General features: G+C 59.2%; 42 protein-coding genes and 2 pseudogenes. 18 read left to right on the top strand and 26 right to left on the bottom strand.

All coding sequences use genetic code 11. The features are described 5' to 3' along the window. Both ACR0K4_RS21280 and ACR0K4_RS21275 read right to left on the bottom strand, forming a co-directional pair. Positions 1–148, bottom strand: a pseudogene (locus ACR0K4_RS21280) (S-(hydroxymethyl)glutathione dehydrogenase); the annotation flags it as partial. Positions 149–300: 152 nt separating this feature from the next. After that, entirely contained in the window at positions 301–1113 is an 813-nt protein-coding gene (locus tag ACR0K4_RS21275; RefSeq protein WP_480521995.1) for a glutathione S-transferase family protein, read from the bottom strand. Positions 1114–1465: 352 nt separating this feature from the next. Here ACR0K4_RS21275 and ACR0K4_RS21270 point away from each other — a divergent pair, with 352 nt between their 5' ends. Then, complete coding sequence (locus ACR0K4_RS21270; RefSeq protein ID WP_480855673.1) at positions 1466–2233, top strand: MEDS domain-containing protein; 768 nt, start codon at positions 1466–1468, stop codon at positions 2231–2233. A 93-nt stretch (positions 2234–2326) separates the two neighbouring features. Here the strand turns inward: ACR0K4_RS21270 and ACR0K4_RS21265 are convergent, their stop codons facing one another. From ACR0K4_RS21265 to ACR0K4_RS21245, 5 genes are all read right to left on the bottom strand, one after another. Then, entirely contained in the window at positions 2327–4036 is a 1710-nt protein-coding gene (locus ACR0K4_RS21265; RefSeq protein WP_480521993.1) for a hydantoinase B/oxoprolinase family protein, read from the bottom strand. A 9-nt stretch (positions 4037–4045) separates the two neighbouring features. Further along, the gene (locus ACR0K4_RS21260) at positions 4046–6139 is read right to left on the bottom strand and encodes a hydantoinase/oxoprolinase family protein (protein ID WP_480855672.1); all 2094 of its coding nucleotides are present in this window, start codon (positions 6137–6139) and stop codon (positions 4046–4048) included. Between the two features lie 245 nt (positions 6140–6384). Next, complete coding sequence (locus tag ACR0K4_RS21255) at positions 6385–6789, bottom strand: VWA domain-containing protein (RefSeq protein ID WP_480521991.1); 405 nt, start codon at positions 6787–6789, stop codon at positions 6385–6387. A 22-nt stretch (positions 6790–6811) separates the two neighbouring features. Further along, positions 6812–7009 carry a hypothetical protein gene (locus ACR0K4_RS21250; RefSeq protein ID WP_480521990.1) on the bottom strand — a complete coding sequence of 66 codons (198 nt, stop codon included), beginning with the start codon at positions 7007–7009 and terminating at the stop codon, positions 6812–6814. Between the two features lie 18 nt (positions 7010–7027). After that, positions 7028–7276: an AAA family ATPase gene (locus ACR0K4_RS21245; protein ID WP_480521989.1), complete on the bottom strand. Its 249-nt coding sequence runs from the start codon at positions 7274–7276 to the stop codon at positions 7028–7030. A gap of 62 nt (positions 7277–7338) precedes the next feature. Between ACR0K4_RS21245 and ACR0K4_RS21240 the strand changes: the two genes are divergently transcribed. Further along, positions 7339–8913 (top strand): arylsulfatase, encoded by a 1575-nt coding sequence (locus tag ACR0K4_RS21240; protein ID WP_480855670.1) that lies wholly within the window; start codon positions 7339–7341, stop codon positions 8911–8913. A gap of 77 nt (positions 8914–8990) precedes the next feature. Then, positions 8991–9965, top strand: coding sequence for an HAD family hydrolase (locus ACR0K4_RS21235; protein ID WP_480855669.1), 975 nt, complete (start codon positions 8991–8993; stop codon positions 9963–9965). A 286-nt stretch (positions 9966–10251) separates the two neighbouring features. Here ACR0K4_RS21235 and ACR0K4_RS21230 read toward each other — a convergent pair. The 7 genes and pseudogenes from ACR0K4_RS21230 to ACR0K4_RS21200 form a co-directional block, all read right to left on the bottom strand. Continuing rightward, positions 10252–10817: pseudogene (locus ACR0K4_RS21230) on the bottom strand (aldehyde dehydrogenase family protein); the annotation flags it as partial. A gap of 534 nt (positions 10818–11351) precedes the next feature. Further along, positions 11352–12728, bottom strand: a complete 1377-nt coding sequence (locus ACR0K4_RS21225; protein ID WP_480855674.1) for an FAD-dependent oxidoreductase — start codon at positions 12726–12728, stop codon at positions 11352–11354. After that, positions 12712–13578 (bottom strand): isocitrate lyase/PEP mutase family protein, encoded by an 867-nt coding sequence (locus ACR0K4_RS21220; RefSeq protein WP_480855668.1) that lies wholly within the window; start codon positions 13576–13578, stop codon positions 12712–12714. Before ACR0K4_RS21220 ends, ACR0K4_RS21225 begins: the two co-directional genes overlap by 17 nt. Then, positions 13575–14195 carry a cysteine hydrolase family protein gene (locus tag ACR0K4_RS21215; RefSeq protein ID WP_480855667.1) on the bottom strand — a complete coding sequence of 207 codons (621 nt, stop codon included), beginning with the start codon at positions 14193–14195 and terminating at the stop codon, positions 13575–13577. The genes ACR0K4_RS21220 and ACR0K4_RS21215 overlap by 4 nt, the downstream gene beginning before the upstream one ends. Then, positions 14196–16253, bottom strand: a complete 2058-nt coding sequence (locus ACR0K4_RS21210; RefSeq protein ID WP_480521983.1) for a hydantoinase/oxoprolinase family protein — start codon at positions 16251–16253, stop codon at positions 14196–14198. Further along, the gene (locus ACR0K4_RS21205) at positions 16250–17944 is read right to left on the bottom strand and encodes a hydantoinase B/oxoprolinase family protein (RefSeq protein ID WP_480855666.1); all 1695 of its coding nucleotides are present in this window, start codon (positions 17942–17944) and stop codon (positions 16250–16252) included. Before ACR0K4_RS21205 ends, ACR0K4_RS21210 begins: the two co-directional genes overlap by 4 nt. Then, entirely contained in the window at positions 17941–18507 is a 567-nt protein-coding gene (locus ACR0K4_RS21200) for a tautomerase family protein (protein ID WP_480855665.1), read from the bottom strand. Before ACR0K4_RS21200 ends, ACR0K4_RS21205 begins: the two co-directional genes overlap by 4 nt. 147 nt (positions 18508–18654) lie before the next feature. On the opposite strand from ACR0K4_RS21200, the gene ACR0K4_RS21195 reads away from it, so the two are divergent. From ACR0K4_RS21195 to ACR0K4_RS21170, 6 genes are all read left to right on the top strand, one after another. After that, a complete protein-coding gene (locus ACR0K4_RS21195) occupies positions 18655–19455 on the top strand; it encodes a GntR family transcriptional regulator (RefSeq protein WP_480855664.1) in 801 nt (266 codons plus the stop codon). Beyond that, the gene (gene leuC / locus ACR0K4_RS21190; protein WP_480855663.1) at positions 19452–20858 is read left to right on the top strand and encodes a 3-isopropylmalate dehydratase large subunit; all 1407 of its coding nucleotides are present in this window, start codon (positions 19452–19454) and stop codon (positions 20856–20858) included. Before ACR0K4_RS21195 ends, leuC begins: the two co-directional genes overlap by 4 nt. Continuing rightward, the gene (leuD, locus tag ACR0K4_RS21185) at positions 20858–21469 is read left to right on the top strand and encodes a 3-isopropylmalate dehydratase small subunit (RefSeq protein ID WP_480855662.1); all 612 of its coding nucleotides are present in this window, start codon (positions 20858–20860) and stop codon (positions 21467–21469) included. The genes leuC and leuD overlap by 1 nt, the downstream gene beginning before the upstream one ends. A 95-nt stretch (positions 21470–21564) precedes the next feature. Further along, positions 21565–22578 (top strand): TRAP transporter substrate-binding protein DctP, encoded by a 1014-nt coding sequence (dctP, locus tag ACR0K4_RS21180; RefSeq protein WP_480855661.1) that lies wholly within the window; start codon positions 21565–21567, stop codon positions 22576–22578. Positions 22579–22638: 60 nt separating this feature from the next. Further along, on the top strand, positions 22639–23142 hold the full coding sequence (locus ACR0K4_RS21175) for a TRAP transporter small permease (RefSeq protein WP_480855659.1): 504 nt from the start codon (positions 22639–22641) through the stop codon (positions 23140–23142). Continuing rightward, a complete protein-coding gene (locus ACR0K4_RS21170) occupies positions 23142–24449 on the top strand; it encodes a TRAP transporter large permease (RefSeq protein WP_480855658.1) in 1308 nt (435 codons plus the stop codon). Before ACR0K4_RS21175 ends, ACR0K4_RS21170 begins: the two co-directional genes overlap by 1 nt. 338 nt (positions 24450–24787) lie before the next feature. On the opposite strand, the gene ACR0K4_RS21165 is transcribed toward ACR0K4_RS21170, so the two are convergent. Both ACR0K4_RS21165 and ACR0K4_RS21160 read right to left on the bottom strand, forming a co-directional pair. Next, entirely contained in the window at positions 24788–26515 is a 1728-nt protein-coding gene (locus ACR0K4_RS21165; RefSeq protein WP_480855657.1) for a M28 family metallopeptidase, read from the bottom strand. 144 nt (positions 26516–26659) lie between these two features. After that, a complete protein-coding gene (locus tag ACR0K4_RS21160; RefSeq protein ID WP_480855656.1) occupies positions 26660–27448 on the bottom strand; it encodes an IclR family transcriptional regulator in 789 nt (262 codons plus the stop codon). A gap of 212 nt (positions 27449–27660) precedes the next feature. Here ACR0K4_RS21160 and ACR0K4_RS21155 point away from each other — a divergent pair, with 212 nt between their 5' ends. The 8 genes from ACR0K4_RS21155 (at position 27661) to ACR0K4_RS21120 (ending at position 38549) form a co-directional block, all read left to right on the top strand. Next, the gene (locus ACR0K4_RS21155; RefSeq protein WP_480855655.1) at positions 27661–29316 is read left to right on the top strand and encodes an ABC transporter substrate-binding protein; all 1656 of its coding nucleotides are present in this window, start codon (positions 27661–27663) and stop codon (positions 29314–29316) included. A gap of 86 nt (positions 29317–29402) precedes the next feature. Beyond that, positions 29403–30380 (top strand): ABC transporter permease, encoded by a 978-nt coding sequence (locus ACR0K4_RS21150; protein ID WP_480855654.1) that lies wholly within the window; start codon positions 29403–29405, stop codon positions 30378–30380. Beyond that, positions 30373–31272, top strand: a complete 900-nt coding sequence (locus ACR0K4_RS21145; protein ID WP_480855653.1) for an ABC transporter permease — start codon at positions 30373–30375, stop codon at positions 31270–31272. The genes ACR0K4_RS21150 and ACR0K4_RS21145 overlap by 8 nt, the downstream gene beginning before the upstream one ends. Positions 31273–31283: 11 nt before the next feature. Then, positions 31284–32294 carry an ABC transporter ATP-binding protein gene (locus ACR0K4_RS21140; protein ID WP_480855652.1) on the top strand — a complete coding sequence of 337 codons (1011 nt, stop codon included), beginning with the start codon at positions 31284–31286 and terminating at the stop codon, positions 32292–32294. Then, a complete protein-coding gene (locus tag ACR0K4_RS21135; RefSeq protein ID WP_480855650.1) occupies positions 32291–33268 on the top strand; it encodes an ABC transporter ATP-binding protein in 978 nt (325 codons plus the stop codon). The genes ACR0K4_RS21140 and ACR0K4_RS21135 overlap by 4 nt, the downstream gene beginning before the upstream one ends. A gap of 73 nt (positions 33269–33341) precedes the next feature. Beyond that, the gene (locus ACR0K4_RS21130) at positions 33342–35153 is read left to right on the top strand and encodes a hydantoinase B/oxoprolinase family protein (protein WP_480855649.1); all 1812 of its coding nucleotides are present in this window, start codon (positions 33342–33344) and stop codon (positions 35151–35153) included. Then, on the top strand, positions 35140–37185 hold the full coding sequence (locus tag ACR0K4_RS21125; RefSeq protein ID WP_480855647.1) for a hydantoinase/oxoprolinase family protein: 2046 nt from the start codon (positions 35140–35142) through the stop codon (positions 37183–37185). Before ACR0K4_RS21130 ends, ACR0K4_RS21125 begins: the two co-directional genes overlap by 14 nt. After that, complete coding sequence (locus tag ACR0K4_RS21120) at positions 37185–38549, top strand: M20/M25/M40 family metallo-hydrolase (RefSeq protein WP_480855645.1); 1365 nt, start codon at positions 37185–37187, stop codon at positions 38547–38549. The genes ACR0K4_RS21125 and ACR0K4_RS21120 overlap by 1 nt, the downstream gene beginning before the upstream one ends. Before the next feature lie 380 nt (positions 38550–38929). Here ACR0K4_RS21120 and ACR0K4_RS21115 read toward each other — a convergent pair whose 3' ends face one another. The 10 genes from ACR0K4_RS21115 to ACR0K4_RS21070 form a co-directional block, all read right to left on the bottom strand. Then, positions 38930–39133, bottom strand: a complete 204-nt coding sequence (locus ACR0K4_RS21115) for a glycine zipper 2TM domain-containing protein (protein WP_480521997.1) — start codon at positions 39131–39133, stop codon at positions 38930–38932. A 362-nt stretch (positions 39134–39495) separates the two neighbouring features. Further along, positions 39496–40476, bottom strand: coding sequence for an ABC transporter ATP-binding protein (locus ACR0K4_RS21110; RefSeq protein WP_480855643.1), 981 nt, complete (start codon positions 40474–40476; stop codon positions 39496–39498). Continuing rightward, complete coding sequence (locus ACR0K4_RS21105) at positions 40473–41426, bottom strand: ABC transporter ATP-binding protein (RefSeq protein ID WP_480855642.1); 954 nt, start codon at positions 41424–41426, stop codon at positions 40473–40475. Before ACR0K4_RS21105 ends, ACR0K4_RS21110 begins: the two co-directional genes overlap by 4 nt. Beyond that, complete coding sequence (locus ACR0K4_RS21100) at positions 41423–42997, bottom strand: gamma-glutamyltransferase (RefSeq protein ID WP_480855640.1); 1575 nt, start codon at positions 42995–42997, stop codon at positions 41423–41425. Before ACR0K4_RS21100 ends, ACR0K4_RS21105 begins: the two co-directional genes overlap by 4 nt. Further along, positions 42997–43860, bottom strand: coding sequence for a polysaccharide deacetylase family protein (locus ACR0K4_RS21095; RefSeq protein WP_480855639.1), 864 nt, complete (start codon positions 43858–43860; stop codon positions 42997–42999). The genes ACR0K4_RS21100 and ACR0K4_RS21095 overlap by 1 nt, the downstream gene beginning before the upstream one ends. Next, positions 43857–44618: an SDR family NAD(P)-dependent oxidoreductase gene (locus ACR0K4_RS21090; protein ID WP_480855638.1), complete on the bottom strand. Its 762-nt coding sequence runs from the start codon at positions 44616–44618 to the stop codon at positions 43857–43859. The genes ACR0K4_RS21095 and ACR0K4_RS21090 overlap by 4 nt, the downstream gene beginning before the upstream one ends. Continuing rightward, positions 44615–45451 carry an ABC transporter permease gene (locus ACR0K4_RS21085; protein ID WP_480855636.1) on the bottom strand — a complete coding sequence of 279 codons (837 nt, stop codon included), beginning with the start codon at positions 45449–45451 and terminating at the stop codon, positions 44615–44617. Before ACR0K4_RS21085 ends, ACR0K4_RS21090 begins: the two co-directional genes overlap by 4 nt. After that, entirely contained in the window at positions 45448–46374 is a 927-nt protein-coding gene (locus ACR0K4_RS21080) for an ABC transporter permease (RefSeq protein ID WP_480855635.1), read from the bottom strand. The genes ACR0K4_RS21085 and ACR0K4_RS21080 overlap by 4 nt, the downstream gene beginning before the upstream one ends. Positions 46375–46376: 2 nt before the next feature. Next, positions 46377–47867 (bottom strand): ABC transporter substrate-binding protein, encoded by a 1491-nt coding sequence (locus tag ACR0K4_RS21075; RefSeq protein WP_480855634.1) that lies wholly within the window; start codon positions 47865–47867, stop codon positions 46377–46379. Further along, a complete protein-coding gene (locus ACR0K4_RS21070) occupies positions 47864–48628 on the bottom strand; it encodes a GntR family transcriptional regulator (protein ID WP_480521956.1) in 765 nt (254 codons plus the stop codon). Before ACR0K4_RS21070 ends, ACR0K4_RS21075 begins: the two co-directional genes overlap by 4 nt. Before the next feature lie 85 nt (positions 48629–48713). Here ACR0K4_RS21070 and ACR0K4_RS21065 point away from each other — a divergent pair, with 85 nt between their 5' ends. After that, a complete protein-coding gene (locus tag ACR0K4_RS21065; RefSeq protein WP_480855633.1) occupies positions 48714–49625 on the top strand; it encodes an Asd/ArgC dimerization domain-containing protein in 912 nt (303 codons plus the stop codon). Positions 49626–49863: the final 238 nt, after the last annotated feature.

The raw sequence follows: 49863 nt of genomic DNA, 5'->3' as shown, positions 1-49863 counted from the left end.
CACCCGACAGGGTGAATTCATCGGTGTGGCAGATGCCGGTGGCTTTGATCTCCACCAGAACCTCACCGGCTTTGGGGCCTTCGAGGTTCACCTCCATCACTTCCAAAGGTTTGCCCGCCTGAACGGCGACGGCGGCTCGGGTGCGCATAACGAACACTCCTAATTAAATCCAACTGATTCCAGCCGGCCAAATGCTGCACTGGCCTAACAGTTTTGATTATTAATGCCGCCTGACACAGGAAAGGCGACACGACATATTACTGGCTGTTCCTCGTCAAAGCGCTGTTCAGGCGCTGTGGTTCAGCTTGGAGACTCCACTTCGGCTATGAAGTCATGCTTGTCGCCTGTGTGAACCAACCCTGTATTGTGCCCGCCATGTGCCTCAGTGCCTTTCAGCACAGCGGTCCGACGGGTAAACGTTACTTTCATCTCACCGCCCAACACCTTTCGGATTGTCTCGTATTGCCATTCACTGACTTGCTGCGCCGCAGGCCGTTCCGAAATCTTTTCGAACCAGGCGCGGGTTTTGGGGTGTTTGCTCCAAACAGTGTCAGAAATAATGCCTCCGGCCTCATGAGAGACAAATTCATGAAATGCTGCCAGATCGCCATAGGTGATCTGATCCCCACAGAGGTAAGCGGTATCCTTCAGCCAATAGTTTTCCAGCAGATCCAATGCCTCATAAAGCAAGTGTTTTCCCTTGCGCACCTCGGCCGAAAAATCCTTGTCCGCGCCATAAATCATGGGGGCAAAAATGGTCCAGTGAAAAGCACCGCCGCCTAAGCGAAGTGTATAAGCGTACCACTGAACAAACATATTGACCCTGGTTCGCTCAAGTAGCGTGCCACCGAACCAATGGTCCGGACAATCATATTTTTCGTTCAGGTATCGACCAATTGCAACGTTTTCCCAAACCCGCAGGTCTCCATCACACAGGATCGGCACCTGACCTGTTGGGTTGTACTCGTCGCGAAATTCCTGACGCTCATTGATGTTGGTCGTGATATCCACGACCTCTTCGTCGTGCGGAATGTCGTTTTCGATCAGAAACTGCAACGCCGTGCGGCACGGCTGAGAAGCGGGATGATGCAACAGGCGTACTTTGTCAGACATTTGGGATCTCCTCTCTGTTGGATTTCCAATCATGTGTCGCGACCTTTTTGGGCGTTGTTGCGGGGGTTTCCCGGGCTCAGTCAACGCCTGAGCATTCATGCGGAAATCGGTGTAGTGAAACGTTAGCGTTCATGACGGATTTATGTCAATAAAATACATTAAAGTTAAACAATGACTATAAATGAACAACAGTGGCTATAGCCTTGTACAGCCGAGTTTGTTGGATATAGTGAGAGAAATTGCGACTGCGCTGACGCTGGAAAACTCAACAACATCAAAGGGCAGGCACCGTTGGTCCAACGCCCTGCGCATTGGTCGGCGAAGGCATTGCGCACCAAGATGAGGAAATTTCGTGAACGCCCAACCTGAGCAAAATACTGAGCTTCTGAATATCAAAGAAGCCGCGGCGATTCTGAAAGTCAGCGAAGCGTCGCTACGGCGCTGGACCAATTCGGGACGTTTGGCGTGTCAGCGGATCGGAGTCAAAAAGGAACGGCGTTTCCGTCGAGAAGATTTGATGGCGTTTCTGGACGGAGATGCTTCGCCTGTCGTCGACAAAAACCAAGGGGGGCGTCCCAGCGAGGTTCTCCTGGAGGGTGTCGCCATCGAATATGGCAGCCATATTTGTACCCTTTATGAAAACGATCTTGGTCGCCTGAAATGGTCGGTTCCGTTTCTCGTGGACGGGTTACGAAATGGCGATGGCTGCTTTTTGATTGCTACTGATGCCGTGCGGCAGGAGATTCTCGACCATGTTCGGCAAGCTTGGGACGGGTTACCCGAAGCCATTGAAAATGGTCAACTCGTCCAAAGTCGCGGAATTCCTGACGGAAAGGCAATGTGCCGATACATTGAACAAAGTATATTCACAACAACACGGGCCGGGTTGCGCACGTTTCGCCTGTTGGGCGATATGAGCTGGTGTCTCGACCTGGGCATGTCCCACGACGAATTGTTCGACTATGAACGGCGGTTCAACCACGAGGTCGGACATCGCCACCCATTGGTCAGCGTTTGCCAATACGACACGCGCGACTTTACAGGGCCGGCCGTGTTGAACGCGCTGCAATGCCACGAAGATACTTTCCGGTATCCGTTGTCTCGCTTTCTGTCTTCCTGAGGCCCGCAAAAAAGCCTGCAAGCGCTGACCCTTGGTCGCCCAGAATTTCTTTTGAGATCAAAGTTGATAGCATACGAGCGAAAATTGCGAGGCTCATTTCTGAGTTGCCGACATGGTCGCGCGAAGCTTCAATGTGGCAGAAGCGTCCACCGTCCATGAACTGGTGTCTATGACAACCCCATAGTCCTTCTCTGCGCTTTCAATGGACACGTAACCGTCGCGGACATCGTCGAGAACCAATTCCGGGTCGCGATCAGGCGCGGGGCCGTAGCCGCCACCGCCTGGCATTTCGAGAACGGGGACCGTATCGGGGGCAACCATGGCAGAAATCTTGGGTTTCAGATCGACGTCATTGTTTGTCACCAAATTACCTACGGCACCCGGGTTGCCGCCATGCAAGCCCGGGGCCGGGTATTTTACCCGCTCAAACAGGCCAGAGAACAGATAAGCGTCGTCGGTCAAAAGTTCGATTTCCATCGTCTGTCCAAGGCCGCCACGTGCCTTGCCCGGACCGCCCGAGTCTGTTCGCAACTCGCGGCGGCGCATAATGATGGGCGCCAGTGTCTCCATGACTTCCGATGGCACGCCGGCGATTCCGGAGGGATATGCCGTTGCCGAGAACCCATCCTTTCCGCTAAGCGCCCCGGTGCCACCCGATGCAAACCATGTGTATGAGAAGTGTTTTCCGGTTTTGGGATCGACACCTGACAGGTGCGTATCCCACAGGCCGTCAAATCCCGGTGCCATGACATTGTCAGGCAAGGCATCCGACAGGGCACCCATGACAAGCGACGGAAGGAAGTGCCCGACCAGATGTCGCCCCCCAATAGCCGCCGGATATTTCGCATTGAGGAGCGTTCCTTCCGGAGCGACGATCTTGACGGGAAGGAAGCTGCCTTCATTGTTCGGAATGTCACCGCCGAGAGCGCATTTGACACCATAGGTCGTATATGCAGCCGTGTAGTTCAGGGTCACATTGACGCCAAGCGCCACCTGATCCGGTGAGCCTTCAAAGTCGACCGTCAACTCGTCGTCTTCAACGATAATCGCCGCCTTGAGGAGGAGCGGATCGTCGAACCCGTCGATGGTCAATTCATAGCTGTAACGGCCATTGGGCAACGCCAGAATACGGTCGCGCATCGCCCTTTCTGACCGATCGACGATTTCGTCGGCAAGCTCTTCAATATCATCCAATCCGAACTCGTTCAGGAATGAGAGGAGTTGCTTGGCTCCTACTTCATTTCCAACGATTTGACTGTGGATGTCGCCCAGCACTTCTTCGGGTGTGCGGACATTTGCGCTTATGAGATCAAAGATTGCTTGGACTGGTTTGCCTTGATCGACCAGCTTCATGACCGGAATGAAAAGCCCTTCTTCAAAAACAGAGCGCGAATCCGCCGAAAGACCACGGCCACCGATATCGAGCGCGTGGCAACAATTGGCGAACAGGGCTATGCACCGGTCTCCCTTAAAAACGGGCGTTGCGATGGTGATGTCGTTCAGTTGTGAGGCGGTTTTCCAAGGATCATTCGTCACCAGGACATCGCCAGGGCGCAATGTGTCGATAGGGAAGCTGTTTAGAAAGTGGATCATGCCGGTTGCCATCGAGTTGATGTGTCCCGGTGTTCCTGTGACCGCCTGGGCGATCATCCTTCCCCGCCTGTCAAAGACACCTGCCGATAAGTCACCGGCTTCGCGAACGATCGAGGTAAAGGAAGATCGCATCAGTGCGGCGGCCTGATCGTTGGTTGTCGCGATCAAGCGGCTCCAGAGAATATCGAGGGTGATCTGGTCAATTGCCATGGTGCGCTCCTATACCTCTGACGGCTCCATATCGATGATAAGGTTGCAGTTTTCATCCACCTGAATCCGACCTGAACCGTTGATCACGACCGTCGATTCACGTTCTTCAATTACTGCAGGACCAGATAAAACCGCACCGGCAGGCAAACGATACCGGTCATATACCGGCACGGTATTCAGGGACTTATGCGCAGGGAGGTAAATGGCACGCCGACCCTTGAGGGCGTCAGACACGTTGTTAGAGCTGTTCAAGGCGGTTGGGAGCGTCAGTTTGGGTTTGGGGCCCTCCGCCACGATGCGCCAGGACACGACTTCAATCGGGACATCAGGCAACACGTGGCCATAAACGGTGCGATAGGCGTCCTCAAACGCGGTTTTGAGTTTGTCGCGATAGCCCGTATCCAATGGGTCGTTGTCCAACGCCACCCGCACATCGAACCCTTGTTTGGCGTACCGCATGTCAGCAAACCGGCGAAACCTTACAGTGTCCGGGTCTATGGTCCGTCCTAAAGTCTCGCGACCAGCGTGTTCCATGTCTCGCACAGCCTGTGCTGCGGTTTCCCAGTCCATATCCTTCAACTTGCTCGGCAAGGATCGCGCAAAGCTCATGCTAAGGGGCGCAGTCAGGAATCCGATGCTCGACATCACACCTGCACCTAACGGATAGATGACCCGAGGGCTGCGAAGGATCGAGGCTACACCAAAGGCGTGAACGGGTCCGGCACCCCCGGTCGCAAAGACCGGGAACCGCGTGATGTTCATCCCGCGTTCGATCGTGTGAATACGGGCCGCGGATGCCATGCTTTCGTTTGCCAACTGGTGAATACCCCAAGCGGCTTCCAGCGACGAAAGCCCTAAAGGTTCGGCGATTTTTTCGCGGATGGCGGTTTCGGCTGCCGCAACATCCAACGCCATCGTTCCGCCAAGGAAAAAGTTGGGATCAAGATAACCAAGCAGCAGATCAGCATCCGTTACGGTCGGGTTGTCACCGCCGAGCGCGTAAGCCGCAGGCCCGGGCTCGGACCCGGCGCTGTCTGGTCCGACTTGCAGGCGGCGCATTGCATCAACGCGGGCAATAGACCCGCCGCCCGTCCCGATCTCAATCATCTCGATAACGGGTACCTTGATTGGCAAGCCGCTCTGTTTCTTGAACTGGTATTGACGGTCCACTTCAAATTCGTTGGTCACAAGCGGAAGACCGTCGGCGATCATACAGGCCTTGGCGGTTGTGCCACCCATGTCAAAGGCAAGCACATCCTTGTGCCCCAGAAGATCGCCATAATAGGCCGCCGCCAGCGCACCGCCAGCTGGGCCAGATTCGACCAAACGGATCGGAGACGTTGCGCCCTCGTCAATTTCACAAAGCCCGCCGTCGGATTGCATGATGAAGAGTGTCGCAGGCAGGTCCAACTGATCTTTGAGGCGCTGACTAAGACAGCTGAGATATTGTTCCGCGATCCGTTTGACATAGACATTCGCCAATACGGTCGAGCCGCGTACATATTCACCAATCTCGGGAACCAACGAACTGGACAGTGTCACCGCGATCTCTGGCGCTTCTTCCTGCAGGATGCGGGCAATCTGACGCTCGTGCGCGTCGTTGACATAGCTATGAATCAGCGAGACTCCAACAGCCTCTACACCTGTCTCCTTCAAGGTCTCCACAAGTGCGCGCACTTCTTCGGGGTCGAGCGGGGTTCGAATGGTTCCGTCCACCAGTACGCGCTCATCCAACTCGAACCGTCGGCGTCGAGGGGCAAGCGGCAGAGGGCGTTTCATTCTCAAGTCATAAATGTCATAGCGATGCTCGCGCCCAATCTCGATCGCATCCCGAAATCCTTTGGTGGTGATCAGCGCGGTCACGGCGCCTTTTCGTTCGATCAGTGCGTTGGTGAACAAGGTTGTGCCGTGCAGAACGTCAAGAACGTCGTCTCGGTTTACACTTTTATCCGAGAGAAGCTTTTCTAGCCCTTCGATTATGGCGTTGTCGGGCTGCTGAGGTGTCGTAAGGATTTTGCCGAATTCGAAACGGGTGCCGTCGTCACTCACAAGAACAAGGTCGGTAAATGTACCGCCAATATCCGCTCCGACATGCAATGGCATGGTCTCTTATCCCCGCTTATTGAATGCCTTTGAATGAAGTACATGAACAAAGCAAATACAAGCATTTCCCCTGCCCACCTCCTGCAGCTGGTTGACGCCTTCACCAAGCATTATGACCGCCGATGGTTCCACAAGGGCTTGCAACACCTTTCGCTGACCGCCGTCCTTGCAGAGCGGGTCGCATGACCAGATTACTTCGGATTTAAGTGGTGCAGTTGCGCGCGCTGACGAGCGCGGCTCACGCCTCATACGGCGGCGTGTGGTTGGGAACCTGGATCGTAGCGCGCCAGTGCGCGGTGGTTTCCGTGCGTGTCCCCAGCAGCAGACCGCGGTTTTCCATCGCTTCGATGTGGGGGCCTTTTGGATAAGACCCGGCTGTTGGTGTCCACGCCATCGCTCAGAAAAATGATCAGACGGTCTTCGACTTCGCTGCCGTCGAACATTCGGATCGCCAGCCCGATGGCATCTCCGATGGCTGTGTTCGGCCCTTCCATACACACTTGCGTCTGGTCAAGGAACTCTTCAAGGCTTTGCAGAACTTCGGTGAAAAGAGCCTGCACAAAGGCCCGCGTACCAAAGACGATCAGGGCCATTCGGTCGCCGTCGCGTTCGGTGATGAAGGTCTTGAGCGCATCACGTACTGCGTCCAAATGTTGTAACCGCTGTCCGTTTTCACCAATGAAATCTCTCTGATCCATCGAGAAGGTCGATATAGTCTCGGTCGGCCAGCCAAGCGTGGGTGCGGCTGTATTTGTCCAGAGCAATCGAGGCGCGCGGGCCGGTATCGATCTCGATCCAGCTGCCCGGTCCCTCGCTGAGGGTTGTCGGCGTTCGTGTGGCGTAAACCAAATCGGCAAAGTAAAGCTCCATCGCTTCCAGCAGGGCGGCTTACACCTTGGCGGGCGCGCGATTGATCTCGTCGGCCAGAACGATTTTGGCGAAGATCGGTCCTGGCTCGAACCGGACCCCGGACGTGCCCCCGGCCTGAATGTACACCTCGGTTCCGGTGACATTCGAAGGCAGCAGATCGGGCGTGAACAGGATGCGGCTGAACTTCGCATCCAGATGATGGCAAGTGTCGAACTCCGTTTGCGGCTGAGACTGATTTGGGCACGCAAAAAAATCAATTTTTAACACAATGGCTCAATTTTCCGTGTAAACTGGGGTAGTTCCGTATTCCTCAAAAAAGGTTTGAAAACATGTTTGCAGCCATTGAGCTCCGGCGCATCATCCGACCATTTGTGACTTTGACCAGCGCGGTCTTTCTGGCCGTTTCAGCCACCGCGCAAGAGCAAAAACCCAATATTCTTGTGATCTGGGGTGACGATGTCGGCCAGTCCAACATCTCGGCGTACACGATGGGTCTGATGGGATATCACACGCCCAATATCGACCGAATCGCCAAAGAGGGCATGATCTTTACCGACTATTATGGTGAGCAATCCTGCACAGCCGGACGCTCTTCGTATATCATGGGACAGTCCGTGTTTCGGACCGGGTTGTCCAAGGTGGGCCTGCCGGGCGCTGATCTGGGGATGCAGGAGGAAGACCCGACAATCGCGGGACTGCTCAAGGCCGAAGGGTATGTTACCGGTCAGTTCGGCAAAAACCATCTGGGCGACAAGGATGAACATCTGCCGTCCAACCATGGTTTTGATGAGTTTTTCGGCAATCTCTACCACCTGAATGCTGAGGAAGAGCCCGAGAACGAAGACTATCCCGGCAACCGGGTTCTGGCCGATGGCCGCACGTTCCGCGAGGCATACGGCCCGCGTGGGGTGATTAAGTCCAAGGCCGATGGCACGATCGAGGACACCGGTCCGCTGACCAAAAAACGCATGGAAACAGTCGATGACGAGACAGTGGCCGCCGCTATCGATTTCATCAAGCGCTCGCACGAGCAGGGACAACCTTTCTATGTCTGGTGGAACGGCACGCGGATGCACTTCCGCACCCATGTGGCCGATGATCGACGCAACCCGGGCAACGACGAATATACCGACGGGATGCTGGAACATGACATGCATGTCGGACAATTGCTGGACCTGCTGGACGAGTTGGGCATCGCCGACAATACAATCGTGCATTATTCGACGGACAATGGCCCGCACATGAACACCTGGCCGGATGCCGCGATGACTCCGTTCTGGGGCGAAAAGAACACCAATTGGGAAGGTGGCTGGCGGGTGCCGTCGATGGTGCGTTGGCCCGGTCTGATCGAGCCTGGCTCTGTCTCGAACGAGATCATGCACCATATGGACTGGCTGCCGACTTATCTGGCCGCTGCAGGGCGTGACAACATCAAGGAGGAGCTGATTCAGGGCGGCGTTCAAGCCATCGGACGTGAATACAAGGTACATCTGGATGGCTATAACTTCCTCCCGTTTTTCAAGGGTGAAGTGGAAGAGGGACCGCGCAAGGAGATTTTCTATTTCTCGGATGATGGTGACCTGACGGCATTGCGGTATGACGACTGGAAGCTGATTTTCCTTGAGCAGAAGGCATGGGGCACTCTGCGCGCTTGGATGGAACCTTGGACCGAGCTGCGTATCCCTTTGATCATCAACCTGCGCCGCGACCCCTATGAGCGCGCTTACCGGACCTCGAATACCTATTTTGACTGGTTGCTAGACCGAGCCTATTTCCTGGTTCCGGCGCAGCAGTATGTGGGCAATTTCCTGGCGACATTCCAGGAATTTCCGCCACGCCAGAAGGCGGCCAGCTTTAATCTGGAACAGGTCATGGAAAAGATGATCGCGCCAGTGGGTGATTGATCTTCGTTATTGTATCAAGCTGGGCCGCCGCTTAGCGGCGGCCCTTCTTTTGTTTTCTAACCGGGAAAGTGTTTGCAATGCTTCGCCTAAATTTGATCTTCTCGTTTCCTTTCATTGTTTCTGCTGCGCTCGCAGACCCGTTGCCATCCTGGAATGACACGGAAAGCAAGGCACGGATCATTTCGTTCGTCGAAACCGTTACGGATGTCGCATCCGATGACTATGTCACGCCATCTGATCGTATCGCCGTATTTGACAATGACGGAACCCTTTGGGCTGAGAAGCCGGTATATTTCCAACTGATTTATGCGGTCGACGCGTTTCAGGGAATGGCGCAGGATAATCCAAACCTGATCACATCTGATGCGCTCCAGGCTGCGGCAAAGGGCGATTACGGCGCTCTTGCGGAAGGTGGCAAGGAGGCGGTGTTAGAGGTTTTGAGCGCAACACATAGCGGACTGAGCGTAGATTACTTTCAGGCTAGCGTCGCTGATTGGGTAGCGACCGCAAAGCACCCGGTTACCGGACTGCGTTATGACCAGATGACGTATCAGCCGATGGTGGAGTTGCTGCGCTATCTGCGTGATGAAGGGTTCAAGACATATATCGTCTCTGGCGGTGGAATCCACTTTATGCGGGTCTTTGCAGAGGCCGCCTATGGCATCCCTACAGAACAGGTCATCGGCACCTATACCGAAACCACCTATGAGGTGGTCGAAGGGGTTCCCACCATCATCAAACAACCCGCAATCGGTTTTGTCGACGACAAAGAAGGCAAGCCGATCAATATCGACCGGATTATCGGTAAGCGGCCAATCATTGCAGGCGGAAACTCGGACGGTGATTATGCGATGATAGAATGGACTACGGCAGGTGACGGACCTCGGCTTGGTTTGATTGTGCATCACACCGATGGTGAACGCGAAGTGGCCTATGCCTGCGATAGCCATATCGGTCGGCTGTGTGACGGGCTTGAAAAGGGTCCGGATCTGGGCTGGCTTATTGTTGATATGGCGAAGGACTGGGCGCGCATCTACACTGGCGCGCAATAGCGTGAGGAAAGGCTTTAATATCGACTATTTTGATCAATGCCTTGATCGGATGTGCCGCGTAACTTTCCTGTCGTGAGGTTTTTGGATAAGTCAGCCCGCGACCTTTCCAAGAGAATTTAACTTGAGGCGGGTAGGGGCTTTTATGGCCATATGCATGAATTAGCGAACTCTATCAAATTCTAAACAAACCAATCTCGGGGTCGTCCGTTTTGCAGTGACATTGTGCACTCGATTTCCGTTCTCGCTTTGGAATGACGCCAGGCAAACTGGTGAGTGATGGGACGAGCATGCTGCCGCGCCGCCCGAAACCAGTGACCACCTCTGTCGCGATCGGCAGAATATCGATTTTCTTCAAAACCTTCTGAATGGCAACGAAATACCCATCAGGTGGCGGTAAAATCCCGCCGGTTCCTAGGATGGGTTCGCCGATGAAGGCCGCGATTGTGTCGGGCCCTACGGCAAGGATCAGGTCGAATTTCTTGTGAAAAGTTCGAACCCGGTGAGTGACCCGGTCATCAGAAGCGACCTGTGATACCCCCGCTACCGGCCAATGATCTTCTTCTTTTTAAGGCGGCCACGGATGTTGTTGTAGTCAGTCGGTCGTCGTTCAGTTTTTGTGAAAGCATCGAGCCCTTGTCTTGCGCCTTCGCGTCCAAGCCCGGACCGTTTGACGTCGGCGAACGGGATCAACGCACAGGTAATTTGGGCGCGGTTCATGGCAATCATGCCGAATTGCAAAGCCCGGCTCGTTCGACAAATCCGGCGCCGGTCCTGCGTGTGGACATGTGCGACCAGCCCGTGTTCCGTCGCATTTGCGATCTCGATAGGTTGGTCTTCGGTGTCGATGGGCACGATTGTTGCGGCGGGGACAGGTGTCTCTTCGTGAAAAAACCGTGGCGAAACAACAAGTTTCGTTTTATCCGAGCACCGATACCAGTTGGCCGCCACAAGGGTTTGCGCCCGGGTTCCGTTCCATTGCAAAGATTGGGGTTGTTCGGAAACCCGGCTTTGTACCGGTGGGTTAGGCCGCCAGTTCTGCGAACTGTAGAAATGGACAGAGTCGAGGCATGATTTGACCTTTGGTATGGTCCACCTGCGCTGGGAACCCAAGAACGTAACTTCTCAGGTCATTGCTCCAAATCCCAGAGGCATTGTTTCCACCTTTGTTGATGACATTGTTGCTCGGGAAACCGGGGGGCGAGTATGTCCTGGTAATAAGCTCGGTCGAAGCGGAACGGAAAGTTTCGGGTTGCGGGGTGAAGGGCTGCATATTCAAGTGTGTTTTGATCTGGATGAAGGTGCGCCCGGACCGGATTGTGGAGAATCTGGTCAGTTTTTTGGTCAAGGCCCAACGCGTTGTCCCCCTATTGGACAAAAGGGGATGTGTCAGGTTGGTGCGCGGAACCGACCGGCTATGCGGCCCAATACAACCGCACTGAGTAGACCGTTCCCCGAAAGATATCCGTCATCGCCCGTGCCCGAGACACCGACAGCGGCACCACCGCCTGCAAAGAGGTTGGTGAATGCGGTCCCGTTTGGTTTGAGAACGCGAGCGGAAGAATCGATCCGTAATCCGCCCTGAGTGTGAAATAGCGCTCCGGTCACGCGGACTCCCTTGAACGGGGGACGAAGCCTTGGAGCATTGAATTCCCGCCCGAATTTGTCTGCGCTGCGAACGGGAATTTCTTGCAAGGTTTGCACCACGGCGGCAGATGGAATGCCCAACAGGTTTGCCAGGTCTTCAATCGTGTGACCGGATTGGATCGCGCCACAGGTTTCGGCGCGTTTGAAATCCTCGAACTGGCGGGCAATCGCGGCGATGCGCTCGTCGAATATGGCAAAGGCCTCACCACCGGGTTGAGCGAGCACGGCGCGGGCGGCTTCGGAATAGCCCTGCGCCTCGTTCCAAAAGCGGTGGCCGTCGCGGTTTACCTGAATGCCGCCTTCGGTGATGACGGCCCATGTGATCAGGATGCCATGCGGATGGGCGACGTTGCCATGGCCCTGAAAGGCCCCCAGATTCTGCAGGTCAGCGCCCATCGCCTCGCCCCACATCACAGCCTCGCCCCGGTTGCCGCTATGGCCGAACCACAGGGCCTGCTCGATCTGCGGCATGTGCCGGGCCACCAGTTCGCGATTGCCGCCGAACCCGTTGCAGGCCAGGATCAGCCGGTCACAAGCGATGGTCTCAATGCGGTCATCCGGGCCGGTAACGGCGATACCTTGGATCAGGTCTCCGTCTTTGTACAGAACCGTCGCGCGGCGGTTGCAGATGATGTCCAGACCGGTAGCTTCGCAGGCGCTACGCAGGGCATTGACCAGTTCCTCACCCGAGCGGGTCGGCAGCCCGTGCATCCGTCTGCGGGAATGGCCGGGGTAATCGAAATCCGTCACAACCGAGAAGGGCAGGGCGTATCGGTCGGTCAGCCAGTCGATGACCTCGGCGGCATTGCCTGCCAGAAGGTCAACCAAAGCCTGATCGTTCTGATGATGGGCCTTGGCCTGTATGTCGTTTGCGAACTGCTCTGCAGTATCGCTTATCCCTGCGGCCTTTTGCAATCGGGTGCCCGCGGCCGGGATCAGCCCCGCAGACAGCGCGGTTGACCCGCTGGGTACCGGGTCAGCCTCGATCACCAGCACGTCCTGCCCCTGTTCGGCAGCAGACAGGGCCGCGACCATGCCGCATGCGCCCGCGCCGATGATCAAAGTTCCGGTCTTCAGATCGAATTGATCGGGCAGTGCGCTTTCAACTCTGGGGGTCATCATAGCGCGCCCCGGCTTCCAGCATGTCGGCGGTTCCGATCACATCGTTCAGGCCGCCAAAGTCGAACATGTGATCAGCAAAGGGCTTGTTGGACCCGTGTTCGGCAAGGCTCTGGTAATAGGCCTGCGCCGTCTTGGCCAAGGCGCGGACGATGCCGCCGGGGAAAATGACGATGGAATAGCCTTGTTTTTCCAAGTCACCGGCTCCGAGGATCGGCGTCGCGCCGCCCTCGACCATGTTCGCCAGCAGGGGCACGCGGGGGGCGAATTGGCCGGCAATGGCGGTGAGTTGTTCGCGGCTTTGCGGGGCCTCGATGAACAGGACATCCGCGCCAGCCTCCAGATAGGTTTCCGCGCGGTCGGTGGCGGCTGAGAACCCTTCGACCGCGATAGCGTCTGTTCGGGCGATGATCAGCGTATCGGTGCTGGCGCGCGCATCGGCCATGGCCGCGATCTTTCCGGCCATTTCCTGCGCCGGGATCAGCGACTTGTCTGACAGGTGGCCGCAACGTTTGGGATAGGTCTGGTCTTCAACCTGCAGGGCCGATGCTCCGGCGCGTTCGTACAGCCGCATGGTGCGCTGCGCGTTCAGCGCGTTGCCAAAGCCGGTATCGGCGTCGATGATGACCGGCAGATCAACCCGATCCGCGATCAGGGTCATGGTGTCGGCCATTTCCGAGGCGGTGGACAGGCCGATGTCGGGACGTCCAAGCCGGGTATAGGCTACGGCGGCCCCGCTGAGATACAACGCCTCAAACCCGGCCTTTTCGGCCAGCGAGGCGGTCAGCCCGTCATAGACGCCGGGCGCGACAAGGATTTTCTGCTGTTGTAGCCGGGATTTCAGGCTCATGCTGCGCCCTCCAGCCAGTTCAGGACCTCGGCGCAGGTGCGTTGATGTGTGACCGTGCCCAGTGACAGAATCGTAGCCTCATGCACCTCATCCCGGAAGGCGGCGCAGCCGTCGGTCAGCATGACGGTTTCGATGTTGCGCAGATGCGCGTCACGCAGGGTCGAGGCGACGCCGCCATTGGTGACGATCCCCCCGACGATCAGGGTCTCAACCCCCACGGCGCGCATAAGGTATTCCAACCGGGTCTGGTAGAACGCGGAATAGGCGACTTTTTCGATCACGAACTCGCAGGGTTGTAAGCTGTCCACCAGAGTGTGACCGAACCCTCCGGGCGCAAAATCGCCCTTGGTCAGGAACGGGCGCAGCTGTTTTAGATGCGGAGCGATCAGCGGCTCGCCATTGCGATCCGGCACCAAAGTGAACTGGGCCGAGAAATAGCGCCCCCCGGCCTGTTGCAACCGCCGCGCCAAGGGGGCGATACGATCGGGCAGGGCGGCGATGGCAGGGGCCGATTGCCCGGCGCGGCCATAGGCGCCTTCGGGATGCAGGAAATCGTTCTGCAGGTCGATGGTCAGAAGGGCCGTCTTTTGCGGGTCCCAGGTGTTTGGATCGCTCATTCACGCCTCCTGCGGTTCGATGATCGTGTTGCCATAGGCATCCACGCGGCCTTGCAGATGCGGTTCGATCAGCACGGTGGTATCGGGCTGGGTCAGGATCGCGGGCCCCGTGACAACGGCCCCGACCGGCAGGGACAGGCGGTCATAGATCGCCGTGTCATACCAATCTTGGGCAAAGTGAACCTGCCGCGTCGCTATTGGCGTTACCAGGCCTTGGGTCGAAGGAGCCAGCGTAGACAGGTCGAATTTTGGCCGTTTGCCTGTAACCGCGCTGCGCAGGTTCAGAATGCGGCGCACGCCGTTTTTCAGAAGCCTGCCATAGGTGGCGTGATAGGCCGTGTCGAAGGCCTGTTCGATGGCTGCGCTGTCAGGCGGAGTAACCATGCCCTCCGATACCGCAACGCGCAGCGGCACCGGCACCGTATGCGTTTGCCCGACATAGGCCATGTCGAGCTCGAACGAAATCTCGCGCGCCTCGAACGTGGTGCGGGCGGCGTCCAGCAAGGCCATGCCCTGATCGACGTGATCCTGCATGAACGCCCCCATCGCAGCGCTGTCCAGCTGCGAAACCAGCGAGTTGATCGTTTGCACGAAATCCTGCCGCATATCTGCAATTACGCACCCCATGGCCGAGGTCACGCCCGGATAGCGCGGAACGATGGCCCGCGCGATGCCGACCTCGGCCAGCATGGCCCCGGCATGCAGCGCACCACCACCGCCGAAGGGCATAAAGACGAACCGCTTGGGATCAAACCCGCGTTCAATACTGACCAGCCGGATCGCGCCTGCCATGCGAGAGTTGGCGACGCGGAGGATGGCCTCGGCGGCCTCAACCGTGGACAGGTCAAGCGGCTGCCCCACATGGGTGTCAATCGCCTGACGGGCTGCCTCGACATCCAGTCTCTCCAACTTGCCACCGATGGGATTGTCCGGGTCGATCCGGCCCAGAACCACGTTGGCGTCGGTCACCGTGGGGCGGTCATTGCCCAACCCATAGGCCACCGGGCCGGGCTTTGATCCGGCGCTTTCGGGGCCGATATTCAGTAAGCCACCCTTGTCGACCCAGGCGATTGAGCCGCCGCCTGCGCCGATGGTCGTGATCTCGATCATCGGGTTGCGCACGACCATGCCAAAGTCGATCGAGGTCTGAGCCGACAGCATCGTCTGTCCCCCCGCAATCAGCGAGACGTCAAAGCTGGTGCCGCCCATATCGCCGGTGATGACATTGTCGAACCCCGCCGATTGCGCGATGTAACCGGCAGCGATGACCCCTGCGGCAGGGCCGGACAGGGCAGTGCGGACGGGTAACTGGCAAGCCGTGCCAACGCCCATAACACCGCCGTTGGACTGCACGATCATGAACTCCCCGTCGAACCCGCCCGATTGCAGAGCGTTTTCCAGCCGGTTCAGATAGCCCGAAACCTCGGGCTGCAGATAGGCGTTCAGTGCGGTGGTGGAAAATCGCTCGAACTCCCGGATCTCTGGCAGGATTTCCGATGACGCCGACACATGCGGGTTTGGCCAGATTTCGCGCACCGCAGCCACGGCGGCAGCCTCATTTTCGGGGTTGGCATAGGCGTTGGCGAAAAGGATCGAGACGGCCTCGCATCCCTGATCGCGCAATTGGGTGGCCGCCGCGCGCACGGCATCCAGATCGACCGGCGTGCGGATACTGCCGTCGGCCAGAGTACGCTCGGGCACTTCCAGCCGGTCGCGACGGTCCACGACCGGTTCGAAATCACCGCGTAGGCCCCATGTGCGGGGGCGGTCGCGGCGGCGCATCTCCAGCACGTCGCGCAGGCCTTGGGTGCAGATCACCCCGGTTTTCGCACCCTTGCGTTCCAGCAGAGCGTTCGTGCCAGCGGTGGTGCCATGCACAACAACTGCAATTTCGGACAGGTCCGAGACCTCGCGCCCGATCCCGTCGAGGAAACCACCCGACTGATCCGGGCGGGTTGTGGGCACCTTGGCAACGGTTGCGGTGCCGTCGCCTTCGTTCAACACGAAAACATCCGTGAAGGTGCCGCCGACATCAACGCCGATCATGCGCCCGGTCATTGAGCTGCCTCCCGCCAGGCAGAGCCATAGACCTGGTCCGCCTGATCCGCGCTGACCAAGCCGCGCGCGACGTCTTTGGCGATATTTTCAGGCGCACGGCGTTTTGCTGCGCCGTAACCCCCACCGCCGGGTGTTTCCAGCCGCACGGCTTGTCCTTGGCGCAGTTTGATCCCGCGCATTTTCGACACCAGAGGCGGCGCTTTCCAGCCGTCATCCTGTTCGTAGGTGAAGACATTCATCGCGCCATCCTGACCCTCGGCGATCCCCTTGGGTGCAAAACGTCCGCGTTCGCCGAACAAAAACGCCTCGGCCCCGTTCTCTTCCAGCACTTCGATCTCATAGACAGCCCCAAGCCCGCCGCGATGCGCGCCCGCGCCTGCGCTGTCCGGGCGCAGGGCCCATTGCCGGAACATGACGGGATAGGCGGCCTCAAGAATTTCCATCGGCGGGATTGTGGCGGTGGAAATCGGCGCATTCCCGTGGTTCAACCCGTCGCTTTCGACCGAGCCGCCGTGCCCACCGCCGTAAAAGCTGAACATTACCCAAGGCTGCCCGTTCGACCGTTTTCCCGCAATCGACAGCGCGTTGATCGTGCCATAGGCATTGGCCACAACCCGGTCCGGCGCAGCCTTGGCGAAGGCGGAAAAGACCACGTCGATCATCCGCAAAATAGTCTCGGTATACCCGCCGGTCGGGGCCGGGAACTTGGCCGACAGCAGGCTGTCATCGGGCACGATGACTTCGATGGGCCGCATCACCCCGGCATTGGCGGGCAGAGACGGGAAGACGTGCTTGATGGCCACATAGGCCGTTGCGACAGTCGTCGGTAGAGCGATATTCACCGGCCCTTCGCATTGCGGCGAGGAACCGGAAAAATCCAGAACCATCCGGTCGCCTTTGATCTCAAGCGCCATGTTGATGCGCAGGGGCGTGTCGGTGATGCCGTCATTGTCGAGGAAATCCTCAGCCTCCCATCGGCCATCGGGCAGGTCTTGCAATTCGGCCCGCATCAGCGCCTCGGCGCGATGGCCGAGCGCCTCCAGCGCGGCTGACACGATGTCCGCGCCGTATTCGTCCAGCAACTCATCCATTCGCCGAACGCCCAGATCAAGCGCCCCCAACTGGCCGTTCAGATCGCCCATGGCTGATTGGGGCAGGCGGGTGTTGCGCAGCAGGATGTCGATGATGTCCTGATTGACCTCACCTTTGCGTGCCAGTTTGACGGGCGGCAAGACGAACGCCTCCTGAAACACATCTGTCGCGGCAGGGTTGTAGTTCCCGGGCACCGCGCCGCCCACGTCATGCCAATGCCCGACCGAGGCGAGATAGCAGAACAGCTGCCCATCACGAAAATAAGGCCGCACCAAACGCATGTCCGACAAATGCGTGCCGCCGATATGCGCGTCGTTGAAGATGTAGATGTCACCGTCTTCCAGATCACCGTCAGCGGCGGCCTTTTCGATCACCGCCTTCACCGCAAAGGACATCACGCCGACAAAGATCGGCAGGCCGGATTTGCCCTGAACCAGCGTGTCGCCGGTTGTGGCCGAATAGAGCCCGTGGCTGGCGTCATGCGCCTCGGCAATGATGGGGTTGAAGGCCGCGCGGAACAGGGTTGCGTCCATTTCATCCGCGATCTGTTCCATGCGACCTGCCAGAACCGAAAGAGTGATCGGGTCAATCTCGCTCATGCCTGTGCCCTTGTTTCTGCGATGTCGTTCCAGACATCCTGACGAGTGATCAGGTTGTCGATGATCTCAAACCGGTCGATGAAGCGGATGTCTGCGAAAGGGGTCCCGTCCGGCCATTCCCCGGACAATGTTCCCCGGCAATAGACTATCGACGCGTCGCCCGCGCTTTGCATTGCATCGAAGCCTTCATAGGTTTTGGTAATGCTGCGATAGCGGGGCGCGGCCCAGTCCATAAGCTCGGACAGGTCGTGCATCGGTAGTGCTCCGGGGAAGTGCATGACGAAGCCCGGTGCCAGTCTGGCCGCCGCCTCTTCGAGTTCGCGTTCGCTCATTTCTGCAAGGAACGCGCGGACGATCTGCTCGGGGTCATCCTTGGCCTGTGCGGGCTGTCTGGTCTGGCCGCCGCGGTAATAATCCTCAGGCGGCAGGTCATGGATCAGCACAGTGACGAGATCAGGCGCAGCGGGCACGACGAATCGCACTGCATCGGTCAATGCCCGGCCAAGTCGTTGTTTTTCCTCGGCGCTGTAGCCTTCGATCACATGCAGCTCGACAATCGGCACACGGCTTTCCCTTCTGTAATTGGTATTATCTGTAATACAGCTTTGTCATCAAAGATAAGACTTTTTTTGAACCAAGTATAATACTAAAGCTTGATTTTCGAAGTCTCGCTCTTACGATTGCCAGTGCTGGGAAAGGGGAATCATCGGGTGAACCAGATCAACGCGGCCAATCTTCCGGACGGGACCAAGGCGCAGCGCGTCTACCTGTCTCTGCGCGATCAAATCACCGAAGGGCAGCTGTCGGCGGGGGAAACCCTGCCGGGGGAACAGCGTCTGGCCGAAAAGTTCGGCGTGTCCCGCGTGACCATTCGGCGAGCGCTTGAGGCGTTGGCGGGCAATGGTCTGATCGAACGGCAGGCGGGCAGTGGCACGCGGGTGTCGGGCCGATCGCCGCAGGGCGCGCGGGCGGCAATGGATTTCAACACCCTGATGCCGCAGCTTGTTGAAATGGGGCAGAGTACCACCGCGCGGCTTTTGTCCTTTGCTTATGGCAATGCGCCCGAGGCGGTGGCGGCGGCCATGGGCCTGCAGCACGACCGGCAAGTGCAAATTGCCACGCGGGTCCGCCTGACGGACGATGTACCGTTTTCACACCTGACAACATATGTTCCCGCCGCAATTGCCCGGAACTATTCCGAAAGCGATCTGGCCACAACGCCGCTGTTCAAATTGCTGGAACGGGGCGGCGTGCAGATCGAAGAGGCGCACCAAACGGTGTCGGCAACCCTCGCAGGCCCCGATGTGGCCGAGGCTTTGGGCGTTGCGGTCGGCTCGGCCCTGCTGTCGCTGAAACGGATTGTGCGAGATATCGAAGGCAATGGCGTCGAATTCCTGTCCGGCCTTTACCGGCCTGACATGTTCCGCCTTGAAATGCCACTGGCGCGGGTCGGAACCGGGTCTACACGCCATTGGGAACCCGCCATCGGTCGCAGTGAGGCCGAGGAATGACCGCCCCGCGCACCATGCTAGATAAGCTCTGGGCGTCGCATGAGGTGTTGCGGCGCGACGATGGCGTGTCGCTTCTGTGGGTAGACCGCCATCTGGTGCACGAAGGCTCGCACCATGCCTTTGGCAAGCTGGCAGAGCGCGGGTTGCACGTGGCCGAACCGGATCTGACCTTTGCGGTGGTCGATCACTATGCGCCGACGCGGGATCGGGGCCGGATTGCCGACCCGAAGATTGCCCGGATGATCGAGACGCTGCGCAGCAATGCTGCCCAACACAATCTGAGGATTTTCGATCTGGATGATCCGGCGCAGGGTATCGTGCATGTCATCGGGCCGGAACTCGGGCTGACCCTGCCGGGGCTGTTGATCACTTGCGGCGACAGCCATACCTCGACCCATGGCGCATTCGGAGCGTTGGCTTTCGGGATCGGCGCGACCGAGGTTGCGCATGTACTGGCAACGCAGACCGTCTGGCAGCGCAAGCCAAAGGCGATGCGCATCGTGGTCAATGGCCGTCTGGGACCGGGTGTGTCGGCCAAGGATATCGCGCTGAACTGGATTGCCATGCTGGGCACGGGCGGCGCGCAAGGGCACGCGGTGGAATATGCTGGGCAGGTCGTGCGGAATCTGTCGATGGAGGGGCGCATGACCCTGTGCAACCTGTCCATCGAGGGCGGAGCGCGCTTTGGCATGGTGGCCCCTGATGAAGTGACGTTCGCCTATCTTGGAGGACGCGATCACGCACCGGATGGCGCGGAGTTTGAGGCAGCCTGCGAAACATGGCGACGACTGACCTCGGATGAGGGCGCGATTTTTGATCGCGACGTTGTGCTGGATGCTTCAAGCATTGCCCCGACCGTGACATGGGGCACCAGCCCGGAACAGGCGCTGCCCGTATCGACGGCGATCCCAAACCCGGACATGATGGACCCTGCAAAGGCAAACGCCGCGCGCGACGCGCTGGACTATATGGGTTTGGCAGGGGGTCGGCCCTTGGATGGCATTCCAGTGGATCAGGTCTTTATCGGGTCCTGCACCAATGGCCGGATCGAAGACCTGCGAGAGGCCGCGTTGGTCTTGTCCGGACGCCGGGCGAAAGTGCCGGGGTTGGTCGCACCGGGCTCAGCCCGGGTGAAAGCACAGGCCGAAGCGGAAGGGCTGGACCGCATATTCACCGAGGCTGGGCTGGAATGGGCGGCGTCGGGCTGTTCGATGTGTGTCGGCATGAACGGCGACCTGGTGGCTGAGGGAAAGCGCTGCGCCTCCTCGACCAACCGCAATTTTCGGGGCCGTCAGGGGCGCGGCGCACGCACGCATCTGATGTCTCCAGCGATGGTGGCGGCAGCGGCCGTGACCGGCACGATCACCGATGTCCGACCATTCCTGCAGGGCAGGGCGGCGTGATGGCGGGGTGGAGCGCGCATACCGGGCACGCGGTCGCTTTGGTGGGCGACAATATCGATACCGATCAGCTGATCCCTGCGCGGTTCATGTCGGTTCCTCGCAGTGAGGGGTATGGGCCATATCTGCTGCACGACATGCGGCGGGACGAGAATGAAAACCTGCACCCGGATTTCCCGCTGAACCGGCACACAGGCATCAGCATTCTTGTTGCGGGGCAGAATTTCGGCAGCGGGTCGTCGCGTGAGGCGGCGGTTTATGCGTTGGTCGATGCCGGGATACGCGCGATCATCGCGCCCAGTTTCGGCGACATCTTTGCCAACAACGCCATCAACAACGGCCTTTTGCCCGCGCGGGTAAGTGCCGCGACGATGACGCAGCTGAACGGCGCACTGACAGATGCCCCCGCGCGGATGTCCATAGACCTGACCAAAGGCCGCGTCACGCTGGGAGAATTCGAGGCGGAATTCGAACTGGATGAGGGCTGGTGCGTCAAGCTGATCAACGGCTGGGACGACATCGATCTGACCCGACAGCACGCACAGGCGATCAGCGCCCACAAGCAAACCCGTAATCAGACCGCGCCATGGGCGTGGCCAACTCTATCCGACTAAGACACGTCGCGCGAAGACGGCGCAACAGGCCACAAGGCCAGGAAAACAAGGGGTGAACTCAGGAAAATGCCCCGGACACAAGTGGAGGAAGACTTATGAAACTGAACGCATTGGCGGGCCTGTTGACTGGGGCCGTGATGGTCGCCGGGGTGGCGAAGGCCGAAGAGACCATCTCGGCCGTGCACGCCTTTCCCGAAACGCTGATCTATACCCAAAGCTTTCTGGATTTCGTGAACAAGGTGAACGAAGCGGGCAAGGGCGTCATCCAGATCGACGTGCGTGGCGGACCCGAGGCCATCGGCATGTTCCAGCAGCCCGATGCGGTGCGGGATGGTATTGTCGACATGGTCTACACGCCGGGTTCGTTCTATGGCGGCGCGCTGCCTGAAAAGGACGCAATGGTTGCGTCGAACCTGACCGCGATTGAGACCCGCCAGAATGGCGGCACCGAGTTGATCGACCAGATCCATCAAGAGAAGATGGGCCTGAAATATCTCGGCTGGTTCGATAGTGGTGTTTGCTACAACCTCTGGACCCGGAATGAGCCCAGCTTTGACGCCGATGGCAACCTTGAGGTCGAAGGGCTGAAGCTGCGCGGCAACAACGTATACAACGCCTTCTTCACGAACTACCTAGGCGCGCAGGTGATCGACCTGCCCACGGGTGAGGTTTATTCGGCCCTGCAACGCGGTGTCGTGGACGCAACGGGCTGGACCCAGATCGGATTGATCGACTTGAAGTGGAACGAATTCCTGAACTACCGGATCGAGCCCTGTTTCTTCTCGACCGATCTGGGCGTTATCGTGAATCTGGAGCGTTGGAACGCGCTGTCGGATGAGGCCAAGACGATCCTTCAGGACGTGGCGATCCAGCACGAGAAAGACAGCGTCGCAGCCCTGCGCAGCAAGCGGGATGAGGATTTCGCTGCTCTGGACGGCGCGGGCATGACCGTTGTCACTCTGGAAGGCGACGCCAAGGCGAACTACCTCGCCGCAGCTCGTGAAAAAACGTGGGAGCGGATGAACAGCCTGATGGCAGAACAGCCGGGCGGCACCGATAATTATGATCGCCTGATTGAGCTGTTCTACGATCTGGATGCAGCAAAATAAGACCAAGGACAGGCCTGCGGATATCCTGTGGGCCTGTCCGCTTGTCGGGGCAATGCAGGCATGACGATGAAAAGGGCCTATGACGCAGTGCTGTTTGGCATGGCCATTCTGGCCGGGCTGTTGCTGGTCTGGCTGATGCTGTCCGTCATTACCTCGGTGCTGATGCGCAATGCAGGGCTGCAGCCGTTTGCGTGGCTTTTCACCTCGGCGGAATACGGGTTGTTGTATATGACCATGCTGGGCGCGCCCTGGCTGGTGCGGGAAAAGGGCCATGTGCATATCGAACTGGTCACGGCTGCCCTGCCACTGCACCTGCGCCGGATTGTCAGCCGTTCGGTCGCGGCGGCCTGTGTGCTGGTCTGTCTGATCCTTGCGTGGCAGGGGGGTGATCTGGTCCTGACCAACATCGAACGCGGGGACTATGATACACGCGCCTATTACTTCCCCCGCTGGATGCTGACCATCGCCTTTCCACTGTCCTTTGGGTTGATGGCGATTGAATTCTCGCGCTTTGTCTTCGGCCCAGACCTGATGCATAGCGGCGAAGCGGGGATACACGAATAATGGAATGGTACGAGGCCCTTGCCCTGTTGCTGGGTTCGATCGTGTTCCTGATGGCCATCGGAATGCCCGTGGCGCTGGCCTTTCTGGCTGCGAACATTCTAGGGGCGTGGGTCTTCATGGGCGGTGAGCGCGGGGTGACGCAGCTGCTCAACAATGGGCTGGGGGCGCTGACGAAATACGCCCTGATGCCCATCCCGCTGTTTCTGCTGATGGGGGAGATTTTCTTTCACACCGGCCTTGGCGGGCGGATGTTCAACGCCATCGACAAATTGCTGGGCCGATTGCCCGGGCGGCTCAGCTATGTGACCGTTTTGGGGGGCACGGCCTTTTCCACCCTGTCCGGGTCGTCGATGGGGTCCACCGCGCTGCTGGGGTCGCTGATGGTGCCCGAGATGAAGCGGCGCGGTTACAAATCGCATATGAGCATCGGCCCCATTCTGGGAACAGGCGGACTTGCCATCATCATCCCGCCCTCGGCGCTTGCGGTTTTGCTGGCCACGCTGGCGCAGATCGACGTGGCTGCGTTGCTGATCGCGGGCGTGATCCCCGGCCTCATCCTGGCCGCGTTCTATATCGGAACGATCTGGCTGCAGACCCGGATCGACCCGACCGCTGCGCCCGCCTATGACGTCGAGCCGATGTCCATGGCTTACCGCCTGAAACTGCTGATGACCGAGGTGGTCCCAATGGTCGGGGTCATGGTGGTGATCATCGTCCTGATGATCAAAGGTTTTGTCACCCCGTCCGAGGCGGCTGCATTCGGGGCATTAGGTGTTCTGATCCTTGCCGCCCTTTTCCGCTGCCTCACATGGGAGGCGATGAAGAAATCGGTTATCGGCGCGCTGAAAGTGACACTGATGGCCTACCTGATCGTCTTCGGCTCGGCCACGTTCAGCCAGCTTCTTGCATTTTCCGGCGCATCCCGAGGGTTGGTCAACTGGGCAATTGCGTTCGATCTGGCCCCGCTGGCGATGCTGACGGTGATGTTTGCCGTCCTGCTATTGCTGGGCATGTTCATGGAGCAGATCTCGATCATGCTGCTGACAGTGCCGATCTTCTTCCCGCTGGCCCAAACGCTTGGGTTCGATCCGATTTGGTTCGGCCTGATCATGCTGCTGTCGCTGGAAATCAGCTTCACGACGCCGCCTTTCGGGTTGCTTTTATTCGTGATGAAAGGAGTCGCCCCACCGGGGACCACGATGCGCGAGATCTATACTTCGGCCTTTCCGTTCATCTTCTGCTCGCTCTTTCTGGTGGTTCTGTTGATCGCCTTCCCCGGGCTCGCGTTGTTCCTGCCGTCTTTATGAGGCATCCCGGTTGTGTGGCTCAGACGTAGAAGACCGGTCGCGACCTGCAGAGATCAACGAGCTACCCGAAATAGCCCGCACCTGGGCACAACAAGCCTGCGGGTTTTGCTCGGCGGTTTGGCAATGCGACCTCGGCGAGAAAGGCAGTGAACAAAACGGGTGTCTTTCCACCTCCTGTTCAAAGAGATAGCCCTAAAGCAGACGGTCTTGGCACAACACGACGAGATCTTGCTGAGGTGATCGGCTCACTTGGATAGAGAACAGATCACCTGCGACCTCCTGTGTTTGCCGCAGAAACTCGGGGCCAGGATATTCTTTAGGTCGGAATGTATCCGGTGTTATCCCAGCGCCGCTTGTATTCTATTCTGAGCACGCTTTATCCCTGCAATTACATGGTTTTGACCACGCACCAGTTCAGTTCGTGAAAACCCAAGAAGCTTTTCGGGTCTGGTGGCAATCTTCGTCGCTTCTTCCAGCGCGGGAAGGGGTGGAATGGTTAAGGCCGGATCGTGCCGGAACCGGTCTGAGCGGTTGAAATTCAGCGGAACCAGAATACGAGCGAGGTCCTGAATAGCCGCATTGGCCGCCGCTTCGGGGATGCTGCTAGCTTGCGTCCGGTCGTAGAACGCCTCAAGATCGGCCAGCAACGCATCGGCGGCGGTGGCTGTTGCGGACAGGTCGAAGCACTCGCCCGCCTGCGTCTGATAATCCGCGACCGTAGCCTGAAACTCACGCGCGGTGGCGCGCCAGTCCATCGGCAGGATACCCGCATTTGCATTGCGGAAGACGGCCAGCAGATAGACCTTGATGTCGCGCAGCAGAATGTCTTTGTCCGCAATCTCCAACGTGTCGTTTTCAGTGTGCCACGCGATGTTCATACCGCAGCCGCCCACGGCATAGTAGCCAAGCTCTTCCCGGTGGGCGTCTGTCATGGCTGACGACAGCATAAGGTAGCTGGAGATGCCGATATTGTTGAACGAGTAATCCCCGGCCCGATGCGGACGTTCGGATTGCAGCGTTTTACCCGCGACATCCTGAATGACCCCGGCCAGAAAATCATGCGCCTCGGACATGACCGAGACATGGATGAACTCGGTCGCCCACCGGCAGCCGGGGCTGTCGCAATTCACCTGCGCCACGCAATTCTCGTCAAGATCCAGCGCGAAAGTATCCGAATACCAGGTCGATCCGGCATAGCGCCCTGTCGAATGCCCGGGCCACCAGCAGATTTTGACCGTGCGCCGCAGCTTGTCGCGATTGGCCCAAAGCACTCGCGCGACCTCCAACATTGTAGCATCGCCTGTGGCGTTGTCGCCGACGCCCACATCCCAACTGTCCAGATGGCCGTGCAGCAGGACGTATTTGTCCGGCTCTTCGGTGCCCGGAATGGTGACCTCGGGCAGTTTTGAGCGGAACCACCCCTCTTCCATCTCGGTAAAGATCGTGGCCTCGCCTCCGGCTTTGGCAAGCTCGATCAACGCTTTGCCGCTTTCCATATTCACCGCTGCCGCAGGGATCGCCGGTTTGCGGTGCAGATCGCTGGCACTCGGAATGCCCCAGATCGTGGTGCAGATCCCCCAGTGGATGTCGACGCCGGGGTTGATCGCGATCACCCCCACCGCCCCACAGCCTTCCATCAGCGAGATGATGGCGGGGCTGGCAAAGCCTTCGGTCAAAACAATCTTGCCGCGCACGCGGGTTTCCATCTCAGGCCCGGCCTCAAGCTGACTTTCAAAGGCGTCTTCCTCGTCCAAATTCGTGGTGCCACGGATATAGACCAGCGGGCCGCTGAACCCGCCCGGCGCATTGGCGCTGAAGGCAGGCGGCTTGGCGCGATAGGTGACGCCCGCGGCCTCAACCCGGGCTTCGCCGGGCAGGCTGAGAAACAGGTCAGGCTCGTGCACCTTGACCTCGACCCCGTGTTTGGTCAGCCGGCCCACGACCTCATCCATGCCGCGATTGACGTCGTCGGGATGTTCCCGCTTGAACGTTGCGAAGCTTTCGACCAGAGCCCAGGGTTCATCGGTTGTGACTTGATCCAGCAATGCGGCTTCTTGGGGGGTCATGGGGCTCTCCGATGTTTTATTCAGTGAAACGCTGTAGCAATGATTAAAACATAAACCGACAAATTGATTCCACGCAAGGCTCGTGCCTGTACGTCTTGGAATGCAGAAATCCGCCTTCGCCCGGATATTCTGTCAGGTTTTTGATCAGCCCAAAGTCAGTTTTTCGGAAATCTCGTTGGCCGCTGTGACGGCTTTTTCGATGTATGTCGCTCGCCGGACCTCATCCAATCGGACAGAGGCACCAGCCACCGAAATTCCGGCGATGATCTCACCGGCGCTGTTGCGGATCGGGGCAGCGACCGAGAAGGCCCCGTCATCCAGATCATTGATCGCCACGTTATACCCATTGGCCCGGATCAGCAGCAAAACCTCGCGCAGCCGCTCGGGGTCGGTGATCGTATGTGGGCTGAACCGTTCAAGGTCACTGGCCAGAACACTGTCACGGATGCTGGGTTCGGCATAGGCCAGCAGCAGCATCGAGGCACCCCCGGCGTGCAACGGCCCGCGCCGCCCCAACTGTGCAAAAAGCCTTATACTATGGAGTCCTTCACGCGTTGCAATGGCGACCGACGCGGTCGCCTCTCGGATCACGAGATTGACGTTTTCACCTGTGTCGTCGCGCAAGGCGTCCATCACCGGGCGGGCGACCTGCAACAGCGCGCCCTCCCGCCCAACGCGCTCTCCTAACAGCGCGACGCGATAACCCAGCGAGTAAATTGCCCGTTCCTCGTCGCGCTGGACGTAACCATCTTCTTCCAGCGTTTGCAAAAGGCGAAAGACAATTGACTTGGTCAGACCAAGCTGCTCTGCCAAAGCCGTTGCACCGATCCCCGGCGTTTCGGCCAGAGCTTCCATCACACGCAAGGCTCGGGCCACCGCATCGATCCGGTAAGATTTTCGCTCGGGGGCCGCTTCGGTGGTTTCTTGCGACATCGGTGACTTTGACTCTCTTGCTTTTAAACGAATCTGTGTTTTACTGACTGAACGATAGCAAACCTGTTTCATTGAGTAAAACACTAATCGCCCACGGCCTCGGCTTAATCGGGCGTCCATAAGAAAAGGTGTTGCGCATTTGGCGGCAGGCAACGACCGCCGCGATCTAAACTGCCCGCGTGCCCCGTGGGCTAACCAACGGGAGAACGACCTTGAAGACTCTTGTTACAGCTGCTGCCGGACTTGCTGTCTCAGCATCGCTCTGGGCGGCAAGTGCCAGCGCACAGGATCAAATCCGAACCATCGAATTGTTGACCCGCCCGCAGGCGGCACAGCCTGCCGAGTTTCAGGCAATCCAGCTGATCGCGCAGGAATGGCGCAAGCTGGGATTGGACGTGAATGTCAACGTGATGCCGTGGTCACAAATGGCCGATGCCGTCTGGTATAACCGCGATGATTGGGACGTGACCGCGTGGCAGATGACCGGACGGCCGGAACGGTCCGACCCGGATGAGATCATCTATAACCTGTTCCACTCCTCCACAGCCGAGAACGGGTATAACTTCATCGGCTACAAGAACCCCGAATATGACGCGCTAGTGGAAGAACAACGGGTAACCGTGGACCCCGAAGCGCGGCAGAAGCTGGTGCTGAAAGCACAGGAAATTCTGGACGCAGATCAGCCCAACATGATGCTGGTCCATCCCCAGCAAGCCTTTGCCTTTGACAAAAACGTCTTCGATCCGGCCTCGGTCGTGGATCAGTCCGGTATTGGCATCCGTAGCTACTGGACATGGCTGGGGTTGACGCCTACGGGCGATCAGAAAGACATCATCGTTAACAGCTCGGACAACGTGATTGCGGTCAACCCGCTTTACATCTCGGGCGTGACCGACAACTGGCTGACCGAACTGATCTATGACCGTCTATTCCGCGTAGGCCCTGATGGCCTGCCGCAGCCCTGGGCGGCGGAAAGCTTTGAATGGCGCGACGACACCACCATCGCAGTCACGCTGCGCGATGGGCTGAACTTCCATGATGGCAAGCCGGTTACCGTCGATGACGTGGTCTTTTCCTATGAGGCGACCACGGGCGGCGAGGCCCCAATGTACGCCCCGTTCGGCAGCAATGTCGCCGGTGTAGCGGTCGAAGGTGACAACACGATTGTCTTCTCGCTGAATACGCCGTCAGCCTCGTTCCTGACCTCCAGCCTGGCCAAGATCAACATCATCCCGAAACATGTGTGGGAGCCCATTCTGGCGGATCTGGCCACCAAGGACGAGAACGCGGAAAGCTATCAGGAAGATGTTCCGATCGGGTCCGGGGCCTATAAGTTTGTGCGCTGGCTGCCCAACGAAGAAATCGTGCTTGAGGCCAATGCCGACCACTTCAATGCCCCAAAGGCCGAACGCTTTATCCTGCGTCTGGTGCCGAATGCCGAGGCCGCGCTGGGTATGCTGCGCTCGGGTGAGCTGAACTTCCTGACCGATTTCCAGGGCGATCCGCAGGTCCTGCTGGATGCGGCTGAACAGGATGGCGATCTTGAGGTGGTTTCGACCGTCGATATCGGTTTCCGCTATGTCGCCTTCAACCTGCGCCGCCCGCCGTTCAACGATCCGGCCTTCCGCCGTGCGTTGTCTGCGGCTGTTGATCGCCGTCTGATCGTGAACGCGGCCTTCAAGAAGTTCGCCGTGCCGTCTAACTCGGTCGTCTCGCCGGCGCTGGAATACTGGCATGCCGAAGACGTGGTGAACGGGTTCAAGGCAGGCAGCGATGTGGCCAAATCGATCCTGGAAGAGGCCGGTTATGGCGGCATCGGGGATCGGCTGACCTATCCCGATGGTGTCAAGGAAACACTCGCGGATTAACGCCCGTCGGGCTGGCGCGGCGGGCAATCGCCGCGCCCCACTTCTCACCAACACAACCAACCCTCCGGGGTCCTTTCAGGACAGAGATGAACACTCTCAAGCCTTTCCTCATTCGCACGCTGCAACTGATGCTGGTCCTCTGGGCGGTCGTGACGATCCTGTTCCTGATGTTCCGCCTGATGCCCGGCAATCCGCTGGCGGCTTATATCGACCCGACCTTTACCGCCGAACAGCAAGAGGCGCTGATCCGTCAGTTCGGCCTGGATAAACCCCTGTGGCAGCAGTATTTCACCTACCTGGGTAATCTATTGCAGGGTGAGCTTGGCTATTCCTTCCGCTATCGCAGCCCCGTCTCAGAACGGATTATGCTGCTTTTGCCGAATACGCTTATCCTGACATTTTCCTCGCTGATCGTGGCCTATACTTTTGGCATCCTCGCCGGAGCGTGGCTGGCATGGAAACGCAATTCGCGGTTTGAGGCTGCGGCCCTGCCTGCGGTTCTGGCCACCCGTGCGATGCCCGAATTCTGGCTGGGCATGGTGCTTCTGGCGATCTTTTCTTTTTCGCTGGGCTGGTTCCCCGCAGGCGGCACGCGGTCTGCAGGCACCAGCTATGACAGCCTGTGGCAGCTTTATACCTCGACCAATTTCCTGTCGCACCTGTTCCTGCCGATGATGACGCTGGCGATCTACTCGCAAGGGCTGCCACTGCTGCTGATGCGATCAAACATGCTGGATGTGATGAAAGAGGATTTCGTCACCATGGCCAAGATCAAAGGGCTTTCGCCCTCCGCCGTTGTGATCCGGCACGGCGCCCGGAACGCTCTGCTGCCAGTGATGACCTCATTCGCCATTGCGGTGGGCTATCAGCTGCAAGGCAACGTGGTGGTCGAAAGCGTTTTCTCATGGCCCGGTCTGGGGCGAGAGCTGGTGAATGCGGTTGCGGCTTCGGACTACCCGCTGGCGCAGGGGGCGTTCCTGATGATCGCAATTGTGGTCATCATCATGAACCTGATTGCCGATCTGCTCTACACCTTCCTGGACCCGAGGATTTCTCATGCCTGATGCAACCATCAAGGCGGCCCCCTCGGGCATCGCGCGGGTATTCGAGGCGATCAAGCTGCCGGTGGGCGATCCTTTTGCCCTTGCCGGTCTACTGATCTATGCGCTGTTCATCGTCACCGCCTTGGCCGCGCCGATCATCGCGCCGTATGACCCGACTGAGATCCTCTACACCGAAGACTTTGACCTCGCCTCGGACCTTTTGCCGGGCGAACAGGGACATATTCTGGGCACCACGTCATTGGGCCGCGATATTTTTTCTCAGATCGTCTGGGGGGCCAGATCGGCATTGCTTGTGGGCTTCACAGCGGCGTTCATGGTGGCGTTCATCGGCTCGGTCGTGGGGTTGCTGGCCGGGTATTTCGGAGGCCGCGTTGACGCCTTCCTGATGCGGCTGGCCGATGTGGCGTTTGGCATCCCGTTCCTGCCCTTCGTCATCGTGATCTCGGCCTTTTCCGAGCCATCGATCTGGAACACTGTCATCGCCATGGCGCTGGTGCTGTGGCGGGACACGGGCCGGGTGATCCGCTCGCAAGTCCTGTCGCTGCGCTCGCGCGGATATGTCGAGGCCGCGCGTGTCGTCGGGTCCTCGGACCTGAAAATAATCCTGCGCCACATCACCCCCAATATTCTGCCGCTGAGCTTTCTTTATGGCTCCATCGCCATCGGCTGGGCCATCCTGACCGAGGCATCAATCAGCTTTCTGGGTTTCGGCGACCCGGATGCGATCAGCTGGGGTTTCATGCTGCAGGACGCATTTGCCAGCCAGGCTTTGGCGCGGCAGGCCTATCACTGGTTCATCCCGCCGGGGCTGGCGATCATCCTTGTGGTAAGCGCCGGTTTCTTCATCTCGCGCGGGTATGAAAACCTGCTGTTCCCAAAGCTGGGGCGCTGACGATGGCAGACATGCTTCTTTCCATCCAAGATCTGTCGATTGCCTATCAGGTGGGCGCGCTGGATGTGGTCGCGGTCAGCGAGGCGTCTTTCGACGTCCCGCAAGGGGCCATCGTGGGTCTGGTCGGGGAATCGGGCTGCGGCAAGACCACCATGGCCCGTGCCCTGACCCGTGTGATTGCCGACAACGCGCGCATCGCGGGCGGCGCGATGCATTTCGACGGCCAAGACCTCGCCGCGATTTCCGAGCGTGACATGAACGCCCTGCGCTGGCGCGATATTTCGTTCATTCCGCAATCGGCGATGAACTCGCTCGATCCGGTGTATCGCGTGGAATATCAGATCATGGAGGTGCTGCGCGACCGGGGCGGCATGAGCAAATCACAGGCCCGCGCGCGGGCCGTTGAGCTGTTCGAGATGGTTGGCATCGACCCAGGCCGCCTGCGCGACTTTCCGCATCAGTTCTCGGGTGGGATGCGGCAACGCGCGGCCATTGCGCTGGCTTTGGCGCTGAATCCGAAACTGGTGGTGGCGGATGAGCCGGTGACGGCGCTGGACGTCATCATTCAACGCCAGATTCTGGACCAGTTGCGCAGCCTGCAACGTGACCTTGGCCTGTCTGTCATCATGGTGACGCATGATATCTCGGTTGTGGCCTATATCTGCGACCGTACGGTGGTGATGTATGCGGGCAAGGTCGTTGAAAACTGCGACACCGCGACCCTGCTGAACGAACCGCTGCACCCATATACGATGGGGCTGAAAAACGCGTTTCCCGATTTGCAATCCGCCGGAACCGGCGTTTTAACCCCCATCGCAGGCAGCCCGCCAGACCTGATCGATCCACCCAAAGGTTGCCGCTTTGCCCCGCGCTGTCCCTTTGCCACCGAACTGTGTCGCAGCACCGAGCCACCGCTGACCGAAGCCGCGCCCGACCATCATGTCGCCTGCCACCGTGCCGATGAGGCCGCCGCCCTGCGTGAAACGGCCCGCAACCCCTCGACCTGGGGGACAGCTGCATGACCGAGACGATGATCGAAATGGAGAATGCGCAGCTTCACTACAAGATCGGCAACGCGATCTCGGCGATGATGGGGTTGCCCTCGACCGTGAAGGCTGTGGATGGCGTGACGCTGACCCTGAAGAAAGGCGAAAGCGTCGGGCTGCTGGGTGAATCGGGCTGTGGCAAGACCTCGATGGGTCGCATCCTTGTGCGGTTGGAGGAGGTCACGGGTGGCTCGGCCCGGTTTGACGGGCAAGAGATCAAGGATCTGTCGGGTGATGAGCTGCGCGCTTTTCGCAGTCGGTCGCAGATGATCTTCCAGAACCCGTTCGACGCGGTGAACCCCCGCTATTCGATCCGAAAGACGCTCGAAGAACCGCTGGCCAACGCCCGCATTCCGCGTGATGAATGGCACAGCCGCGTCATCGACGCGCTAGAGCTTGTTGGGCTGGGCGATCCGGAACAGTTTCTCGAACGCTATCCGCATCAACTTTCGGGCGGGCAGCTACAGCGCGTCGTCATGGCACGCGCGCTGATCCTGGAACCGGAATTTGTTGTCGCGGATGAACCCGTCTCGATGCTGGATGTGTCGGTGCGCGCGGGCGTGCTGAACGTGTTCCGCGATGTGCGCGACCGGCTGGGGTTGACGGCGATCTATATCAGTCACGATCTGGCGCTGGTACGCTATGTCTGTGACCGCACCATTGTCATGTATCTGGGCCGGATCATGGAGGACGGCCCGACCGAAGACATCGTGCATGCGCCGCTGCACCCTTATAGTCAGGCGCTGGTTGCGGCGGTGCCCACGCCGCATGTCGATCAAAGCCACGATCCCCTGCCCATCGGCGGCGGGGCGCCGGACCCGCGCAATCCGCCCTCGGGCTGCGTGTTCCGCGACCGATGCCCCCGCGCGCAAACCCGATGCGCCGACGAAGTCCCAATGCCCCGCCCCATAGGAACACGCCGCGTCGCGTGCCATTTCGCCGAAGAATGACGCAGCCCGCCACATATACAGGCACGTCCGGTCGGACGGTGCTCACCCTCAGCTTATCAGAAGGGAGATGACCATGAACAAGCCATCACGGCTCAGCCAATCCGCGCTGTGCGATCCGGTCTCGCTCGAAATCATCCGCGGGGCCATTGCCGCCGCGCAATCCGAGATGGAGGCGCTGATCGAGCGCACGGCCATCTCAGCGTTTATTCGCGAAAAGAAGGATTTCTATACGGCATTGTTTGACGGCAATGGCAAGATGGCCGTGGGGTCGATGGTGCCGATCTTTGGCGACATGACCCGGCCTGTGCTGGAGAAGTTCCCGATTGAGACGATGCAGGATGGCGACGTCTATTGGTACAATGACTGCTACGGCTCATACGGTGCGATTTCCCATTCCAACGATCAAGTCCTGCTGGCCCCGGTTTTCCGCGAAGGCCGCGTCTGCGCCTTTGTCATGAGCTGGGCGCATTTCGCCGATATCGGCGGCTTGCGCCCCGGATCGATCAGCCCGGACGCCACCGATATCTTTCAGGAAGGCGTAATGATCCCGGTGACGAAGATGATCGAGGCCGGCCAGGTCAACCAGGCCGTGCTCGACATCTTCCACCGCAATTCCCGCTATCCGGAGCAGAGCGAAGGCGACATGCGCGCATTGATGGCCAGTGTCGAACTAGGCGTGCGTCGGGTCGGCGAAATCCTCGACCGGTTCGGGCCGGACGTGACCGAGGACGCCTTGGCGCAATTGCTGGAACGCACTCGGAATTTGGTGCGGGACAAGATGGCCGAGACCTTCGATTACGGCACCTATTCCTTCACCGATGCGATTGACACTGATGGGCACGGCAACGGCCCATTCCACATGCGCTTCTCGCTGACCCGTGCCAAAGGAGCTGACGGGGCGGATCACTTTACCTTCGATGCCCGCGACACCGATGATCAGGCCCCCGGCCCGATCAATTACCTGATGAACAAAGGCGTGCCCGGCATGGCACTGGGCCTGTTCTATCTGGGGGGCGATCCCAGTCAGGTCTGCAATGCCGGCGGACCCAATGCGCTGGACGAAGTGCTGTTTCGCAAGGGCAGTTTTCTGCAACCGGAATACCCCGCGCCGCTGGGTCTGCGCGGTCTGACCGCGATGCGCATGATCTCGGCCATGTGCGGGTTGTTGAACGCAGGGGGCGGTGAGGCCCCTGCCGCGAACTCGGCCTATGTGGTCAACATCATGCGCGGGAAATACCGGACCGAGGCCGGAACGTTGGAGCCCTACCTGCTGGCCGACGGGATCGGTGTCGGCTACGGCGCGCGCTCGACGGCAGACGGGATTGATGCGGTCTATTTCGTGGCGCAAGAGAACTATCCGGTCGAATTTCTGGAGGCGGGCTATCCGGTGACCATGCGCAGCTATGGTATCGTCGCGGATTCCGGCGGGGCGGGTCGGAATCGGGGCGGGTGCGGCATCGTGCGTGAATACGAAATTCTGGCCGAGGAAACCATGGTCGCCATCCGTATCGACAGCGTCCAGAACCCGCCATGGGGCATTCACGGCGGTAAATCCGGTCGTCATGGCATCGCCATCGTGAACCCGGGCACACCGCAAGAGGTACGCCTCGATCCGCTATCGGACGGCAACATGCTCAAGCGCGGCGACATCCTGCGGATCGAAACCGGGGGCGGTGGGGGCTATGGCCACCCGTTCGACCGACCCGCAGAAACCGTGCTGCAAGACGTGCTGAGCGGGTTTGTCACCGCGCAGGCCGCCCAAGCGGAATATGGCGTGGTGGTCGCGGGCGACGCGCTCGACGTGCAGGCCACGCAGGCCCTGCGCGCCAACCGCCCGGAAACCCGCCGCTTTTACCGACAGGAGTATGTCGATGCCCTCGTCTGATATGTCCTTTGACCCGTCTTTTGCCGTAGCCGTCGATATAGGCGGGACCTTCACGGATATCTCTCTGCTCGACCGCAGTTCGGGCGCGGTGTGGCGGGCCAAGACCGCCTCGGTGCCCAGCGATCCGTCGCAGGCCTTCATGACCGGCGTGAATATGGTGTTGGAGGATGCGGGCATTCGCGCAGCCGACCTATCGCGCGTTCTGCACGGCACGACGGTTGCAACCAACATGATCCTCGAAGGCAAGGGGGCACGCACAGCCCTAGTGACAACCCGCGGGTTCCGCCACGTGCTTGAGATCGGACGGCAAGACATTCCGCGCCACGCCAATCTGTTCACCTGGGTCAAACCGGCGCGGCCCGTTCCGGCAGACCGCATTCACGAGGTCGATGAGCGGATCGGCACGGGCGGTCATGTGGTCGAAAAACTGGACGAAAGCAGCGTGACCGCACTGGTGGACCGCCTGCGCAAGCAACAGGTCGAGGCTGTCGCCATCTGCCTGCTGCACGCCTATGCCAATCCCGCCCATGAAAAACGCGTGGCCGAGCTGTTGCGCGCGGCGCTGCCGGATGTTGCCATCACCTGTTCCACAGATGTCTTGCCCGTGGTGCGGGAATTCGAACGCTCTCTGGCGACCGTGCTGAATGCAAATGTGATGCCGGGGGTGTCGACCTATATCTCGCGTCTTGAAAACCGGCTGAGTGAGGCCGAGGCCAGCTCTCCTCTTTTGCTGATGCAATCCAATGGCGGCGTGGCAGGGACCGGAGCGATCCGCACCGCGCCGGCTCTGACCGCATTGTCCGGCCCTGCCGCTGGCGTGGTGGGCGCAGTAGATGCGGCGGCGGCCTGCGGGATCAAGGATATCATCACCGTGGATATCGGCGGCACATCCGCTGACATCTGCCTGATCCGGGACGGAGAGATCAACCTGACGCAGCAAGGCAAGGTGGGCGAATGGCCTCTGTCGCTGCCGATGGTGGACATGGTGACGATCGGCGCGGGCGGCGGGTCGATTGCGGCCGTCGCGAACAACACGCTGTCGGTCGGGCCCAATTCGGCAGGGGCAAGACCCGGACCTGCGGCTTATGGGCATGGAGGGACCGAGGCGACCGTGACCGACGCCCATGTCGCCTTGGGCAACCTGCCGCAAGCCCTGTTGGGCGGGGCCATGTCTTTGGATCTCGATGCAGCCCAAGCCGCAGTGACCAACAATGTCGCGCGTCCGCTGGGCCTGACACCCGAGGCAGCGGCGCAGGGCATTCTGGCCATCATGAACAACAACATGGTCGGGGCGGTTCGCACTGTTTCGGTCGAAAGGGGGCACGACCCGCGCGATTTCACTCTGGTCCCTTTTGGCGGCGCCGGGCCCCTGCATGGCTGCGCACTGGCCGAACTGCTTGGCATCCGTCAGGTGATGATCCCGGCAGCGCCCGGCCTTCTGTGTGCCGCCGGGCTGTTGGCCGCCGATATGAAGGCCGAATTCACCCGCGCCCTGCCCACGCCCGGCGCGATCAACCAGACCCAGGGTGACAGCATCGTGGCAGAGCTGACCCAAGACGCCACCGCCTGGATGGATCATGAGGGCATCGCCCCGGGTCAGCGCGCCCTGAACGCCCGCGCGCTGTTGCGGTTTCACGGGCAAGGCGGCGAAATCGCAGTTGACTGGGCTGACAGCCCCGAAGAGACCGAAAACCGTTTCCGCGACGCGCACACATCGTTGTACGGATTTGTTCTGGATGCGCCGATTGAACTGGTCACATTGCGGATCGAAGCTGTTGGCCGAACTGACCCGGTCAACAGCCCTTCACTGGCCAAAGCCGACCTGCCGGACGCGCTGCAGACACAAAAGGTGCACTGGCCCGGCGGCATCGCTGAGACGCCGGTTTATGACCGCGCCGCGCTGGGGGCGGAAACCACGATCCACGGCCCGGCCATCCTGACACAACTGGATACGACCGCCCTCATCGCACCCGGCTGGACAGCTTCAGTCCACACCTCGGGCGCGGTGCTGCTTACCAAGGACCCCGCCTGATGCAAGCTTTGTTCGACCACATCGACACCCATGCTGACAGCTTTGTCGTGCGGGTCATGGATTATGTGCGCCATCCTTCCATCTCGGCCCATGACATTGGCATACGCGAGGTGGCGGATATGCTGGTCGGGCATCTGACCGAACTGGGCTTTGACGCCGGACTGGTTGAAACACCGGGCCACCCCTTTGTGCTGGGTCATGCCTCGGTTGACCCTGATAAGCCCACTGTCCTGCTGTATGGCCATTATGACGTGCAGCCGCCCGATCCGCTCGACCAATGGATCAGCCCACCCTTCGAGCCGACTCTCAGAGACGGCCGCATCTGGGCCCGCGGGATCGGAGACAACAAAGGCCAGCATTTTGCCCAGTTGTTGGCGATTGAAACCCATCTTGCCGTCAATGGCACGCTGCCCTGCAACATCATCTTTCTGCTGGAAGGCGAGGAAGAGATCGGCTCCCCCCAGATCGCCGATTTCGTGCGTGAAAATGCGGATCGCCTGCAGGCCGATCTGGTGGTGACGTCGGACGGCCCGCTGCATGAAAGCGGTGCGCCGGTGATTACGTTTGGCGTGCGCGGTGTCGCCTCATTCGATCTGGTTGCCAAGGGGGCCGTGCGTGACGTGCATTCGGGCAATTACGGCGGCGTGGTGCCCAACCCGATCTGGACGCTGGTGCAACTGCTGGCCACAATGAAAGACGCCGAGGGCAATATCACCGTCGAAGGCCTGACCGAACCGGTGATCCCGCCCACCAACCTCGAACGCGATGCGGTGGCGCGTTTGCCGGATGATGAACTGGCCGTGATGGAGGACCTGAAGCTCGACCAGATGGACGGCCCCAGCGACCGGCCCTATTGGGATCGGCTGATGTTCCACCCGACGCTGACGATCAACGGGTTGCATGGCGGCTATGGTGGGCCGGGCAGTAAAACTGTGCTGCCGAACGAAGCCATCGCAAAATGCGACGTGCGGCTGGTTGAGCCGCTGACCCCTGATTACGTCTTCGAACGGATCGAAGCCCACGTCGCGCAACACGCGCCGACTGTTGAAGTTGTTCGGCACAATGGCATGTTGCCTTCAAAAACACCTCTGGACAGCCCTTACTCAAAACCCCTACGGGATGCGATCATCGCCGCGCGCGGCATGGAGCCGCTAATTTATCCGACCGTTGGCGGGTCCCTTCCCGATTATGTCTTTACCAAGATCCTGGGAAAAGACGCTTTTGTCATTCCGTATGCAAACGCAGATGAAGCCAACCACGCACCAAACGAGAATCTGGAGGTGGTAAGGTTTCTGGATGGCATAAAGACCGGCGCGGCCGTTTTGAACGAACTTGGGACGCTGTATCGCGATGGCTTAAAGTGATTACGGACGTTTGCGTAAGGTCAGGTCATGGGTGTCACGCGACAGCTGGAGTTCTCAGTCGCAACTCACAATGGTTCTGCCACAATTTTTTTTGCTGCCCGTCAGATCAAGCGTCGTTTTGACAGCACATGCTTTGTCCCGCGAAGTGAAATATTTGCCAATCACCCTGCAATCGTGCATGTGACTGTCGGAAACTTTAACCCGACTGCAAAACAATTGACTGAGGCATCGCTCAGTAGGTTCAACTGGCCAATCGGAATTGGGTGATAGGGCAACCTGATACCGCACTGTAGACCGTCACAAGAGACGTTCGCTGTCGTCGAGGAGTTAGCAACCTGAAGAACTCTCGGTACATGAACGAAACCGTCTTGTGAAACTCTTCAGTGGCAAGCTGATTGACCGGCGTACATCCCAAGGCCAGCGCCGGCTGCTGTTGAAAGAGTCTTGCCCGTTCCGCCACCGAACCGGTTCCCGACAACTCCTCCAAGGGCTGCACCGCCGAGAATACCCGCAGCACACTGAGCGTCTTGCCGGACCTGAGCCTGTGTTGGCGTTGTTGGTGCTCCGCATGCGGTCAAGAGCATAAAACTGCCTGTAATGCTGATTAACACTAACTTTTTCATCATTGACGCCTCTCAATCTGGCAAATGTGTTACGTGTTTAGGTGGTCTGGGGAAGGTTGTCGTACAAGAGTTCAACCCTCGTATTAAGAAATGTTAATCTGTTCTTAACAAAGGTAACTCAGGGCTAAGTCTCACATTTATTGTTTCGGGGAATTCAGCCAGTTTCTCGGAACTTTTTCAGAAGCACAGAGTAAGGCGACTTGGTTCGGTTCAGTGCCTGTCGGCCCGAGGCCCGCCTTCGTTTATCTCCGGGGCGTTCAAGTGCTGCGTGGACATCCCGCCATTCTCTGAGCTAGTAAAATCTGGAAAAGGCCTAACGCGAATTACGCGCCCGAAACGCCCTCTTTGAGGACACAGCGACAAGACCGAGAGCTGCTCAATGGTTTCAACTCCGGGCGTGCTTCTGCGCATCGCGGCTCAGCCAGAGGGCAGCGGGTGACAAAGGGGCATCCTTCGGGGGGGTGCATCGGGCTTGGCAGATCGCCCTTCAGGACAATGCGTTTGCGTTTGTCGCGCAGAGAGGGGTCCGGTAGCGGGATCGCTGAGATCAGGGCTTCGGTGTAGGGGTGTTTGGGGTCTGAAAAGATCTCTTCTGCGGGGCCTTCCTCGACAATGACCCCGAGATACATGATCGCCACGCGATCAGCTATGTGTCGCACGACAGACAGGTCATGGGCGATGAACAGATAGCTTAGCCCAAGTTCGCGCTGCAACTGCATCAGAAGATTCAGGATCTGGCTTTGGATCGAAACATCCAACGCGGAAACCGGTTCATCGCAGATCACCAGCTTTGGATTCAGGGCCAGTGCGCGCGCAATGACCACGCGTTGCCTTTGCCCGCCCGACAAAGCCCCGGGCCGTCGGTTTCTTTGATCCGGGTTCAGGCCCACCAGAGCCATCAATTCATCAACCCTTGCGTCGATCTTTGTGCGGGCGAACCCGTGAATACTCAGAGGTTCCGCAATGGATTGCGCAATTGTCCGGCGCGGGTTCAGGGCTGATACCGGGTCCTGAAACACCACCTGCATATCGCGCCATACCTGCTGGCGCTGATCCGGGGTCAGATCAGACAGGTTTTTACCGTCAAAGATGATCTTCCCGTGTGTGACCGGCGCCAGCCCCAACACTGCATTGCCGGTTGTCGATTTCCCGCACCCGCTTTCGCCGACAACCGCAAGGGTTTCCTGTTCCTCAATGCGAAGTGACACTCCATCAACCGCTTTGACCACGGCCTTTTGACCCCGCAGTCTTCCTGTACGGACGGGAAAATGAACCTGAAGATCCTGAACAGTCAGCAAGCTCATGACCGGTCTCCGACAGGGTGGTAACAGGCGAACCGATGTGTTTCGCCTTGCAACGCCGGACGCGTCGCGCATGCCGCTGAGGGGCGGTCGCACCGGGTTTGAAAACGGCAGCCCTCGGGCCAGTCCTTGGGGCTGGGAACGTTGCCGGGAATGGCAAACAGCTCTTCCTTTGGGTCATCATCGAGACGCGGAAGTGTTCTGAGCAACATGCGGGTGTAGGGGTGTCTGGAGTTTGCGAAAATCTCATCGACCGGGCCCTGTTCGACCACGCAGCCGCCATACATGACACAGACCCGATCAGCGAGTTCCGCGACAACGCCCATGTCGTGGGTGATCAGCAGAATGGCGGTCTGGGAATCTTTCGTCAGGTCGCGCATGAGTTCTAGGATTTGCGCCTGAATGGTCACGTCCAACGCCGTTGTCGGCTCGTCCGCGATCAAAAGCTGCGGCTGCGAGATCAGGGCCGCCGCAATCATGACACGCTGGCACATGCCGCCTGACAGCTCGGTCGGCAGCTGGCGATAGCGCCGTTCTGGTTCCGGGATGCCGACCTTTCGCAACATCTCGATAGCGCGCTTTCTTGCCTCTGTCGGTGAAGCGCGGCCATGCACGATCAGGCTTTCGGCGACCTGATCGCCTACTGGCACCAGAGGGTTTAGTGAGGACACAGGCTCCTGAAAGATCATCGACAATGCGTTGCCGCGCAGATTGTTCATCGCATCGGTTGACGCCTGTGTCAGATCCACCCCGTCCAGGCTAATTGTGCCCCGGTCTATGGTCAGCCCTTCGCCCAGCAGGCCCATCACCGACAATGCGGTCAGGGACTTGCCCGACCCGCTTTCACCGACCAGTGCAACAACTTCTCCGGCTTTGACATCCAGCGTCACGCCATCAACCAGAGACAGGTCTTCCGCGCGTATTGCCAGATCCTGAACGGTCAGAAGAGTCACTCCGGAGCCTCGCTGCGGACGGCCGTCCATGGGTTGTTGGGATGCACGGCCCCTACATTGGGTTCACCGTCCCGTCCGGCCTGCACCATCGACGGGATAGCGAATTGCACCGGGTACAAACTGTCCTCGGCGATCTGAACCGCGTGGTGCGCTGCCACCGCCGATGCAATGTCGGGCCGGGCGGCGCGGTTGATGACAATCAGCGGTGAACTGGCATCGATACGGGGGGCGTGGAACGCCGCCTCGGGTGTCTCTGACCGGTCGATGATGCGCGACAAAAGCTGCACAAGCGCGGGAAAAATCTGCCGACCGCCCGCCGCGCCAATGGCGATATCCGGACGCCCGTCCTTGGTGGTTATGACCGGCGCCATATTCGCCAACGGCGCGGCACCCGGCGCAATCGAATTGGGCTGGCCGGGGCGCGGGTCGAACCACATCATGCCATTGTTCATCACCATCCCCAACGATGGCGCAACGACCTTGGAGCCGAAACGGGACAGTAGTGTATTGGTCAGCGAAACCATATTCCCCGCCCTATCGATGACCGACAAATGGCTGGTGCAATCCTGCGTTCCGGCAGCATGCCCCATCTGTTTCAGCCGCGTCTCATAGGCGGATCGAATGGCATTTGCGTGCTGCGCTGCGAATTCGGGCTCATCCATATCCCCGAGGTTATAGGCCTGTAACTCTGCAAGAGACGCAAGCAGGCTGGGCCCGCCCGACAATCCCGGAACAGTATGAACAAGCCGGTCCCGGTAGTCTTGCGTGGCAGGAGTGCCCCAACTGGGTTTGTAGGACGCAAGGTCATTCTCGGACAACACGGACCCGATATCATGCATATCCTGAACCAGCTTGCACGCCACTTCGCCGGTGTAGAAATCCTGCGGCCCGGCATCGGCCAGCCGTTTCAGCATCGCGGCTTTGGCTGGCATGGGGATGAACCGGGCCGTGGGGTCGCTTGGGTCAGATACACGCCCGGCCGGGTTCAGAAACAGATCAGCAGAGGCCGCGAATTTTGACAGGCCCGCAGTGTCGATCGCAAAGACCAGATCCGCAAACCAGTCCACGCGCATGCCGCGTTCGGCCAGCGCGATGGACGGAGCCAGAACCTCGGCCCAGCTAAGCGTTCCGTATTTTCGCAATGCTTCGGCCAAACCGGCAACGGCCCCCGGGGTGCAGATGGAGCGCGGGCCGAACAGGTTGCGGTCATCTTTCACCGAAGGCCAGTTGAACCAATCGCCGCCTTCACCCCCGGACAGGGGATAATCGTCCGGCGAAACCGCCATCGGCGCGCGCATATTGAAATCGAGCGTCTCTACGCTGCCATGCGGATCAGCGTGCAGCAGGAACCCGCCCCCGCCAAGGCCCGACAACCAGGGTTCGACAATCGACAGCGCAACGGCGGTTGCGACGGCGGCATCCATCGCGTTGCCCCCGGCTGACAGGATGTCCGCGCCAATCTGCGCCGCCTCATAATGCTGTGCCGCCACCATGCCGCCATGGCTTTGAATCTGAGGTTTTGTAATCGACCAAAGCTGGTGCGATACGGGCGTTTCGGGACGCGTATCCATCACATTACCTTGCTGTTAAACGGTTCGAGGTGGTCTGGCCCGACATGCAGACCGCCTTTTGTGGTCTTGTGGTGTTCCGCAAGATTGCCGCAGGTTGTCACCCAGACATCGGGACGCGCCGCCAGAGTCGACAGAAGGGTTTCCAGCTTTGCAACGCGGTTCGCGCGCCCGGAAATCCAGTCATGGACCGTAAGCATGAAAAACCCTTGCTCGTTAATCTGCGCCTCGGCGTCCTCTTGCCATTGCTGCGCCACTTCGTGATCCGGTCGCGGTGACTTGTCGCCTGCGCCAAGGAACTTGAAAAAGATGGCATCGTCATTGTCCCACCGCACCGGCAATTCGGGAACCCCCGCGATCGTGTAGGGCACGTCCTCGCCCATCAAACTGCTGTCCCACAGATCAAGGCGGGACAATTCCGCCAACATATGCGGGGTCATTTCCCAGGCGGGAGACCTGAAACCGCGCGGGCGTTGGCCGGTCTGGGTTTCGAACAGGTTAAGCGATGCCTCCAACGCGTCGGTGAATTGTTGATCGGATATGTCCCCGACCAATTCGTGGATGTACCCGTGCAAGGCAATTTCCTGTCCCCGTTCCAGAAGGCCAGGCAAAAGATCGGGATGTTCCTCGGCCACGATGCCGGGCACAAAGAAAGTGCCCTGTACGCCAACGCGGTTCAGCATCTCGACAAGGCGTGCCAACCCACGGCGCATCCCGTATCTGCGGTGTTCCAACGCGGCCAGCGTTCGGGGCATTTCGGCCCGATGCTGCCACAGATACGGCGAGGTCGCATCGACATCGACCGTAAAGCAGGCGGCAGCCCGGTACGGCTCGGGCCAGGGGTAAGGATCAGGGGTCCAGATCATAGCGCGCTCTTCTTGTCCTGATAAACATCCATCACCCCGGCCGAGTTGCCGCCATCTACGGCCAGAGAGGTGCCGGTCACATTTTTTGCCGCCCGCGACGCCAGATAAAGGGCGGCTTGTCCGACATCTTCCGGCCCGGTTTCTGTGCCCAGCGGGATGGCTGCCATAACTCGGTCGATGTGTTCCTGCGACAGCGACGACACCGCACTACCGGCAGCGAAACCGGGCTCCAGACAATTCACACGGATACCATATTCGGCCAGTTCAAGCGCAAATCCCTTGGTCATCCGGTCCAGCGCGGTTTTTGACATGCAATAGGTGACCGCCGTGCGCCGCATCTTGCGGGCGGCCCCGGATGAGATGTTGATGAAATTGCCCTGAACTTTTTGCTCGATCATCTGCAAGGCAAATCCCCGCATTAGCGCAAAGGGCGCACGCACGTTGATGTCCATGATACGATCCCAATCCGCGACCTCCATGTCCAGCAGGAATGAGGACGGATAAATGGCGGCGTTGTTCACCACAACATCCGGCGCGCCCCATTCATCCTGCACGCTTTGCAGCAGCGTGTTCAGGCCTTCGTCACTGGTCAGGTCGGCAGCGACGCAAAACCCCTCAAGGCCGTTTGTTGTTTGGTCCGTGGCGCAAATTTGCGCGCCGGCTTGCGCGAACGCATCCACAAGCGCGCTCCCCATGATACCGGCGGCACCGGTCACGACGACGCGTTTGCCTTTGAATTCTGGTCCGAAATCGATCATTTGCCTTCTCCAATACGGTCGCCGAACCTGTCGCCAATCAGATTGGCGCTGAGCACCAGCAGAAACAGCGCCAGGCCGGGAAACATCGCGATCCACCATGCGGTTGCGATATAGTTCCGCCCGGTCGACAGCATCGAGCCCCAGCTTGCGGTCGGGGGTTGTACGCCGAGGCCCAGAAAGGACAACCCGGCCTCAAACAGAACCATCAGGCCGAATTCCAGGGTTGCGACGACCAGCAGCGGACCGATGATATTGGGCAGGATATGGATGGCCAAAACGCGCAGCGGACTGGCCCCCATGGACCGAGAGAGCTTTACGAAAGGTCGTTCTGCAATGGCCAGCGTCTGGCCATAAGCGACCCGCGCATAGCGGGGCCACCGGGTCAGCGCGAGCACCAGAATGACGTTCAGAAATCCCGGTCCCAGCACCGCGACTGTGATGATGGCCAGCAAAATGGCGGGGATCGAAAGGAAGATGTCGACAAGGCGCATCAGAATGGTCTCGGTCCAGCCCCGCAGGTAACCCGCGATCATGCCAACCAGCACTCCGACGATGCCCGACAACAGAACAGACAGGGCGGCAACTGTCAGCGAAACCCGCGCACCGTAAATCAGACGTGAAAGGACATCGCGCCCCAGCTCATCCGACCCCAACAGAAAAACTGTGCCGCTGGTTTCGAAGCCGGGTGGTTTCAACCGGCCCAGAAGGTTCTGGCGATCCGGGTCAAGCGGTGCCAGCCAGGGGGCAAACACAGCGCAGAACACGAGAGCAAGAAACAGGGCCACCGGCCACCATGCCAGCGCGGCTTTGATGTCAAAGGATGCGCGCGTCACGATGTCCCCGCCAGCCGCACCCTTGGGTCGACAACCGAATACAGGATATCCGCCGCAAGGTTGGCAAAGATGGTTACGAAAGCACCCAGAAGGACGATAGCCTGCACAACCAGAAAATCGCGTGAGGCAATGCTCTGCACCGTCAACAGCCCCAGACCGGGCCATGCAAAGACGGTTTCGACAATGACAGCACCGGCCAGCAACTGTGACAGTTCCAGCGCGGTGATCGAGATGATCGGGATCATCGAGTTGCGCAGCAGATGTCGCCGCACAAGACGACCCGTTCGAACCCCGCGTGCGCGCGCGGATCGCACATAGTCCTTTCCAAGTTCATCCAGAACGGCGGCCCGGGTGATCCGCGCATAGGTGGCAAGGGACAATAGCCCAAGCGCGATGGACGGCATGATTAGGTGGGAAAAGGACCCGGTCCCCGAGGATGGCAGCCATTTGAGCCAGACACCAAAAACGAGGATCATCATGATCCCGGACCAGAAGGTCGGCATCGACTGACAGGCCAGCACGAACCACATGATAGCTTTTGAGACCCGCTTGCCCTTGGTCAGCGCCATGATCAAGCCCAGCGGCAATCCGATGCACAGGGCCACTGTGATCGCCCCGGCCGCAAGCTGCAATGTTTTGGGAATGCGGCTGGACAGGATATCCCAGACATCCGCGTTCTGAACAAAACTGCGACCCAGATCGAACCGGGCAAGATCGCTCAGGAATGACAGGTATTGAATGATAAGTGGTCGATCGAGGCCAAGCGTTACCCGCATGGCCTCGATGTCTGCCTCCGTGGCGGTTTCGGGGAGAAGCAGCGCTGTCGGGTCTCCGGAGAGGCGCTGGATGAAGAACACCAGCGTGACCACTCCGAAGGCCGCAATCAGGGCCTGACCGCCTCGGTTAAGCAGAAAGCGCAGCATGCTTATTCGTTGATGCCCATTCGGTTGAGGAACATGCTTTCATTCGCGGTCGGCGTGAAGGACAGGTCCGACGATGCGCCATACAGAACTGCGGCCTGATACATCGGCAGCAGATAGTAGTTGTCGCGCACCATCTGATGCACCTTGTCATAGGCATCCTGTCGGACTTGCGGATCAAGCGAGCCGCGCGCAGTTTCCAACAGGGCATCCAGTTCCGGCACGTTCACACGCGACCATCTGCTGTCCGAATGCAAGGTCGGATAGGCGATCCCGTCCGCGTCCTGACAGGCACATGACCAGCGACCAAAGCTGAGTTCCGAGTTTTCGGCAGGCTCCGAGCGGACGATATCCAGATAGGTCGGCATATCGGTCATGCTGATCGAGACGTTGAAGCCCACATCATTCAGCATCTGTTGCACCGCCTGAACGATGCGCTGGTCGAACACCGGGGCCGTGGCCAGCGTCGCCGGGGTGGCGGCAAGATCGGCCTTGGCGGAAATCAGTTCCTTGGCTTGCTCGGGGTCATATTCGAACAGGGCCAAATCCGGTGAATACCCGAAATGCGCCGGGCTGGACATCTGGGCCATCGGAACTTCGCCTGCCTGCAACAAGCCTTCGGTGATCCCAAGCCGGTCAATCGCCATACTGGCCGCCTTGCGCATTTCCAGATCGTTGAAGGGGGGTTTGTCCAGGTTCAGACCCATATACCCGACACGTTCGGTTGGTGCAGACAGCAGATCAACGTCTGGGTTTGCCTCGATCTGAATACCCGCATCCGCATCGATGCTGACAACCAGATCAGCCGTTCCGGCCAACAGGTCGGCCACACGGGTCGCGGCGTCGGGCACGGCCCGGAACACGGCATTCTCGAAAGGTCCTGCTTCGCCCCAATAATTGTCGTTGCGGTTCAGAGTGACCGACACGCCCCGGTCCCAGGTGTCAAACACATAGGGCCCCGAGCCCACCGGCGCTTCGTTGAAGGCGTCGCGCCCGACCTCTTCCACGATCTTTTGCGGTACGATCGACAGCTTGACCAATTGCGCCAGCAGGGCCGGGTAAGGCTGCGCGGTGGTCAGCACCACTTTGGACCCGTCCACGACCTTTGCATCAGTGATCTGGTTGAACTGACCCAGCTGCGGCGATCCGAATTCGGGATCGGTGATGCGCTTGACCGAAAACACCACGTCTTCGGGCGTCAGGGCCGAGCCATCGTGGAAGGTGACGCCTTCGCGAATGGTCAACTCCAGCTCGGTGTCCGAAAGCTGCTGCCAACCGGTGGCGATCTGTGGCACAATCTGGCCGTCATTGTCCCGCGTGACGAGATTGTCGAAGATGTTGCGATATACATAATAGCTGTCCGGGTTCCACTGTAGATGCGGGTCCAGCGACGACGGCTCGCCCGCCAGATCGATGGTGATATCCCGCGCGAAGGCAGGTGAAGTCAGGGCGGCCATCGCGACAGCACCCAGAAGATGCTTGAGTGAAGGTTTCATAGATCTCTCCTGTTTTGGGCAGTTGGTCTTGTTTTTGATTGCAGTCCCGGACGCATCAACGGCGTCTGGTCTTTCAGCAGTTGACGGGTGAAATAGGCCTCTTGCGCGGCCATCAGGTCTTCGCGGGCACGCTGCACCGCCGCCCCGTCGCCCGCACACAGTGCCCGGATCAGCGCGGGTCCGTCTGTGCGGCGCAGGGGATTTTCCGGGGTGGCTGCGTCGAAGTAATGGGTGATGCGCGCCGTGTGGTGCCATAGCTTGCGCAGGTGGCGCGCGGTGAAAGGATTACTTTGCTCCAGCATGATGCCGTCAATTCGATTGAGGTAATAGTTGGCGGTTCTGACCACGCCCGGCTCGGTCCGGCCTTCGATGGCCGACAGCATATGCCCGATCTGTTCCAGTTCTTCGCAGGCCGCTTTGTCCAGCTTGATATCGGACAGTGAGGGTTCAACAATGCGTCTTGCAGCGATGATCTGCCCGATCAGCGCGCCGGTGATGGGCAGAACCTGCCACCCGGTGCGCGGCTGCGGCGCGGCCCAGCCATCATACCCCAACCGCGCAAGCCCGGACCGTGCGGCGGCCTTGGTCAGACCGAAGCGTTTCATCACATCGGCTTCAGTCACCGTCTCGCTCGGCAGCAGCTCACACCAGATGACCGCATCCAGCAACCGATCCTCGGCAAAGCGAACCTTGCCATCGGGGTTAGGTGTTCCGTCTTCCGAGACGGCAGGGCGGAGCAAGGGCGACGTTGGATCGTACATGGAATTTCAAAATGATGTTATTGACATGTCAAACCTACCTATATGACATTTTTAATCAAACAATTTCTTGAACCGGGGCGACGTGATGTCGAAAAAACGCATATCCATCGCTGGACTCAGCACGCTTTTAGGGCAGAATTTCGCAATCAAAGTCTTGCAAAATCCTGAATTCATTGTCGAAAGCCTGCACGACGATAAATTGAGCGGCACGAATTGTCGTTTGTCCGACATTTGCGACTGGAGCGGGGCGGAGCCCGCTCTGACCCGACTTGATGACCTGCCGTTGCTGCCTGCTGACGCGCCCGCTCAGGCGCCAACGCTGGTTTCGTTCCTGCCAGATTCGGTGGGAGAGCAGATCGAAGCCCGCCATCTTGCAGGCGGCACGCGCGTGATCACCCATTGCGAATACGCACGGCTGTCCGCGCCCTTGCTTATGCCCGGTGTTTCGCAGATCGACAGCGCGCCCGCCCTGGCGGCAACACCCAATTGCACAACGGCAATCTGCGCACCGCCATTGGCCTGTCTGAACCAAGCGTTCAAGGTAGAACGCGCAACCCTCACAACCCTGCAGGCCATCAGCGGAACTGACCTGCCCGGAATGTCGGCTTCCACCATCCATGATCAGGTCGTCGGACACCAGTCTGGCGAGGCAGAAGCGTTGTCGAAAGAGCTGTCAATCCTGTTTGACGGTAGTTTCCCCGTTGATACCTTCGCCACCCGGGTTCCGGTGTGGCGCGGACATACAATCACCATGGCCGTAGACCTGTCCGAAAACCCCGACATCGCGGCGATCGAAACAGTCTTGGACGCTGACCCGGACATCATACTTCAAAAAGCCACAAGGCACCGGAGACAATTCCTGTCCGATGCCCCGCTGACCACGATCGTCAACCTGCGCCGCACGGAGTGCGGTGTTTTGATGGTCTTGGAAGGCGACAATCTTGAAGCCGCCACAGTTGGGGTCATGCTAAAGATACTAGAGCAGCTTTCTTCGTGAAACCGCCTGCGATGTTTGGAATGCGAAATCCGTGGTCCAATCCCGGCTTTTTCTGACCATTGAGCTGTCCCGCTCACCGCCCGTTTAGCAACCGTTCGCCGGTCTTGTTCGACCCCAGCAGTGGCGGATGACCAGACTGCGGAGATTGTGTTGAAAAAGTCTGTTGATTGGTTGGTGTGTCGCTGATTCACTCGTTTTATGAGCGGAGGTGCGGCGATGATGGGACCAAGGCAGGTGG

It is taken from the genome of Ruegeria sp. K11 (genome assembly GCF_056531905.1).
The sequence above is the reverse complement of the archived record's forward strand: the minus strand, read 5'-3'. Positions and strand labels throughout refer to the sequence as shown.

Excerpts from the sequence above, each read along its gene's own strand:
- ACR0K4_RS21275 (WP_480521995.1), bottom strand. The coding sequence starts at position 1,113 with ATGTCTGACAAAGTACGCCTGTTGCATCATCCCGCTTCTCAGCCGTGC.
- ACR0K4_RS21265 (WP_480521993.1), bottom strand. The coding sequence starts at position 4,036 with ATGGCAATTGACCAGATCACCCTCGATATTCTCTGGAGCCGCTTGATC.
- ACR0K4_RS21260 (WP_480855672.1), bottom strand. The coding sequence starts at position 6,139 with ATGCCATTGCATGTCGGAGCGGATATTGGCGGTACATTTACCGACCTT.
- ACR0K4_RS21250 (WP_480521990.1), bottom strand. The coding sequence starts at position 7,009 with ATGGAGCTTTACTTTGCCGATTTGGTTTACGCCACACGAACGCCGACA.
- ACR0K4_RS21240 (WP_480855670.1), top strand. The coding sequence starts at position 7,339 with ATGTTTGCAGCCATTGAGCTCCGGCGCATCATCCGACCATTTGTGACT.
- ACR0K4_RS21235 (WP_480855669.1), top strand. The coding sequence starts at position 8,991 with ATGCTTCGCCTAAATTTGATCTTCTCGTTTCCTTTCATTGTTTCTGCT.
- ACR0K4_RS21225 (WP_480855674.1), bottom strand. The coding sequence starts at position 12,728 with ATGACCCCCAGAGTTGAAAGCGCACTGCCCGATCAATTCGATCTGAAG.
- ACR0K4_RS21220 (WP_480855668.1), bottom strand. The coding sequence starts at position 13,578 with ATGAGCCTGAAATCCCGGCTACAACAGCAGAAAATCCTTGTCGCGCCC.
- ACR0K4_RS21215 (WP_480855667.1), bottom strand. The coding sequence starts at position 14,195 with ATGAGCGATCCAAACACCTGGGACCCGCAAAAGACGGCCCTTCTGACC.
- ACR0K4_RS21210 (WP_480521983.1), bottom strand. The coding sequence starts at position 16,253 with ATGACCGGGCGCATGATCGGCGTTGATGTCGGCGGCACCTTCACGGAT.
- ACR0K4_RS21205 (WP_480855666.1), bottom strand. The coding sequence starts at position 17,944 with ATGAGCGAGATTGACCCGATCACTCTTTCGGTTCTGGCAGGTCGCATG.
- leuC (WP_480855663.1), top strand. The coding sequence starts at position 19,452 with ATGACCGCCCCGCGCACCATGCTAGATAAGCTCTGGGCGTCGCATGAG.
- leuD (WP_480855662.1), top strand. The coding sequence starts at position 20,858 with ATGGCGGGGTGGAGCGCGCATACCGGGCACGCGGTCGCTTTGGTGGGC.
- dctP (WP_480855661.1), top strand. The coding sequence starts at position 21,565 with ATGAAACTGAACGCATTGGCGGGCCTGTTGACTGGGGCCGTGATGGTC.
- ACR0K4_RS21175 (WP_480855659.1), top strand. The coding sequence starts at position 22,639 with ATGACGATGAAAAGGGCCTATGACGCAGTGCTGTTTGGCATGGCCATT.
- ACR0K4_RS21170 (WP_480855658.1), top strand. The coding sequence starts at position 23,142 with ATGGAATGGTACGAGGCCCTTGCCCTGTTGCTGGGTTCGATCGTGTTC.
- ACR0K4_RS21165 (WP_480855657.1), bottom strand. The coding sequence starts at position 26,515 with ATGACCCCCCAAGAAGCCGCATTGCTGGATCAAGTCACAACCGATGAA.
- ACR0K4_RS21160 (WP_480855656.1), bottom strand. The coding sequence starts at position 27,448 with ATGTCGCAAGAAACCACCGAAGCGGCCCCCGAGCGAAAATCTTACCGG.
- ACR0K4_RS21150 (WP_480855654.1), top strand. The coding sequence starts at position 29,403 with ATGAACACTCTCAAGCCTTTCCTCATTCGCACGCTGCAACTGATGCTG.
- ACR0K4_RS21145 (WP_480855653.1), top strand. The coding sequence starts at position 30,373 with ATGCCTGATGCAACCATCAAGGCGGCCCCCTCGGGCATCGCGCGGGTA.
- ACR0K4_RS21140 (WP_480855652.1), top strand. The coding sequence starts at position 31,284 with ATGCTTCTTTCCATCCAAGATCTGTCGATTGCCTATCAGGTGGGCGCG.
- ACR0K4_RS21135 (WP_480855650.1), top strand. The coding sequence starts at position 32,291 with ATGACCGAGACGATGATCGAAATGGAGAATGCGCAGCTTCACTACAAG.
- ACR0K4_RS21130 (WP_480855649.1), top strand. The coding sequence starts at position 33,342 with ATGAACAAGCCATCACGGCTCAGCCAATCCGCGCTGTGCGATCCGGTC.
- ACR0K4_RS21125 (WP_480855647.1), top strand. The coding sequence starts at position 35,140 with ATGCCCTCGTCTGATATGTCCTTTGACCCGTCTTTTGCCGTAGCCGTC.
- ACR0K4_RS21120 (WP_480855645.1), top strand. The coding sequence starts at position 37,185 with ATGCAAGCTTTGTTCGACCACATCGACACCCATGCTGACAGCTTTGTC.
- ACR0K4_RS21115 (WP_480521997.1), bottom strand. The coding sequence starts at position 39,133 with ATGCTCTTGACCGCATGCGGAGCACCAACAACGCCAACACAGGCTCAG.
- ACR0K4_RS21110 (WP_480855643.1), bottom strand. The coding sequence starts at position 40,476 with ATGAGCTTGCTGACTGTTCAGGATCTTCAGGTTCATTTTCCCGTCCGT.
- ACR0K4_RS21100 (WP_480855640.1), bottom strand. The coding sequence starts at position 42,997 with ATGGATACGCGTCCCGAAACGCCCGTATCGCACCAGCTTTGGTCGATT.
- ACR0K4_RS21095 (WP_480855639.1), bottom strand. The coding sequence starts at position 43,860 with ATGATCTGGACCCCTGATCCTTACCCCTGGCCCGAGCCGTACCGGGCT.
- ACR0K4_RS21090 (WP_480855638.1), bottom strand. The coding sequence starts at position 44,618 with ATGATCGATTTCGGACCAGAATTCAAAGGCAAACGCGTCGTCGTGACC.
- ACR0K4_RS21080 (WP_480855635.1), bottom strand. The coding sequence starts at position 46,374 with ATGCTGCGCTTTCTGCTTAACCGAGGCGGTCAGGCCCTGATTGCGGCC.
- ACR0K4_RS21075 (WP_480855634.1), bottom strand. The coding sequence starts at position 47,867 with ATGAAACCTTCACTCAAGCATCTTCTGGGTGCTGTCGCGATGGCCGCC.
- ACR0K4_RS21070 (WP_480521956.1), bottom strand. The coding sequence starts at position 48,628 with ATGTACGATCCAACGTCGCCCTTGCTCCGCCCTGCCGTCTCGGAAGAC.
- ACR0K4_RS21065 (WP_480855633.1), top strand. The coding sequence starts at position 48,714 with ATGTCGAAAAAACGCATATCCATCGCTGGACTCAGCACGCTTTTAGGG.